Annotated in this window: 63 protein-coding genes (2 of these 63 cut by a window edge); 37 read left to right on the top strand and 26 right to left on the bottom strand. The window is 68.2% G+C overall.

What is annotated here, in order from left to right:
• The 3 genes from AB0P21_RS37695 to AB0P21_RS37685 form a co-directional block, all read right to left on the bottom strand.
• Window positions 1-405: the 5' portion of an SDR family oxidoreductase gene (locus AB0P21_RS37695; protein ID WP_363703633.1), read on the bottom strand. It extends 492 nt beyond the left edge of the window; only the first 405 of its 897 coding nucleotides appear in the window; its start codon is at window positions 403-405; the stop codon falls past the left edge of the window.
• Window positions 406-540: 135 nt separating this feature from the next.
• Window positions 541-972, bottom strand: a complete 432-nt coding sequence (locus AB0P21_RS37690) for a hypothetical protein (RefSeq protein WP_363703631.1) — start codon at window positions 970-972, stop codon at window positions 541-543.
• Entirely contained in the window at window positions 969-1,544 is a 576-nt protein-coding gene (locus AB0P21_RS37685) for a sigma-70 family RNA polymerase sigma factor (RefSeq protein ID WP_363703629.1), read from the bottom strand. The genes AB0P21_RS37690 and AB0P21_RS37685 overlap by 4 nt, the downstream gene beginning before the upstream one ends.
• A gap of 118 nt (window positions 1,545-1,662) precedes the next feature.
• Here AB0P21_RS37685 and AB0P21_RS37680 point away from each other — a divergent pair, with 118 nt between their 5' ends.
• From AB0P21_RS37680 to AB0P21_RS37655, 6 genes are all read left to right on the top strand, one after another.
• Window positions 1,663-2,139: an Asp23/Gls24 family envelope stress response protein gene (locus AB0P21_RS37680; protein ID WP_363703627.1), complete on the top strand. Its 477-nt coding sequence runs from the start codon at window positions 1,663-1,665 to the stop codon at window positions 2,137-2,139.
• A gap of 344 nt (window positions 2,140-2,483) precedes the next feature.
• On the top strand, window positions 2,484-2,846 hold the full coding sequence (locus AB0P21_RS37675; RefSeq protein WP_363703625.1) for a hypothetical protein: 363 nt from the start codon (window positions 2,484-2,486) through the stop codon (window positions 2,844-2,846).
• Complete coding sequence (locus AB0P21_RS37670; protein WP_328333517.1) at window positions 2,843-3,022, top strand: DUF2273 domain-containing protein; 180 nt, start codon at window positions 2,843-2,845, stop codon at window positions 3,020-3,022. Before AB0P21_RS37675 ends, AB0P21_RS37670 begins: the two co-directional genes overlap by 4 nt.
• On the top strand, window positions 3,015-3,434 hold the full coding sequence (locus AB0P21_RS37665; protein ID WP_363703623.1) for an Asp23/Gls24 family envelope stress response protein: 420 nt from the start codon (window positions 3,015-3,017) through the stop codon (window positions 3,432-3,434). The genes AB0P21_RS37670 and AB0P21_RS37665 overlap by 8 nt, the downstream gene beginning before the upstream one ends.
• Complete coding sequence (locus AB0P21_RS37660; RefSeq protein WP_363703621.1) at window positions 3,431-3,970, top strand: DUF6286 domain-containing protein; 540 nt, start codon at window positions 3,431-3,433, stop codon at window positions 3,968-3,970. The genes AB0P21_RS37665 and AB0P21_RS37660 overlap by 4 nt, the downstream gene beginning before the upstream one ends.
• Before the next feature lies 1 nt (window position 3,971).
• Complete coding sequence (locus AB0P21_RS37655) at window positions 3,972-4,541, top strand: hypothetical protein (protein ID WP_363703619.1); 570 nt, start codon at window positions 3,972-3,974, stop codon at window positions 4,539-4,541.
• Window positions 4,542-4,551: 10 nt separating this feature from the next.
• On the opposite strand, the gene AB0P21_RS37650 is transcribed toward AB0P21_RS37655, so the two are convergent.
• Window positions 4,552-5,283, bottom strand: coding sequence for an NIPSNAP family protein (locus AB0P21_RS37650; RefSeq protein ID WP_363703617.1), 732 nt, complete (start codon window positions 5,281-5,283; stop codon window positions 4,552-4,554).
• A gap of 82 nt (window positions 5,284-5,365) precedes the next feature.
• Here AB0P21_RS37650 and AB0P21_RS37645 point away from each other — a divergent pair, with 82 nt between their 5' ends.
• The gene (locus AB0P21_RS37645; protein WP_363703615.1) at window positions 5,366-5,857 is read left to right on the top strand and encodes a hypothetical protein; all 492 of its coding nucleotides are present in this window, start codon (window positions 5,366-5,368) and stop codon (window positions 5,855-5,857) included.
• A 95-nt stretch (window positions 5,858-5,952) separates the two neighbouring features.
• Here AB0P21_RS37645 and AB0P21_RS37640 read toward each other — a convergent pair whose 3' ends face one another.
• A complete protein-coding gene (locus tag AB0P21_RS37640; RefSeq protein ID WP_270134053.1) occupies window positions 5,953-6,096 on the bottom strand; it encodes a GPGG-motif small membrane protein in 144 nt (47 codons plus the stop codon).
• Window positions 6,097-6,365: 269 nt separating this feature from the next.
• On the opposite strand from AB0P21_RS37640, the gene AB0P21_RS37635 reads away from it, so the two are divergent.
• From AB0P21_RS37635 to AB0P21_RS37605, 7 genes are all read left to right on the top strand, one after another.
• Complete coding sequence (locus AB0P21_RS37635; RefSeq protein ID WP_363703612.1) at window positions 6,366-7,193, top strand: sigma-70 family RNA polymerase sigma factor; 828 nt, start codon at window positions 6,366-6,368, stop codon at window positions 7,191-7,193.
• 62 nt (window positions 7,194-7,255) lie between these two features.
• The gene (locus AB0P21_RS37630; protein WP_363703610.1) at window positions 7,256-7,429 is read left to right on the top strand and encodes a CsbD family protein; all 174 of its coding nucleotides are present in this window, start codon (window positions 7,256-7,258) and stop codon (window positions 7,427-7,429) included.
• A gap of 61 nt (window positions 7,430-7,490) precedes the next feature.
• Complete coding sequence (locus AB0P21_RS37625) at window positions 7,491-8,372, top strand: hypothetical protein (RefSeq protein WP_363703608.1); 882 nt, start codon at window positions 7,491-7,493, stop codon at window positions 8,370-8,372.
• Window positions 8,373-8,418: 46 nt separating this feature from the next.
• Window positions 8,419-9,396: a Ku protein gene (locus AB0P21_RS37620; RefSeq protein WP_363703606.1), complete on the top strand. Its 978-nt coding sequence runs from the start codon at window positions 8,419-8,421 to the stop codon at window positions 9,394-9,396.
• Window positions 9,397-9,413: 17 nt separating this feature from the next.
• The gene (locus AB0P21_RS37615) at window positions 9,414-9,587 is read left to right on the top strand and encodes a hypothetical protein (protein ID WP_363703604.1); all 174 of its coding nucleotides are present in this window, start codon (window positions 9,414-9,416) and stop codon (window positions 9,585-9,587) included.
• A 299-nt stretch (window positions 9,588-9,886) separates the two neighbouring features.
• Window positions 9,887-10,345, top strand: a complete 459-nt coding sequence (locus AB0P21_RS37610) for a hypothetical protein (RefSeq protein ID WP_363703602.1) — start codon at window positions 9,887-9,889, stop codon at window positions 10,343-10,345.
• Window positions 10,346-10,351: 6 nt separating this feature from the next.
• Window positions 10,352-10,873 (top strand): hypothetical protein, encoded by a 522-nt coding sequence (locus AB0P21_RS37605; protein WP_363703600.1) that lies wholly within the window; start codon window positions 10,352-10,354, stop codon window positions 10,871-10,873.
• Here the strand turns inward: AB0P21_RS37605 and AB0P21_RS37600 are convergent.
• Window positions 10,870-11,739, bottom strand: a complete 870-nt coding sequence (locus AB0P21_RS37600) for a LysR family transcriptional regulator (RefSeq protein WP_363703598.1) — start codon at window positions 11,737-11,739, stop codon at window positions 10,870-10,872. The two genes, AB0P21_RS37605 and AB0P21_RS37600, sit on opposite strands and share 4 nt — an antisense overlap.
• 72 nt (window positions 11,740-11,811) lie before the next feature.
• Between AB0P21_RS37600 and AB0P21_RS37595 the strand changes: the two genes are divergently transcribed.
• Complete coding sequence (locus AB0P21_RS37595; RefSeq protein ID WP_363703596.1) at window positions 11,812-12,474, top strand: type 1 glutamine amidotransferase domain-containing protein; 663 nt, start codon at window positions 11,812-11,814, stop codon at window positions 12,472-12,474.
• On the opposite strand, the gene AB0P21_RS37590 is transcribed toward AB0P21_RS37595, so the two are convergent.
• Window positions 12,471-13,154 carry a hypothetical protein gene (locus AB0P21_RS37590; protein WP_363703594.1) on the bottom strand — a complete coding sequence of 228 codons (684 nt, stop codon included), beginning with the start codon at window positions 13,152-13,154 and terminating at the stop codon, window positions 12,471-12,473. The genes AB0P21_RS37595 and AB0P21_RS37590 overlap by 4 nt on opposite strands.
• Window positions 13,155-13,240: 86 nt before the next feature.
• Between AB0P21_RS37590 and AB0P21_RS37585 the strand changes: the two genes are divergently transcribed.
• On the top strand, window positions 13,241-13,705 hold the full coding sequence (locus AB0P21_RS37585) for a GNAT family N-acetyltransferase (protein ID WP_363703592.1): 465 nt from the start codon (window positions 13,241-13,243) through the stop codon (window positions 13,703-13,705).
• Here the strand turns inward: AB0P21_RS37585 and AB0P21_RS37580 are convergent.
• Window positions 13,663-14,979 carry an MFS transporter gene (locus tag AB0P21_RS37580; RefSeq protein ID WP_363703590.1) on the bottom strand — a complete coding sequence of 439 codons (1,317 nt, stop codon included), beginning with the start codon at window positions 14,977-14,979 and terminating at the stop codon, window positions 13,663-13,665. The two genes, AB0P21_RS37585 and AB0P21_RS37580, sit on opposite strands and share 43 nt — an antisense overlap.
• Before the next feature lie 132 nt (window positions 14,980-15,111).
• Between AB0P21_RS37580 and AB0P21_RS37575 the strand changes: the two genes are divergently transcribed.
• Complete coding sequence (locus tag AB0P21_RS37575) at window positions 15,112-17,223, top strand: thiamine pyrophosphate-dependent enzyme (RefSeq protein ID WP_363703588.1); 2,112 nt, start codon at window positions 15,112-15,114, stop codon at window positions 17,221-17,223.
• Here AB0P21_RS37575 and AB0P21_RS37570 read toward each other — a convergent pair.
• Window positions 17,216-17,704 carry a DUF1992 domain-containing protein gene (locus tag AB0P21_RS37570; protein ID WP_363703586.1) on the bottom strand — a complete coding sequence of 163 codons (489 nt, stop codon included), beginning with the start codon at window positions 17,702-17,704 and terminating at the stop codon, window positions 17,216-17,218. The two genes, AB0P21_RS37575 and AB0P21_RS37570, sit on opposite strands and share 8 nt — an antisense overlap.
• A 66-nt stretch (window positions 17,705-17,770) precedes the next feature.
• Window positions 17,771-18,313, bottom strand: coding sequence for a hypothetical protein (locus AB0P21_RS37565; protein ID WP_363703584.1), 543 nt, complete (start codon window positions 18,311-18,313; stop codon window positions 17,771-17,773).
• Window positions 18,314-18,475: 162 nt separating this feature from the next.
• On the opposite strand from AB0P21_RS37565, the gene AB0P21_RS37560 reads away from it, so the two are divergent.
• Window positions 18,476-20,020, top strand: a complete 1,545-nt coding sequence (locus tag AB0P21_RS37560; protein WP_363703582.1) for an aldehyde dehydrogenase family protein — start codon at window positions 18,476-18,478, stop codon at window positions 20,018-20,020.
• Window positions 20,017-21,168 (top strand): FAD-binding oxidoreductase, encoded by a 1,152-nt coding sequence (locus AB0P21_RS37555; RefSeq protein WP_363703580.1) that lies wholly within the window; start codon window positions 20,017-20,019, stop codon window positions 21,166-21,168. The genes AB0P21_RS37560 and AB0P21_RS37555 overlap by 4 nt, the downstream gene beginning before the upstream one ends.
• A gap of 6 nt (window positions 21,169-21,174) precedes the next feature.
• Here AB0P21_RS37555 and AB0P21_RS37550 read toward each other — a convergent pair whose 3' ends face one another.
• The 4 genes from AB0P21_RS37550 to AB0P21_RS37535 form a co-directional block, all read right to left on the bottom strand.
• Window positions 21,175-21,819: a hypothetical protein gene (locus AB0P21_RS37550; RefSeq protein ID WP_363703578.1), complete on the bottom strand. Its 645-nt coding sequence runs from the start codon at window positions 21,817-21,819 to the stop codon at window positions 21,175-21,177.
• Window positions 21,820-21,971: 152 nt separating this feature from the next.
• On the bottom strand, window positions 21,972-22,595 hold the full coding sequence (locus tag AB0P21_RS37545; RefSeq protein ID WP_363703576.1) for an FMN-binding negative transcriptional regulator: 624 nt from the start codon (window positions 22,593-22,595) through the stop codon (window positions 21,972-21,974).
• Window positions 22,596-23,747, bottom strand: coding sequence for a hypothetical protein (locus tag AB0P21_RS37540; RefSeq protein WP_363703574.1), 1,152 nt, complete (start codon window positions 23,745-23,747; stop codon window positions 22,596-22,598).
• Window positions 23,748-23,751: 4 nt separating this feature from the next.
• Entirely contained in the window at window positions 23,752-24,765 is a 1,014-nt protein-coding gene (locus tag AB0P21_RS37535) for a LacI family DNA-binding transcriptional regulator (protein WP_363703572.1), read from the bottom strand.
• Between the two features lie 158 nt (window positions 24,766-24,923).
• Here AB0P21_RS37535 and AB0P21_RS37530 point away from each other — a divergent pair, with 158 nt between their 5' ends.
• The 6 genes from AB0P21_RS37530 to AB0P21_RS37505 are packed head-to-tail and all read left to right on the top strand — an operon-like array spanning window position 24,924 to window position 30,969.
• Window positions 24,924-25,802 carry a 5-dehydro-4-deoxyglucarate dehydratase gene (locus tag AB0P21_RS37530; protein ID WP_363703570.1) on the top strand — a complete coding sequence of 293 codons (879 nt, stop codon included), beginning with the start codon at window positions 24,924-24,926 and terminating at the stop codon, window positions 25,800-25,802.
• Complete coding sequence (locus tag AB0P21_RS37525; RefSeq protein WP_363703568.1) at window positions 25,799-27,064, top strand: glucarate dehydratase family protein; 1,266 nt, start codon at window positions 25,799-25,801, stop codon at window positions 27,062-27,064. Before AB0P21_RS37530 ends, AB0P21_RS37525 begins: the two co-directional genes overlap by 4 nt.
• Before the next feature lie 7 nt (window positions 27,065-27,071).
• Window positions 27,072-28,208 (top strand): hypothetical protein, encoded by a 1,137-nt coding sequence (locus AB0P21_RS37520; RefSeq protein ID WP_363703566.1) that lies wholly within the window; start codon window positions 27,072-27,074, stop codon window positions 28,206-28,208.
• Window positions 28,208-29,197, top strand: coding sequence for a hydroxyacid dehydrogenase (locus AB0P21_RS37515; protein WP_363703564.1), 990 nt, complete (start codon window positions 28,208-28,210; stop codon window positions 29,195-29,197). The genes AB0P21_RS37520 and AB0P21_RS37515 overlap by 1 nt, the downstream gene beginning before the upstream one ends.
• On the top strand, window positions 29,194-30,153 hold the full coding sequence (locus AB0P21_RS37510; protein ID WP_363703562.1) for a D-2-hydroxyacid dehydrogenase: 960 nt from the start codon (window positions 29,194-29,196) through the stop codon (window positions 30,151-30,153). The genes AB0P21_RS37515 and AB0P21_RS37510 overlap by 4 nt, the downstream gene beginning before the upstream one ends.
• Window positions 30,154-30,198: 45 nt before the next feature.
• A complete protein-coding gene (locus tag AB0P21_RS37505) occupies window positions 30,199-30,969 on the top strand; it encodes a polysaccharide lyase family 7 protein (RefSeq protein WP_363703560.1) in 771 nt (256 codons plus the stop codon).
• Between the two features lie 123 nt (window positions 30,970-31,092).
• On the opposite strand, the gene AB0P21_RS37500 is transcribed toward AB0P21_RS37505, so the two are convergent.
• The 3 genes from AB0P21_RS37500 to AB0P21_RS37490 form a co-directional block, all read right to left on the bottom strand.
• Window positions 31,093-31,887 (bottom strand): DUF2382 domain-containing protein, encoded by a 795-nt coding sequence (locus tag AB0P21_RS37500; protein ID WP_363703558.1) that lies wholly within the window; start codon window positions 31,885-31,887, stop codon window positions 31,093-31,095.
• Window positions 31,888-31,973: 86 nt separating this feature from the next.
• Entirely contained in the window at window positions 31,974-33,365 is a 1,392-nt protein-coding gene (locus tag AB0P21_RS37495; protein ID WP_363703556.1) for an aromatic amino acid lyase, read from the bottom strand.
• 1 nt (window position 33,366) lies between these two features.
• A complete protein-coding gene (locus AB0P21_RS37490; RefSeq protein ID WP_363703554.1) occupies window positions 33,367-34,380 on the bottom strand; it encodes an ornithine cyclodeaminase family protein in 1,014 nt (337 codons plus the stop codon).
• A 109-nt stretch (window positions 34,381-34,489) separates the two neighbouring features.
• On the opposite strand from AB0P21_RS37490, the gene AB0P21_RS37485 reads away from it, so the two are divergent.
• Window positions 34,490-35,194 (top strand): hypothetical protein, encoded by a 705-nt coding sequence (locus AB0P21_RS37485; protein WP_363703552.1) that lies wholly within the window; start codon window positions 34,490-34,492, stop codon window positions 35,192-35,194.
• Between the two features lie 434 nt (window positions 35,195-35,628).
• Here AB0P21_RS37485 and AB0P21_RS37480 read toward each other — a convergent pair whose 3' ends face one another.
• From AB0P21_RS37480 to AB0P21_RS37470, 3 genes are all read right to left on the bottom strand, one after another.
• Window positions 35,629-36,018: a pilus assembly protein CpaE gene (locus AB0P21_RS37480; protein ID WP_363703550.1), complete on the bottom strand. Its 390-nt coding sequence runs from the start codon at window positions 36,016-36,018 to the stop codon at window positions 35,629-35,631.
• 404 nt (window positions 36,019-36,422) lie between these two features.
• Window positions 36,423-36,803: a hypothetical protein gene (locus AB0P21_RS37475; RefSeq protein ID WP_363703548.1), complete on the bottom strand. Its 381-nt coding sequence runs from the start codon at window positions 36,801-36,803 to the stop codon at window positions 36,423-36,425.
• A 32-nt stretch (window positions 36,804-36,835) separates the two neighbouring features.
• Window positions 36,836-37,546 (bottom strand): M15 family metallopeptidase, encoded by a 711-nt coding sequence (locus AB0P21_RS37470; RefSeq protein WP_363703546.1) that lies wholly within the window; start codon window positions 37,544-37,546, stop codon window positions 36,836-36,838.
• A 300-nt stretch (window positions 37,547-37,846) separates the two neighbouring features.
• Here AB0P21_RS37470 and AB0P21_RS37465 point away from each other — a divergent pair, with 300 nt between their 5' ends.
• On the top strand, window positions 37,847-39,232 hold the full coding sequence (locus AB0P21_RS37465) for a histidine kinase (protein ID WP_363703544.1): 1,386 nt from the start codon (window positions 37,847-37,849) through the stop codon (window positions 39,230-39,232).
• A complete protein-coding gene (locus AB0P21_RS37460) occupies window positions 39,229-39,966 on the top strand; it encodes a response regulator transcription factor (RefSeq protein WP_363704147.1) in 738 nt (245 codons plus the stop codon). The genes AB0P21_RS37465 and AB0P21_RS37460 overlap by 4 nt, the downstream gene beginning before the upstream one ends.
• A 272-nt stretch (window positions 39,967-40,238) precedes the next feature.
• Here the strand turns inward: AB0P21_RS37460 and AB0P21_RS37455 are convergent, their stop codons facing one another.
• Window positions 40,239-40,580 carry an MmcQ/YjbR family DNA-binding protein gene (locus AB0P21_RS37455; RefSeq protein ID WP_363703542.1) on the bottom strand — a complete coding sequence of 114 codons (342 nt, stop codon included), beginning with the start codon at window positions 40,578-40,580 and terminating at the stop codon, window positions 40,239-40,241.
• A 136-nt stretch (window positions 40,581-40,716) separates the two neighbouring features.
• On the opposite strand from AB0P21_RS37455, the gene AB0P21_RS37450 reads away from it, so the two are divergent.
• Together AB0P21_RS37450 and AB0P21_RS37445 are read left to right on the top strand one after the other, a co-directional pair.
• Window positions 40,717-41,232 carry a hypothetical protein gene (locus AB0P21_RS37450; protein WP_363703540.1) on the top strand — a complete coding sequence of 172 codons (516 nt, stop codon included), beginning with the start codon at window positions 40,717-40,719 and terminating at the stop codon, window positions 41,230-41,232.
• Window positions 41,233-41,266: 34 nt separating this feature from the next.
• Window positions 41,267-41,875 carry a hypothetical protein gene (locus AB0P21_RS37445; RefSeq protein WP_363703538.1) on the top strand — a complete coding sequence of 203 codons (609 nt, stop codon included), beginning with the start codon at window positions 41,267-41,269 and terminating at the stop codon, window positions 41,873-41,875.
• Between the two features lie 56 nt (window positions 41,876-41,931).
• Here AB0P21_RS37445 and AB0P21_RS37440 read toward each other — a convergent pair whose 3' ends face one another.
• Window positions 41,932-42,423, bottom strand: coding sequence for a DUF6069 family protein (locus AB0P21_RS37440; RefSeq protein WP_363703536.1), 492 nt, complete (start codon window positions 42,421-42,423; stop codon window positions 41,932-41,934).
• Between the two features lie 39 nt (window positions 42,424-42,462).
• Window positions 42,463-43,032, bottom strand: coding sequence for a dihydrofolate reductase family protein (locus tag AB0P21_RS37435; protein WP_363703534.1), 570 nt, complete (start codon window positions 43,030-43,032; stop codon window positions 42,463-42,465).
• A gap of 142 nt (window positions 43,033-43,174) precedes the next feature.
• On the opposite strand from AB0P21_RS37435, the gene AB0P21_RS37430 reads away from it, so the two are divergent.
• The 6 genes from AB0P21_RS37430 (at window position 43,175) to AB0P21_RS37405 (ending at window position 52,113) form a co-directional block, all read left to right on the top strand.
• A complete protein-coding gene (locus tag AB0P21_RS37430; RefSeq protein ID WP_363703532.1) occupies window positions 43,175-46,015 on the top strand; it encodes an AAA family ATPase in 2,841 nt (946 codons plus the stop codon).
• A gap of 21 nt (window positions 46,016-46,036) precedes the next feature.
• The gene (locus AB0P21_RS37425; protein ID WP_363703530.1) at window positions 46,037-47,074 is read left to right on the top strand and encodes an alpha/beta hydrolase-fold protein; all 1,038 of its coding nucleotides are present in this window, start codon (window positions 46,037-46,039) and stop codon (window positions 47,072-47,074) included.
• A 10-nt stretch (window positions 47,075-47,084) separates the two neighbouring features.
• The gene (locus tag AB0P21_RS37420; protein ID WP_363703528.1) at window positions 47,085-48,212 is read left to right on the top strand and encodes an MFS transporter; all 1,128 of its coding nucleotides are present in this window, start codon (window positions 47,085-47,087) and stop codon (window positions 48,210-48,212) included.
• 51 nt (window positions 48,213-48,263) lie between these two features.
• Window positions 48,264-49,010, top strand: a complete 747-nt coding sequence (locus AB0P21_RS37415; RefSeq protein ID WP_363703526.1) for an alpha/beta hydrolase-fold protein — start codon at window positions 48,264-48,266, stop codon at window positions 49,008-49,010.
• A gap of 43 nt (window positions 49,011-49,053) precedes the next feature.
• On the top strand, window positions 49,054-50,289 hold the full coding sequence (locus AB0P21_RS37410) for a hypothetical protein (protein ID WP_363703524.1): 1,236 nt from the start codon (window positions 49,054-49,056) through the stop codon (window positions 50,287-50,289).
• A gap of 123 nt (window positions 50,290-50,412) precedes the next feature.
• Window positions 50,413-52,113, top strand: a complete 1,701-nt coding sequence (locus AB0P21_RS37405; protein WP_363703522.1) for a transglycosylase domain-containing protein — start codon at window positions 50,413-50,415, stop codon at window positions 52,111-52,113.
• On the opposite strand, the gene AB0P21_RS37400 is transcribed toward AB0P21_RS37405, so the two are convergent.
• Genes AB0P21_RS37400 through AB0P21_RS37390 form a run of 3 tightly spaced genes read right to left on the bottom strand, consistent with a single transcriptional unit; the run spans window position 52,079 to window position 53,952 of the window.
• On the bottom strand, window positions 52,079-52,411 hold the full coding sequence (locus AB0P21_RS37400) for a hypothetical protein (protein ID WP_363703520.1): 333 nt from the start codon (window positions 52,409-52,411) through the stop codon (window positions 52,079-52,081). The genes AB0P21_RS37405 and AB0P21_RS37400 overlap by 35 nt on opposite strands.
• Window positions 52,408-53,445, bottom strand: coding sequence for a serine hydrolase domain-containing protein (locus AB0P21_RS37395; RefSeq protein ID WP_363703518.1), 1,038 nt, complete (start codon window positions 53,443-53,445; stop codon window positions 52,408-52,410). Before AB0P21_RS37395 ends, AB0P21_RS37400 begins: the two co-directional genes overlap by 4 nt.
• Before the next feature lie 3 nt (window positions 53,446-53,448).
• Entirely contained in the window at window positions 53,449-53,952 is a 504-nt protein-coding gene (locus tag AB0P21_RS37390; RefSeq protein ID WP_363703516.1) for a winged helix-turn-helix domain-containing protein, read from the bottom strand.
• Between the two features lie 60 nt (window positions 53,953-54,012).
• On the opposite strand from AB0P21_RS37390, the gene AB0P21_RS37385 reads away from it, so the two are divergent.
• Window positions 54,013-54,722: the 5' portion of an amidohydrolase family protein gene (locus tag AB0P21_RS37385; RefSeq protein ID WP_363703514.1), read on the top strand. The gene runs 160 nt beyond the window's last position; 710 of the gene's 870 nt are visible here — the first part of the coding sequence; it begins with the start codon at window positions 54,013-54,015; the stop codon falls past the right edge of the window.

Genomic DNA, 54,722 nt, shown 5'->3' with positions numbered 1-54,722 from the left:
TCGCGGTGCGTCCGGCCCGAACTCGGGCGACTCGTCGGTCTCCAGCGCCGCCCTCCCCTGCACCAGGCCGGACAGTCCGTTGGCCAGTACGAAGGGCTTGCCGGTCCCGACCAGCGCCTCCGCCATCGTCTCGACCGCGGCGCGCTCGGCCCGGTCGGACTCGGCCGGGTTGCCCCAGTCGTGCTTGTTGGCCAGGTGGATGACCGCGTCCGCCTCGGAGGCGCCACGACGCAGGGAGTCGAGGTCGTCGAGATCCCCGGCGAGGGCGGTCGCTCCCTTCGCCTCCAGCTTGGCCTTCGAGGCGTCCGACCGCGCCAGGCCGATCACGCTGTGGCCCTCGCGCAGCAGTTCGTCGACCGTGGCGGATCCGATCCAGCCGCTGGCGCCGGTAACAAAAACTCTCATCGCAGTGTCCTCTCGTCGGCACCGAATCTGTTTCGGTGCACCGTGTATCGAAAAGATAGCATGATTCGGTGCACGGTGTCTCGTATTGAGGAAATGCCGGAACCAGTCGTCGCTCGGGGTCAGCGAGTCAGCGGGTCAGCGGTCGGCCAGGTCGGTGATGGTGACGTCGATGCCGTCGGTGCCGAAGGGCGGTTCGACCGGACCCAGCAGGTCGGTGATGATCTCGAGGGTGAGGGCTCTGACCTGTTCGCCGAGGGCGGCGAGGTCCTGGCCGTAGGAAGCGACCACCTCGACGACCGCACCGGTGGCGCGGCCTTCCTCGCCCACGAAGGAAACGCGGGCCAACTCGCAGCCCGGCAGCGCGCTGATCGCCACCCGAAGATGGCTGACCAGGACGTGGTCGGCGATGTACAGGGGTCCGCCGCCGTCGGCCTCGGCGAGGATCGGGCGGGAGCGGCGGGTGACCGAGCGCAGCTTCTGCTGGATGTGGGTGGAGATGTCGACCCAGCCCGGCTCGGGCGCTGAGCGGGCCTCGGCCGCTGCGCGACTCAGGATGTCCTCGCTCATCGCCAGTCCTCCAGCTTCTCCTGGAGCGCTATCCGGGCGCGGGCCAACTGCCCCCGCACTACGGTCGGCGTCGTCGCGAGCACCTCGGCGATCTCGTGGTAGCTCATCTCTTCGATCTCACGCAGCAACCAGACAGCTCGTTGCCGGTCGGGCAGCTCGGCCAGCGCGGCGTCGAGCGCTTCGAGCAGCTCGGTCCGGACGGCGGGGTCGACCGGATCGGATCCACCGGCCGGCAACGCGCTGAGCGTCTCGTCGCCCACTGGCGTCGGTCGCTTCTTGCGCAGCAGGTCGATCGCCTTGCGCGCGGTGAGGGTGAACAGCCAGGTCCGCAGGGCAGACTCGCCACGGAATTCGGGAAGCGCCTTCCAGGCCGCGACGAACGCATCCTGGACCACCTCCTCGGCATCGCCGTGATCGTTGAGCATACGGCGCGCGTACCGGAACATCGCCGGACCGTGCCGCTCGATCACCGCCGCGAACGCGTCCGCGTCCCCCAGCGCGGCGGCCCGGCGCAGCGCGTCGTCACCGGCCTGCGACCAACCGTCGGCCCGCGGCCGTACGGTAACTCGCACCGATCCAGTGACCCCGTTCACACGAACAACCTAGGCGACGCGCGTGACGACTGGGTACCTGACGTCGTCTTACTGAGTGTCGAACACTGTTGCAGTAGGCAAACAACTAGGGGACAGCATGGCTGAGACGAGCGTGACCACCAAGGCCGGTACCGGGGTCGTGGCCGATCCGGTGCCGAGCGCACTCGTGAGCGAGTACGGCCGGACCAGCATCGCGGACACCGTGGTGTCGAAGATCGCCGGAATCGCTGCCCGGGAAGTCACCGGCGTACACAACCTCGGCGGCGGCACCGCGCGTGCGGTCGGGCTGCTGCGCGACCGGATCCCCGGCTCCCGGACCAACCTGTCCCAGGGCGTCTCGGTCGAGGTCGGCGAGAAGCAGGCCGCGATCGACATCGAGGTGGTCGCCGACTACGGCGTCAGCATCGCCGACCTGGCCCAGGGCATCCGCCGCAACGTGATCAGCGCGGTCGAGCGAATGACCGGCCTGGAGGTCACCGAGGTCAACATCGCCGTCAGCGACGTCCACCTGGCCGGCGAGGACGACTCCGACGACGACACCACCGAAGAGCTCCCGGAACGCCGCGTCCAATGACCCACCCCACCTCCCCCGGCACCTCACCCGGAGGAACCCACAACACCCCCGGCACCACGCCTCCCGCGCTGCAACCACCCGCAACTGCAGATGCGACGCAGGAGCGCTCGCCTCTGGCGAGTACTCCGCGTGTCACCGCTGGTGGTTCCCCGCCTCGCGCCGCAGACGCCGCGGCGGGCGCTCCGCAGGAGCCGGCAGCCGGAACCCCGGCGGCCTCCAACGAGGTTTCCTCACCCTCACCTCGCGCCGCAGGCGCGGAGGCGGGTGCGGCGACTTCGGCTCAGCCTCCTTCTGCTCCGCCCTCGGCGGAGCTGGCTGAGCGGGTCGCGGCCGCCGTGCGATCCGTGCCTGGAGTGGTCGGCCTGCACGGTGGAGTGTTCGGCGAGGTCGCCACCTATCTGCCCGGGCGGCGGGTCGCCGGCATCCGGATCACCCCTGAGCGTGCCGAGGTCCACCTCACTCTGGTCTGGGGCGAGCCGGTCCGCGCGACCGCGGAGATCGTCCGCGATGTGGTGGGCGAGTTGACCGGAGTACCGGTCTTCGTCACCGTCGAAGACGTGGTCCGCACCACCAGCCTCGAAACCAGTCTCGAGACCAGCAGCAAGACCAGCGTCGCCGGCGCGCTCGACGGCGCCGGCGCCACCTCGACCGCTCCCAGTATCGGCGGCAGCACCGCCGGTTCAATCACCGCCAAGGAGATCTCGTGAGTTATCCGATCATCGGTCTGTTCGCCGGGCTGCTGCTCGCGGTCGCGGCCGCGGCGGGCGGGTTCCTGGGGTTCTTGCTCGCGCTCGTCCTCGGCGGTGTCGGCTACGCGGTCGGACGCTATCTGGAGGGCGCGAAGTCCATCGACGACGTCTTCCGGCCGAAGCGCCGTGGCTGACGACGCTCTGCTCGCCCCCACAGCCGGCACCGAACCCGCGACCGACTTCGGGGCCGCCGCGGATGATCCCGGCACCCGGGGGCGCACGGAGATCAAGACCCGGGTGACCGAACGGATCGCCGAACTGGCGGCCACCAAGGTCCCCGGCGTCGCCCGTCAGGATGCCAGCTTCGGCCGGGGCCTACCGCGTGCGGAGGCGCGGCAGGCCGGCGAGCGGGTCCGGCTCCAGGTCAGGATCGCTGTCCTCTGGGGCCGCCCGCTCGCCCAGGTCGCCGCCGACACCCGCACGGCAGTCGCCGAGCAGGTGAACGCGTTGACCGGTCTCATCGTCGACACCGTCGACGTGGACATCGACACCGTCCTTCCCGTCCGCGAACTCGCGGTCGCCGAGCCGCCGCGGAGGGTCTTGTGACAGAGAAACTTGGCAGCGGAGCCAAACGCCCGGTCCGTACTCCGGCTGTCGTCACCGTCGCCGCTCTCTCGGCGATCGCGCTCGGCCTGCTCGGCGCCGCCGCGATTCGCGATGCCCTGCAAGGACTCGACGTGATCCAGGGCGAGTCCTGGTCCGGCTGGCTGGCCGAGCGCCTCAAGCTGATCGAGCCCGCCGACTGGATGCTGCCGGCCGGCATCGCCGCAGTACTGATCGGCCTGTGGTTCGTGATCGCGGCGCTCAAGCCTCGCCGTACGACGCAGTGGCGGGTCGGTGAGTCCGCGGTCTGGATCCGCCCCAAGGACGCCGCGCGGCTCGCCGCCGGTGCGGCCTCGGAGGTCGGTTCGGTGCTCTCGGCAACGACCTCGGCGGGTCGCCGGAAGATCACCGTGAACGCCGTCAGCACCACCGATGCCGCTCACGTCGACGAGGAACTCACCACCGCGGTCACGAACCGGCTGGCACCGCTGAACCGCCCACCCCGTATCCGCATCCGGGTGCGACTGGAGGAACGCTGAGATGGGCCGAGGACTGATTGCCCTGGACCGCGTGGCCGCCTTCGTGCTGGGCCTGCTGCTGCTCGCGGGTGGCGCCGCCGCACTCGCCTGGAAGTACGACGTCTTCGCCGACGCTCCTGATCGCATCCGGCTGCCCGACCTGCCGAACCTGGTCACCGAAGATTGGTGGCCTTGGGCAATCGGCGCGGCCGGGATCACCTTCGTGCTGATGGCGTTGAGCTGGCTGCTGCGGCACATCCCGCGCCGCCGGATCAACCGGCTCTCCCTCGAAGGCAGTTCGGCGGAAGGCCGGCTCACCGCCGACGTCGACTCGGCAGTCGGCGCCGCCGCGCAAGTCCTCGCCGGTACGCCGAACGTCCGCTCCTGCAGCGGTCACCTGATCACCGACCGCGGCGAGGTGGTCGCCGAGCTCAAGACCACGATCGAACCCGACACAGACCTCGACCAGCTCCGGCTCGCCACTGAGCAGGTGCTGACCGAGCTACACCAGATGGTCGGCCGCGAAGAGCTCCGCACCCGAGTGCTCCTCCGTACCGCCCGCCAGCAGACCACAAGCCCACGAGTGATCTGAACCGACGCACTTAATGGAACTGCGAGCGTGCTGTCGGGCGTAGACGTAACTGCTGCGGGGATGCGATCGAGCGGCGGGTGATCTCGGGGAGCACCTTGTCCTGCCAGGCCGTCGAGGCGTCCAGCTGCCGGCGGTGTTCGGCGTACGCCGTGTCGCTCGGGAAGCTCGCGAACCAGGCGAGCACGATCTCGTCCCGCAGCGGCAGCGCCGGAAAGTTGTTCTCGGCAACGAGTGTCTCGAAGGTCGCGGCGATCGTGGCGCCGGTGCCGGTCAGCGCCGGGGCGATCTGCTCGGCGAAGTACTCGCTGAAACCGTCGTCGATCGAGCTGCGGTGGTAGACCGCACCGGCGACCACCGACGACGCAATCTCGGTGGCGCCGATCGGCGGCCGGGCAGCATTCAGGTCCGGGTAGCCGTCGCGTAGCTCGATCGGCCGCAGCAGCAGGGCGTTGTCGGAGTCCAGCATCGTCTCGTTGGCTTCCGACCCGCGCGCCTTCCAGACCGGCCCGTAGTAGAAACCGTTCAGCGCCGCAGCCCGGGTCGGGAGGTCGGTGAAGCCACGCAGCCAGACGAAGCGATCCGGATCATCGAGATCCCGGAACTGCCCGGCGATGTGCATGCCGTGCTCCTCCTGACCCTCGACGAACGCTTCGTCGAAGACCCGGATCAAATCGTCGCGGCGTCCCGGATGCAGGGTGTACTGGCGCAGATCCACCACGGCACAGCACTTCTCGTCGCCCATCTGTCTCCTTCGGTCGACTCCCAGTCAATCGCGGAACCCTGACAATCCCTGTCAGCGTTTGTCGGCCGGGTACCAAGTCGCGATGATCGACGAAGCGCGCCTGTCCACGTATCTGCAGGACCACTACGCCGGGTCCGCGGCCGGGATCGAGCTGTTCAAACGAGCCGCCGACCAGCAGAGCGACCCAGTCGTCCGTACTGCGCTGGCAAAGATGGTGCAGGAGGTCGAGGAGGAGCGCACCGCGTTGGAGCGCTACCTGGCCGCGATCGGCGCCAAGCCGGATCCGCTCAAGAACGCCGGCGCCTGGGCGGCCGAGAAGCTGGCCCGGCTGAAGCCGAACGGCGAACTCATCCGCCGCTCCCCGCTGAGCGATGTGGTCGAGCTGGAAGCGCTCCGGATCGCGGTCGAGGGCAAGGCCGCCGGCTTCCGTCTTCTCCGCGCACTGGCCGACGACGAACCTCGCTTCGACGCCGCCGAGCTGGACAGCCTGCTGACCCAGGTGGACCAGCAGATCGAGGACCTGGAGGTGCTGCGGATGAGCACCGCCACCAAGGTCTTCCGCGGCCACGCCTGAGCAACAGCTCTGCGAATACCTCGCTTGAGCAGTAGCTAACAAAGACCGCAGCCCCCGGCAGATGCCGGGGGCTGCGATCTTCTGGTAATTGCTGGTTACGTGAAGATGCTCACGCCACCGGGCCCGACCAGCAGGCCGACCACGATCAGTGCGGCGCCCATCAGGAGCTGACCGCGAACGAGGGAGACGATCCCGGAGATGACGAGGATCGCCGCGATGATCCAGAGAATGGTGAGCATGTCGTGCCTTTCTCTCTGAGCCGGAAGCGGACACCGACTTCCGGCGGCTGTACCCCGTGCATGTACACGTCGAGGACCCCTCCCGACGCTCTTGCCGACCATCAGGTGCCCGCCGCCGACCCCCGCAAACGGTGTCCGGATCGGAAGACGGGATTCAAACAGCTGTAACACGGGCGGCCTTGCGTGCGCCGACGGTGTTTGGTCTGGTGGAGGGAGTGGTTCAGCAATGACGCCACTCGCCGCAGGACGACACGACGGGGTCTCTCACCGTGACGATCACACCTGTCCGTAGTACCGAAGCCCGCAGTACCGAAGCACGTAGTACCGAATCCCAGCAGTTGATCGCCGATTCCACCCAGGAGTTGCTGGCCCGGGCGGAAGGTCTGCCCGAGCTCGAGCGGCAGCAACTCCTCGACGAGGTGATCCTGCTGAACGCGCCGGTGGCGCGCTCGATCGCCTCCCGCTACCGCCGCAAGGGCGTGGACACCGACGATCTCGAGCAGGTCGCCTATCTCGGGCTGGTGAAAGCCGCCAACGGCTACCGCCCCGACGCCTCGAGCGCCTTCCTCTCGTACGCCGTACCGACGATCCGTGGTGAGCTGAAGCGCTATTTCCGCGACTGCGCGTGGGTGGTCCGTCCGCCGCGCCGGGTCCAGGAGATGCAGGGCTCGATCGCGGCCGCCGAGCCGGAACTCACCCAGCAGCTCGGTCATCTGCCCAGCGACCAGGAGACCGCTGACGCGTTGGGCACCGAGGCCGGCGAGGTCGCCGAGGCGGCGTCCGTGCGCGGCTGTTTCAACACGCTCTCGCTGGACGCCCCGGCCGCAGCGGACAACGGCGCCCGGCTGGCCGACACCGTGGCCGATGCGGAGGTCGGCTACGAGCTGGTCGAGAACGTCTCCACCCTGGCACCGGCGGTCTCGGATCTCGACGACCGCGATCGGCAGATCCTGGCGCTGCGCTTCTGCGGCGGGCTCACCCAGGAGGAGATCGGCAACGAGCTCGGGGTCAGCCAGATGCAGGTCTCCCGGCTGCTCCGCGGCATCCTCGACCGGCTGCGTGCGGACCTCACCAAGCCCGTTGACCAGGCCCGTTGATTGAGAACCCTGCCGCCGGGGCACCGGGGGCAGGTCCGCATCGCATCGACAGAGGAGCAATCGTGGGTATCGGTGACAAGATCAAGAACGCCGCTGAAGACGCCAAGGGCAAGGTCAAGGAGATGACCGGCGACGCGACGGACAACGAGGACCTGCAGGCCGAGGGCAAGGCGGACCAGTCCGTCGCCGACCTGAAGCAGGCGGGCGAGAAGGCCAAGGACGCCTTCAAGCACTGACCAGTTCTTCTCGGGGAGTTGAGCCCCGACCGCGACCGGATCTTCGGGTAGCGTCGGTCGGGTGGACTTCGACGAAGCGGCCGACGCGCTGTACGCAGCGCCGTCGGCCGACTTCATTTCCCGGCGCAACGAGCTCGCCAAGGAGCTGAAGGCGGCCGGGGACCAGCTGGGTTCGACCCGGCTGAAAGCACTGCGGAAGCCGACCGTCGCCGCCTGGCTGGCAAATCTGGTCGCCCGCGAGCTGCCCGACGATGTCGACGATTTGCTGGCGCTGGGCGACGAGTTCCGCGCGGCGACCGCCGACCTCGACGGTGAGCGGCTCCGCGATCTCACGCCGAAGCGGCACAAGCTGCTCGACCAGCTGGCCAAGTCGGCCGCCGGTCTCGCCGATCGCGAAGGGCAGAAGGTCAGCGCGGATGTCGCGCAGAAGCTCCGCGAGACCCTTGATGCCGCACTGGTCGATCCGGCCGCTGGGGAGGCGGTTCGCGACGCACGACTGACCAGCGCGCTGCGGCATGTCGGCTTCGGGGTGGTCGACGAGAGTGGCGAGCCTTCCAACGTCACCGCGCTGACCGACGAACGGCGTCAGCGGGCGAAGGATCGCCGCCGGGCCAAGGACAACGCGGAAGCCGAGCCCGAGGTTGATACCGAGTCTCCTGCGGAGAGGGCCAAGCGCGAGAAGGCCGAGAAAGAAGAGGCCGACCGTGAGGCGGCGGAGAAACTGGCCGCCCAGAAGGAGTTCGAGGACGCGGTCACCGCGGCGGAGGCTGCCGAGGCGACGGTTGCCGATCTCGACACCCAGCTCACCGATGCCCGGGACGCGCTGATCGAGGCGCAGGAGGCCGTGCACCGGATCGGCGAGGAGCTGGACGAGGCCCGCAAGGCCGCCCGGGCGGCGCAGAAGGAAAGTCGCGAGGCGCGGAAGCGGTACAACCGGCTCTGATCTGGGTACTCGGGGCTTGAGCGGCCCACCAGAGAGGACACAGACGATGGCACGCGCGATCTGGAGTGGGTTCATCAGCTTCGGCCTGGTCTCCGTACCGGTCGGCCTGTACTCCGCGACGCAGGAGCACGAGCTCGACTTCCACCAGTTCCAGCGCGGTACCTCGGACCGGATCCGCTACAAGCGGGTCAACGAGCGCACCGGGCGAGAGGTCGACTACGAGAAGATCGTCAAGGGCCACGACGTCGGCGGCGGCGAGTACGTGATCGTCGAGCAGGAGGAGCTGGCCGACATCGCGCCCGGCCGCTCGCGCTCCCTGGAGATCAGCCGCTTCGTCGACCTCGACGAGATCGACCCGATCCACTTCCAGAAGAGCTACTACCTGGCGCCCTCGGACGGCGATAACGCATCGTCGTACGGGCTGCTCCGGGACGCCCTGGCCAAGACGAACCGGGCGGGTATCGCGTCCTTCGTGATGCGCAGCAAGGAGTACCTCGCCGCGATCCGTGCCGACGGCAACGTTCTCGTCCTGGAGACGATGTTCTTCGCCGACGAGATCCGCGATCCGTCCAAGGAACTCGGCACCCTGCCTGCCAAGGCCCGCACCACCAAACAACTCTCGATGGCCGTCGACCTGGTCGAAGCGATGAGCGGCACCTGGCGCCCCGGCGACTACAAAGACAGCTACACCGAACGCGTGAAGAAGCTGGTCGCCGACAAACGCAAGGGCAAGGAAATCGTCCTCACCGAGGAAGCCCCCGAGGCGACCACCAGCACCGACCTGGTCACCGCGCTGCGAGCCAGCGTCGAAGCCGCCCGCGCCCGCCGGGCCGGCGGCCAGAAAACCCCGGCGAAGAAGGCCCCAGCCAAGAAGACCACCGCCGCCGCCGCGAAGAAGGTACCCGCGAAGAAAACCGCAGCCGCAAAGAAGACCACTGCTGCGAAGAAGACCACTGCCAAGAAGGCGACCACCAAGGCCCCAGCAAAGAAGACCGCCAAGAAGGCTTCCAAGAAGGCCGCCTGAGCCGCATGCTCAAGGCCTTGAAGAAGCCCCCTGCCTGGGTCAACTTCCTGCTGACCGGCATCCCCTTCGGCGCCGCGCTGGGTGCCTACAGCAAGATCGACGGCAAGAGCACCGGCTTCGCCATGATCTCCGGAGCCATCACCGGACTGCTCTTCGGCCCATCCTCCGTCGCTGGCAGGTCGCGCAGCTGATCATCTGGAGCCTCTTGCTGGTCTTCAACATCCTGCAAGTGCTCGACGAGTTCTCACTCCTCCGCGCGCTCTTGACCCCGCTCTACTTCTTCCTGGTCGTCTACCAGTTCTACCGACCGTGGTACCTCCACCAGCGGATCGAGCAGCTCAGCAACTAGCACACTGCAACAACCTGCAATCCTTCAAAAGCAGGTGCACCACCCAACCAGCGCGGGTACTGCCAGCCCATGCGCGCATCGCTGAAGAAAATCCCACTCTGGGCAGCCGGTCTCCTGTGTGCCGTGATCTTCGGTTCGTCCATGGGCGCTTACACCAAGTACGAGGGCGGAAGTAGCGACTTCGCCCTTGTCTCCGGGGTGGTCAGCGGGCTCGGCATCCTGCTCGTGGTGATCTTGATCGTCCGCAGACAGGATTTCGCCACGCAAGCGGCGCTAGGAGATCTGCCGGCAGCCGTACGCCGTGGTGCGTATCAAGCGCAACGACGCAGCCGCCCGGTCCCCACCGATCCAGAGGTTCGGTCGGCGGCGATCAGATTGGCCGAGTACCGGCTGGTCCAGCTCCTCCGCTGGCGCAACGTCGTCGTGGTCGGCTGGGGGCTCTGGCTGGCCTTCAGTGTCTTCACCCTGATTCGCCAGCCTTCGCTCTGGCGCCTTGGGTTGGTGGTGCTCTACCTCTTCCTGATCGGCCAGCAGTTCTACCTCACCAGGTCTCTCCGCAACCGGGTCGAAGTTCTCAAAGCCGAGTCCGAAGGAGACTGAAGAGTCATGCGCGCTTCGCTGAAGAAGATCCCACTCTGGGGCAGTGTCGCTTTGCTGGGTGGTGTCGTTTTCGGGCTTGCGATGGGGTTCTACACCAAGTACGACGGTGCGAGTACCAGGTTCGCCGTCGTGGGAGGGGTGCTCACCGGGCTGAGTTTCGGTCTGGTGACGGCTCTGGCCTGTCGCAGACTGATCCGGCGATGGCAAGACGCGCTAGGTGACATTCCATCGCCGGTACGCCGCGCCGCCGACCGGGCGCTGTGGCGTTGGCGGCCTGTCCCCGCTGATCCGGAGGTCAGGGCAGCGGCGATCAAGGTGGCCGAGTACCGGCTGGCTCAGCTCGTTGTCTGGCGAAGCCGCTCACTGGTTCTCTGGGGGATCCTCCTGGCCCTCAGTATTTTGCTCTTGGTCCGTGATGTTTCACTCTGGCGGATATTTGACGTGCTGGTCTTTGTCTTCTTCCTCAGCCAGCAGTTCTACGCTCCCAGGGCTCTTCGTCGACGGATCGAGGTTCTTGAAGGCGGTTAGCGCAGGGTTTCCAGGAGGATGGTTCGGAGTTGGCTGGCTGGGCTGCGGGGGCCTGCGTCTGAGCGGATGGCTACGTAGCCGGTGTTGAGGGGCGGCAGTTCGGGGTCGGCCAGCAACTGCAGGCGGCCTGCGTCTAGGTCGTCCTGACACAGGTAGAGCGGCAGGACGCTGGCACCTGCTCCGGCTAGCACCGCGCTCAACACGCCTCGCAAGTCCGGTACGACGACTGCGACGCTTCGGGTGAGGCGGGTGCCGAAGACGCTGCGCCAATAGCGTCTGAGGATCGGCGCCTCCTCGGCGTACGCGACCAGCGGAATGTGGCGCAGCTGGTCGGGCGTGGTGACCGGCGTACCGGAGTACCAGCTCGGTGCTGCCACCAGCGCGAAGGTTTCGTCGTACAGCGGTGTCACCCGTACGCCGGCCCGGCGCGGGCGGACCGAGCTGATGACCACGTCGAGCGAGCGTGCGACCAGGCCGTCGATCAGCTCGTCCGGCAATCCGAAGCGGGTGCGGAGCTGCAGCCCATCGGCCACTCGGCCGGCCAGCGCGGGCAGCACCTGGTGGCTGATGAAATCGGCCGGACCGCCGAGGTGGACCGTCCCGGCGATCTCCAGTTCGTCGACCACCAGACCCTGCAGCGTGTCGATCGGGTCGCCGACTCGGCGGGCCAGCTCGTCGCCGGCGGCGGTCGCCAGTACGCCGCGCGCCTGCCGCTCGAACAGCGGCCGCCCGATCGCCGCCTCCAGCGCCTGGAGATGCGCCGTCACGGTCGGCTGGGACAACCCCAGCTGCTCCGCCCCGGCCGTGATCGAGCCGGCGCGGTGGATCGCCAGGAAGCTCCGCAGCAGGTCAAGTGAGATCGACACATCGGAAATCCTATGCCTTTGTCGATCTATCCCTATTGGTCTCCGATAGGTCGACCTGGTCATGATGGACGCATGACACGCGTACTGATTGCCCTCACCAGCCACTCCGAGCTCGGCGACACCGGCCGGAGTACCGGCTTCTACGCCTCCGAGGCCGCCGAGCCGTGGAGCGTCTTCACCCAGGCCGGATTCGAGGTCGAGGTGGTCTCGGTCGCCGGTGGCAAGCCGCCGGTCGACGGCGTCGACGAGGCCGACCCGGCCCAGCAGCAGTTCTTCGCCGAGGCCGACCTGGAGCACACCCGGACCGCGGCCGACCTGAACGCCACCGACTACGACGCGATCTTCTACGCCGGCGGGCACGGCGCGATGTGGGACTTCCCCGGCGACAAGGCCCTGGCCTCGCTGGCCGCCGGGATCTACGAGAACGGCGGCGTGGTCGCAGCGGTCTGCCACGGCCCGGCAGCGCTGGTCGAGCTCCGGCTGACCGACGGCAGCTACCTGGTCGACGGCAAGAACGTCGCAGCCTTCACCAACGCCGAGGAGAACGCGGTCGGCCTCACCGAGGTGGTCCCGTTCCTGCTGGCCGACGCGCTGACCGCGCACGGCGCGATCCACCACCCTGCAGCCGACTTCACCGACCAGGTCGTCACCGACGGCCGTCTCGTCACCGGGCAGAACCCCGCGTCGGCACGCAGTACTGCGGATGCAGTGACCGCGGTGCTCACAAAGGCCTAAGGCAGCAGATAGGCGCCGGGGTTCGCGGGCGCCCCGGCGTCGAGCCAGCGATGGAAGCCGTCGGGGTTGCGCCGCTCGAACTCGTCCAGGCAGATCCGCCGCACCTCGGCAACCGCCTGCCGATCGCGCGGCCCAGCACCGTGCGCGAGCGTCTTGCTCGTCTCACCCCAAACTCCGCACAGCTCCTCGATCGACAGCGGGCACTGCAGCGAGGCGATCAGCTTCTCGTCGGCGAGGTGGTCCTCATGCGTCAGTTCGCCGTGCTCCAGATCGCCCTGCTCCAGATCCCCGTACTCCGGATCGCGCCGCCGCCGTCGGCGCCAAGGTCGCCGCTCGCGCCGGGTGTCCGGCAGCGCCAGATCGACCAGCACGAACACGATCGCGGCGATCAGCACGATCAGCACCCCGATCGCTCCCCCGCCGAGCAGATGGGCCAACCCCGGCACCGCGAGCACAGCTCCAGCGGCAGCCGCAGCGATCAGCGACGGCGACCCGTACGGCGACTCGTCAGCGAGGTGTTTGATCACCGCGGCCAGCGGCCAGATCAGCGCGAACACCACGGCGAGCAGCACCGATGCGGCCAGCGGACCGAGCAGCAGTACCCCGGCCAGCAGCCCGGCCGTGCCGATGCCCACGCCGGCGGCCACCGCCGTACGCCGAAGCCAGAGGGGAACGCGCATCTCACCCACCCGTGAAGAAACTGCCTGCTTGATCAACGAGTTTCCCGGGCGTTCCGTTCCGGGACCGGCGTGAAAGGATCCCGGCTGTGGCCAGCACAGCGATCCGGACCCGTACGGCGACCGACCTCGACACCTGCGTGCTGATCCTCGCCGAGGTGCACAAGACGGCCGGCTACCCGGTGAACTGGCCGGCCGATCCCGGCGGCTGGCTGTCCCCGGACAACGCGCTCGGTTGCTGGGTACTCACCGTTGACGACGAGGTCGCCGGGCATCTGATCGTCACCGCTGAGGGTGATCAGGAGGCACTGGTCGAGCGGCTCTTCGTCGATCCACGGCGTACCGGCGGCGGGCTCGGCGGACAGCTGCTGGCGTACGCCGTTGCGTTTGCCGCGGAACAGCACCGGCGCTTACTACTCGACGTGGTGGACAGCCGTCACGGCGCAGCCGGCTTCTACCGCAGGGCAGGCTGGCGCGAGATCGGCCGGACGCCGATCGACTGGGGTGGCACTCAAGCTTCGGAGTTGATCCGCTTCTCCGCTCCGTCGTCCTGAATCTCATCCAGCGGGTTCGCGAGCTCGTCGGTGAGCATCCGGCCGAACCAGACCACCAGGAAGCAGATCAGCACCGGCCCGACCCCCGCGACGATGAAGACCGCAGTCACGCCGAACAGGCTGCCCGCCGGCCCGGCCAACGCCATCGAGACCGGCATCAGCAACAGCGAGACGAAGAAGTCCAGGCTGGCGATCCGGCCGCGCAGGTGATCGGGCACCCGGCGTTGCAGCAGCGTCCCCCAAATCACCATCGCCGCGGACCCCGTCGCGCCCACCACCGCGGCGCCGGCCGCCATCACCCACAGATCCCGCGCGAAGCCGAGCACGACGATCGGCGCTGACCCGACACCCCACATCAGCGTCATCACGGTCAGATACCGCCGGGGCAGACTCCGCGACGAGATCAGCAACGCGCCCAGCGCACCACCGATCCCGAACGCCGCCAGCACCAACCCGAAGTCGCCCGGCCCGCCACCGAGTTGGTCCCGGACCGCGAACGGCAGCAGCACCTCGAGCGGCCCGAGAATCAGCAACACATACCCGGTCCCGAACAACAACGATGCCAGCAACCACCGCGTCGCCCGGACGTAGCCCCAGGCCTCCCGGAGATCTCCCACCATCGCCCGGAACCCAGGAACCGCGGTGCCTTCATCGGCTTTCACCTCACCGCCGAGCTCCGGGTGAACTCGCATCGCCGCCACACAGCCGGCGGAGAACAAATAGGTCAGCCCGGCCACCAAAATCGCCATCCCCGGCGACAACGCGGCAATCGCCAACCCACCGAGCGCCGGCCCGGTCGCCTGCTGCGCCAGCGGACGCAGTACCCCCTCCAGCCCGTTGGCCGCCAGCAACTCGTCCGCGGGCAGCAACTTCGGCACCAACGCCGTGTACGCCGGGATCAAGAACGCCTCGCCACCACCGATCAGCACCGCGCCGACCGCGAGCTGCCAGATCTCCAGCCACTCGGCCAGCGCCAGCCCGGCGAGCACCAGCAGCACCACCCCGCGCACACTGTCCGCCACGATCATCACCGACCGTTGCGAGAGCCGATCGGCCGCGATCCCGCCGAACAGCACGCACACCAGCAACCCGACGCTGTACGCCGTGGTCACCACCGACAACTGGACCGGCCCGCCACCGAGCTCGATCACCTGCCAGGCCAGCGCCACCAGCCACAGCCCGCTCCCGAGCAGCGCCACCGCCAGCCCGATCCACAGCAGCTGGTAGTCGCGATGGCGCAACGGCCGAACTGCCTTCCACCGGACCTTCTTCATCCCGCCACCCTACGAGCCTTCACCGACAGTCCGGACCCCATTAACGATCCCGACGCGTGGGCCAGGGTGCGGCGGGGTGCCACTTCGGCGGATCATGGTGCGGGTGAGGATCATCGACGCAGTGCCCGCGCCGTGACCGCCGTCGACGAGTTGTTCGCCGAGCGGGTCCGGACCCTCCAGCCGGTCGCCTGCGAACACCCCGCCGAGGTCCTGCTCAGCTTGTACGACGCCCAGCTCGGCAGCCGGCACGCCGACCTGGCCGCCAGGTGGCTGCAGTCGCAAGGGCACGGCTACTACACGATCGGTTCGGCCGGTCACGAGGGCAACGCGGCCGTCGCCGCGGCTCTCCAGCCGACCGACCCCGCGCTGCTGCACTACCGCTCGGGCGCCTTCTACCTCGCCCGCGCCGCGCAGCACCAGGACAAGGACGGCCTCCGCGACATCCTGCTCGGCGTCGCCGCGGCCACCAGCGAACCGATCTCCGGCGGCCGGCACAAGGTGTTCGGCCGGCACGATCTGGCGATCATCCCGCAGACCTCCACGATCGCCTCGCACCTGCCGCGCGCGATGGGCGTCGCGTTCTCGATCGCCCGCGCCGCCAAGCTCGGCGTACCGTCGCCGTGGCCTGCCGACGCCGTCGTGGTGACGAGTTTCGGTGATGCCTCGGCCAATCACTCGACCGCGACCGGCGCGATCAACGCGGCCCTGCACGCGTCGTACCAGGGCATCCCGATGCCGCTGCTGCTGGTCTGCGAGGACAACGGGATCGGGATCAGCGTCCGCACGCCGGACGGCTGGATCAAGCAGACCTACGGGCAACGCCACGGCCTCCGGTACTTCGATGCCGATGGCACCGATCTCGCGGCGACGTTGACGATGGCAACGGAGGCGGCGACGTTCGTCCGGCGGAACCGGCGCCCCGCGTTCCTTCGGTTGCGCACGGTCCGGTTGATGGGCCACGCCGGGTCGGACGTCGAGGCGGCGTACCGGAGTCCAGCCGAGCTGCTGGCCGACGAGGAGCTCGATCCACTGCTCGGTACCGCGCGGTTGCTGCTTGCCCTCGGCTACCAGCCCGACGACGTGATCGAGCTTTACGAGAACAAGCGGACCGAGGTGCTCGGGATCGCGCGCGACGTGGCGGGGCTGCCGCAGCTGGATTCGACGGCTGCGGTGGTGGCGCCGCTCTCCTATCCCGACAATGTTGCGGTCGAGGAGTCGTTGCCTGGTCACCATGTTGATGTCGGCAAGAGCGAGCCGCTGACGCTCAGCCAGTCGATCAATCGCGCGCTGGGCGATGTGCTCACGTCGTACCCGGAGGCGTTGGCCTTTGGCGAGGACATCGGGCGCAAGGGCGGGGTGTACGGCGTGACGCGGGGGCTGCAGAAGTCCTTCGGGGCCGCGCGGGTCTTCGACACGTTGCTGGACGAGCAGTCGATCCTCGGGTTGGCGCTGGGGGCGGGTGTCTCGGGGTTGCTGCCGCTGCCGGAGATCCAGTACCTCGCCTATCTGCACAACGCCGAGGACCAGTTGCGGGGCGAGGCGGCGTCGCTGAAATTCTTCTCGCAGGGCCAGTACCGAAATCCGATGGTGCTGCGGATCGCGGGCTACGGCTATCAGAAGGGGTTCGGCGGGCACTTCCACAACGACGACGCGATCGGCGTACTGCGAGACATCCCGGGGCTGGTGATTGCCTCGCCGTCGCGACCCGACGACGCCGCGGCGATGCTGCACACCTGCGCGGCGGCAGCCCGCGCGGAGGGCACGGTGTCGGTGTTCCTGGAGCCGATCGCCTTGTACCACCGGCGCGATCTGCACGAGGACGGCGACGACCAGTGGGTCACGCCGTACCCGACGGAGCACGTGCCGATCGGCCGCGGCCGGGTGTACGGCGAGGGCCGCGACCTCACCCTGGTTACCTTCGGCAACGGCCTCCCGATGAGCCTCCGAGTCGCCGCCCGTATCCCCGGCTGCCGAGTCCTCGACCTCCGCTGGCTCGCCCCGCTCCCCGTCGAAGACCTCTTGCGCGAAGCAACAGCCACCGGCCGCGTCCTGGTGGTCGACGAAACCCGCCGCTCCGGCGGCGTCTCGGAAGGCGTGCTGGCGGCCCTCATCGACGCCGGCTACCAAGGTCAGCTGGCCCGGGTAACCAGCGAAGACTCCTTCGTCCCGCTCGGCAACGCCGCCCTGCAAGTCCTACTCAGCGAAGAAACCATCGAGACAGCAGCCCGCAAACTACTCAGCTGAAGAGGCGCTGCCAGAAGCTTCTTTTGGATTTTTCGGCAGGTTCTGTCGCCCTGGCACGCGCACGAGCAGCTTGGCGCGCCTCGTGGCCCTCCAGCCACTGGGCGAACATCTCTTCCTCATCGACCGGCCCGACCGGAACAACCACTCCGGTCGCGTCGCGGATCTGCAGCAGGATGCGGCGATTGAGATCCTGCAGATAGTCGCGGACCTCAGTCTCGGTACGCAGTACCGCCAGCTTCTCCTGCAGCGCCTGCTTCTCCTTGCGGAGCTGCACCGACGGCGGCAGCAGCGCGTCGGTCTCGATCTTCTCCCGGCGGATGAAGTCCTTCACCCACCAGTCCGGATCGTGCGCGTCGGCCAGCTTCGGCAGCGGTTTGCCCTCACCGGGCAGGCCGTCGAAGTCGCCGCGGTTCTGGGCCTGCTTGATCTGCGCCTCGACCCAGTCCTCGGTCTTCATCCCGGGCGGCTTGCGCTGCGTCATCTGTACGCCCTCCAGTCAACGACAAGGTTGCGGTACGACGACCACTTTACCCTCTTGTGATTGCATTCACAAGCGGATCGGCAGCCCCCACATCCGGCTCCCCGGCTCGACCAGCCCGTGCCGGACCGCGACGATCCGCAGCATCCGTAGCGGTCCGAAGATGAACCCGATCCCGAGCGGCACCTCGATCACCAGCGCGCTGATCAGCGCCTGCAGCAGATCCGCACCAGGCTGACTCGTCATCACGTCGAACCACGCGTCGCAGATCAGCAGGACGCCGGACGCGAACGCCGTCGGGAAGACCAACTGCTGCCGTCGCCAGCCCGCGATCGCGGTCGTCACCAGCATCGCGATCAGCACGATGTCGAAGCCGACCCAGGTCGCACCCCAGTTCCGCGCGACGTAGTGCCCCGGCAGCGTGACCGCCAGGTACACCGTCCACGGGATCAGCGTCACGACACACGCCACCAGCACCACCAGCCGCCGCTTGCGAAGCCGCTCGAGCGTCCGCCCACCCGGCGCCGGCCCCCGCGCGGCCACCAACCGCCGGACCAGCTCCCGCCGCTCCGCCGGCGCCATCGCCGCGATCTCCTCGTCACTGAGACTCACCCCAGCACTCTCACACGCCACCCCCGCCCGGTCCCCGCCCGCCACCCACCTCAACCCCACCCACTTTCGGGGTCAGCAGGAGGCGCGCTGGGTGGGGTTGGCAAGGGCACCGCGATGACCGAGGCTGGGCAGCACCGAAGCGCCGATCGAGAGGACCCACCTGTGTCGTCTGTCATCTTGTCCGTGGTCAACGGTGAGCGGGTCCCGGACCCGATTCGCAGTACGCCGTCCACCAACCCGGCGAACACCGCCGAGGTGGTCGGCACCATCGGGGTCGCGGGGCCGGACGTGTTCGTCCAGGCCGCCCAGGCCGCCAAGGACGCGCAGCCGGGGTGGGCCGCGTTGCCGGCGCCGCAGCGCGGTCAGGTGATCGCGAACGTCGGCCGGCTGATGACCGCCAACAAGGACCGGCTGGCCGCGCTCGTCACCCGCGAGATCGGCAAGCCGCTCGCGGAAGCGCTCGGCGAGGTGCAGGAGATCATCGACACCTGCGACTTCTTCATCGGCGAGGGCCGCCGGCTCTACGGCCAGACCGTGCCGTCGGAGATGCCGGACAAGCAACTGTTCACCTTCCGCCGCCCGATCGGCGCCGTCGCGGTGATCTCGGCCGGCAACTTCCCGGTCGCCGTACCGTCCTGGTACATCGTCCCGGCGCTGCTCTGCGGCAACACGGTGGTCTGGAAACCCGCCGAGTACTCCGCTGTCGTCTCGAACGCGTTCTACGAGATCTTCGCGCACTCCGGCGTACCGGCGGGCGTCTTCAACCTGGTGTACGCCGACGGCCCCGACACCTTCGCCGGGCTGGAGCAGTCGCTGGCCGCCGGGCTGATCGACAAGGTCGGGTTCACCGGCTCGACCGAGGTCGGCAGCCGGATCGGCGAGCTGTGCGGCCGGCACCTGCAGACCCCGTGCCTCGAGCTCGGCGGCAAGAACCCGATGGTGATCACCGAGGACGCGGACCTCGACCTGGCCGTCGACGGCGCGCTCTTCTCCGGCTTCGGTACTGCGGGTCAGCGGTGCACGTCGCTAGGAACGGTGATCGTGCACGAGTCGATCCACGACGAGTTCGTCACCCGGTTCAGCGCCGCGGTCGCGGCTGCCGCGATGGGCGACCCGACCCAGGACGTGTTGTTCGGGCCGTTACTGGACGAGAAGTTCGCGGCCGGTTTCGAGAAGTCGCTCGGCTGGATCGGCGCGCAGCACACCGTGATCGGCGCGACCGGCCGGGTCGGCGCCGACAACCCGCGCGACGGTTTCGTCGGTACGCCGGAAGCGGGCTTGTTCTACCACCCGGTGATCGTCGACGGAGTCCAGCCCGACGACGAGCTGTTCCTCAACGAGACCTTCGGTCCGGTGGTGGGCATCACGACGTACCGGACCCTGGACGAGGCGATTGCCCTTGGCAACAAGTCTGGATACGGCCTGTCCAGCTCGATCTACACCACCGATCCGAACAAGGCGTTCCGGTTCGCGCAGGGGATCTCGGCGGGCATGGTCAGCGTGAACAACTCGACCTCGGGCGCCGAGGCGCACCTGCCGTTCGGTGGCAACGGCAAGTCGGGCAACGGCTCGCGGCAGAGCGGGATCTGGGTGCTGGACCAGTTCACCCGGTGGCAGTCGCTCAACTGGGACTACTCGGGCAAGCTGCAGAAGGCGCAGATGGACACCGTCACCGTTGAGGCGGATCACGACTTCCTGTTGCCATGACCCTGCCGGAGACGGCGAACGTGGTGATCGTCGGCGGCGGGGTGATGGGCACAAGTATCGCCTTCCACCTCGCCGAGGCCGGCGTCACCGGCATCCTGCTGCTGGAGCAGAACGAGCTGGGGTCGGGCTCGACCTCGAAGGCGGCCGGCGGGATCCGGGCGAACTTCTCCGACGAGCTGAACATCGCGCTCGGCGCGCGCAGCCTGGAGGCGTTCGCCCGGTTCGGCACCCGCCCTGGGCAGGAGATCGACCTGCACCGGGTCGGCTACCTGTTCCTGCTGTCGTCGGACGAGCAGGTCGAGTTGTTCGAGCAGAGCACCCGGCTGCAGAACGCGGCCGGTCAGCCGACCCGGATGCTGGACGTCGACGAGGCGGTCCGGCTCGCGCCGATCCTGTCTCCCGACGGCCTGGTCGCCGGGTGCTTCTCCCCCAACGACGGGCACTGTACGCCGGAGTCCGTCGTCCTCGGGTATGCAACCGCCGCGCGGAAACTCGGCGCGCGGCTGGTCACCGGCTGCGAGGTCATCGGAATCGATGCTGTGGGCAATGAAATCCGCGGCGTCCGGACCAGCCACGGAACGGTCGCCACGTCGACCGTGATCTGCGCCGCCGGCGCCTGGTCGGGTCCGCTCGCCGCGATGGCCGGAATCGACCTTCCGGTCACTCCCCTGCGACGCCAGATCGTCGTGACAGAGGCGATTCCGGGCCTGCCGCGCGACCTTCCGATGACGATCGACTTCAGCAGCACGTTGTACTTCCATGGCGAAGGCCCTGGCCTGCTGGTCGGCATGTCCGATCCGGACGAGGAGCCTGGCTTCCACCTCGGCCGATCGGAGGCTTGGCTGCCGCGGCTGACCGCCGCGATGGAGCAACGAGCGCCGTCGCTGCTCGACGTGGGCCTGGCGAGTGGCTGGGCCGGTCTCTACGAGAACACACCGGATCACAACGCGCTGATCGGCGAGGCGCGAGAGGTCAGCCGTTTCCTGTACGCCACCGGCTTCTCGGGGCACGGTTTCCTGCAAGGCCCCGCGATCGGGGAGATCATCCGGGATCTCTACCTGGACAGAGAACCGTTCGTTGACGTCTCACCGCTCGACGCCACCCGCTTCCAGACCTCAGGCCTGCGGTCCGAACAAAACATCATCTAGAACTCTTTACGGGCCGTCCGAGTCCGGCCAGTTCTCCGGGTCGCACCAGGCCGGATCCCAGCCCTGGGCGGCGCAGTACTGGGCGATCAGCTCCTCGCGGGTCGGCGGGCGGCGCGTCGTCGGCCGGGTCGTCGGCTTCACCGTGGTCTTGGTGGCCGTCGGTTGCTTGGTCGGCGTCGTCTCGCGCTCTTCCCGCTCTTCGCGCTTCTTCGTGGTCCGCGTCTTGGTGGGCGTCGGCGTCTTGGTCGGCTTGGTGGTCTTCACAACCGGCGGCGGCGCCGAAGTCTCAGCGGTGGTGGTCGTCTTCGGCGGCGTGGTCGGCTGCACCGACGGCGTCGGCGTGCGGTCGTCGACCGCCGGCAGAGCCTGCGAGTCCGCCGGACCACCGTCGAACAGGCCGATCGCGGACAACGCCCAGAAGTTCACCACCAGGAACAGCGCCAGACCTCCGGCGCCCAGCGCGACCACGCGCCGTGAGGGACCGCCGTACCGGCCGACGGGGCCGCGGACCGCGTTGCCCTTGCCGTCGACCCAGAACTTCCAGTCGTCGGGCGCGGCCGGCCACTCCGGATCCGGGCGCCATGTCTTCGGCGGCATCCAGCTGCGGCGGGGCGGCGTGGGCCAGCTCGGCGGCACTACGAACCGCTTCACGAATCCTCCACGTCGCCGACGAAAACCCGACCCAGGCTAATGGATCGGCCAGCACTCCCGACACCCCGGTCGGCGAGCATCCACCGACCGGTACCAACCACCAACGACCCAGCCGAAGGAAAAGCTACTGCCACCCGGCGTGTTGGCTTCACTTATTGGGGATTGGCGCCCTCGACCGCATCGGCCGACGCCTCATCACCCCGAGCCCGCAGCGAGGCGACCACCCCCTCGACATCGGCCGCCGACCGGTTCTGGCTGAGCTTTTCCTTCGCCTCGATCCGGCTGATCACCAGCTCGACTCCGACGATGGCCCGCAACTGGCCCGCGACGAACTCTGCCGGCGCATCATCCACCGACCACGGCTCGTCGAATCCGCCTTCGTGCTTGGCCGTCAACTGCCGGACCAGCTGATCGAGCCAGACCGGATCGTCGTGAATCACCAATTCGCCGTAGACATGGGCGGTCACGTAGTTCCAGGTCGGCACGACCCGACCGTGCTCCTGCTTCGACGCGTACGCCGACGGCGAGATGTACGCGTCCGGCCCGGTGATGATCGCGAGTGCCTCGCCGGTCGCGGGCGTCTTCCACTGGGGATTGTTCCGCGCGAGATGCCCACGCAGTACGCCGTACTCGCCGGCCGACGGGTCGTAGACGAACGGCAACAGCGTTGCCAGCAAGCCGTCCGCAGTACTGGTGATCAGGTCGCCGGCGCCGTGGTTGAGCAGCAGATCTCGTACGACGGAGTCCGCGGCGGCGAAGTGTTTGGGGATGTACATCTACTTGACGATCAGCTTGCTGGCTTGGTCGAGCATGTCGGTGGCGAACCGCTCACTGAAGCCGGCGGCGAAGCCCGTCAGGCCGAAGACCGCGACGGATGCCGGAGTACCGACTGCGGCGCCGGCCGCCAGAACGCCTGCCAGCAAGGTGAAGTAGCCGAGGCAGCCGAAGATCGCGCCCACGCCGGGGCGGAACGCGCCGAGCATCACGCGTTGCCAGCGGGAGGCGCTGTGGTCGATCACCAGTGAGCCGTTGCCCATCCGCTGGATCACGCTGATCGTCGCGCCGAGCGCCGACATCGCGATCGCGGCGACCAGCACCGACGGCACCAGCGCACTGCGCCACCAGGCGTTCGCGGCGACGCCGAACAGGATGACCAGTACGAACGTCGGCACGATTCCACCGAGCACACCCTGGAAGTACTCCAGTCGCGCCTGCCGTTGCAGCAGTACGTCGACCCGCGCCTTCACCACGGTGATCTCGTTCTTGGCGGCCGCGATCGCCGCCGCGACTTCCTCGGGGCTGGCGCCACCGGCAACCAGGTCGGCCGCGACCATCACCCGGGTCAGCCCGGAGTACGCGTGGTCGGTGGCCTCCTCACGCTGCTGGACGACTCCCCTGCCCTGCAGGTTGTAGAGCGCTTCGCGGGCGATCACCTTGCAGTCGATCTCGGCGTCGACGAGGTCCGGCGGCGGCGAGTTGAGGATCGAGTAGACCGCGCGGTCCTTGGCCAGCAGGCAGCCGCCGACCACCTCGCTGCAGTAGTACTCCTTCTCGATCCCGCCGTGCACCTCGCTGAATCGCTGTGACAGCACGGGAATCAGCCAGTTGCCCGCGTCGCAGGACAGCTGGTCGGTCGAGGCCGCGAGTTGATGCGCCTGGACGAGATGCCGGAACGTCGCCGGGCCGTTGACCGCCGCCTGGTAGAGGTCGGGGAAGCGGGCGGCCGACTCCTCGCCCGCGGCGGTGGACGGCACCGACTCCAACGGGGGCAGCGCTTCCGCGGCGGCCTCGGGCCTGAGCAGTGCTTCCTGGGCGGCCTCGGGTCTCGGCATCGGCAGCGGCTCTGGAGGCAACGGTTCAGGCAACGGTTCGGCGGGCAACGGCTGGACGGACGACGGCTCGGCGGGCAGGTCCGGCATCGAGTTCATTCGCCTACGGTACGGCGGGCGGCCCACTGGTGTCGCGGACCTGCAGAACCATCGGCAGATAGACCGGTTCAGTATCGGAGTCGTTCACCAGCAGCTGCTCCAGGATCTCCCCGGCCCGTCGCCCGAGCTCGTCGCGCGGCACCGACACCGTGGTCAGATTCGAGTGCGCGACCCGCTCCAGCGAGATGTCGTCGAACCCGATCACCGACAACTCCTCCGGTACGCCGACGCTCAGCTCCCGCAACCGCGCGATCGCCCCGAGCGCGACCAGATCGTTGTAGGCCAGCACCGCGGTCGCGTCCGACTCCAGCACCGCCGCGACAGCGTCGTACCCGGCCTGGCTCGTCGACCCACCACACTCGACCACCGTCACCTCGAGCCCGAACGCCCGCGCCGCCTCGAAGGCACGGACCCGTTCGTCGTTGCCCCACGAGGCCGACGGCCCACTCAGGTACGCCGCGCGCCGGTGCCCGAGCTGCGCGAGATGCCCGCAGACCTGGGTCATCCCACCGGTGAAGTCGACCGAGATCGACGGCACGCCGGCCCCCGCGACCACCCGGTTGAACAACACCATCGGGTGATCGCGGCCGAGCAGCTCGACCAACTCGGCGCGAGGCATCCGCGGCGAGGCGAGCAGGACGCCGTCGCAGCAGCGCATCAGATCCTCGACCAACTCGAACTCCAGCGCGGGATCCTCGTCGGACTCCATCACCATCATCCGGCGGCCATGCGCACGGGCGACCGCCGAGACGGCCTTCAGCACCTCGGGAAAGTACGGGTTCGCCAGGTCCGGCACCAGAACCCCGATCGTGCCCCACTCGCCCCGGGCCAGCCCCTGAGCAGCGGCGTTCGGCCGGTAGCCGAGATCGCGGACGGCGTCATGGACCCGCGAGACCAGCGTCGGGTCGACCCTCGCGGTGCCGTTCAGCACCCGCGAGACAGTCGCGGCCGAGACCATCGCCGCCGTACTGACGTCGCTGATCGTCACCCGCGGGGACCGGCCCGGGCGGTTCTGCACCTAGCTCCTCCACAAGGTCATGAAAACGCTTGCTCAGCGTGGCGTAGCGCACTGGATTTCACAAGACTGTTCTCTGAAACCGCTTTCAGACGAGCTCTTGCCGACTGGCCCGCACCGGACTAGTGTCCATGGGCAAACGCTTACCGAGAGGCTTTCCCATGCAGCTCGACCGACTCTCGTCGTTCCCGGTCACCGCGTTCGACGCCGATGGCGCACTCGCGCTCGGCCCGTACCGCGAGCACCTGCGGCACCAGCTCGACGCGCGTCCGGCCGCGATCTTCGCCGCCTGTGGCACTGGTGAGTTCTTCTCCCTCACCCTCGACGAGTACGCCGCCGCGGTCCGCGCCGCTGTCGAGGAGGCGGCCGGCGCGCTGCCCGTCTTCGCCGGCACCGGCTACGGCACCGCGATCGCCCGCCAGTACGCCGAGGCCGCGCGCGAGGCTGGAGCCGATGGCCTGCTGGTCTTACCTCCGTACTTGGTCAAACCCTCGCAACAAGGTCTGGTGGATCATTTCCGCGGCCTTGCGGCGACAGCGGGCCTGCCGCTGATCGCCTACCAGCGCGACAACGCGATCTTCACCGCGGACGGCGCCGCCGAGCTGGCGCGGATCCCCGGCGTGATCGGCTTCAAGGACGGCCACGGCGACCTCGATCTGCTGCAGCGGATCATGGCCGTCGCGCCGGACCTCACCTACTTCAACGGCCTCCCGACCGCCGAGGTGACCGCCCGTTCCTACGCGGCGATCGGCGTCCGGGCGTACTCATCGGCAGTGCACTGCTTCGCGCCCGAAATCGCCCACGCGTACGAGGCCGGCCTCGACCAGTTGCTCCCTGACTTCTACCTCCCGCTCGTCAAGCTGCGCGACAAGGGCGCCGGGTACGCCGTATCGCTGGTCAAGGCCGCCGTACGTCGCCGGCTGACCGACGTCGGCTCGGTGCGCTCACCGCTCACCGACCCGCTGCCCGAGCACCTCGAGGAGCTCGATCAACTCCTGGACCAAGGCCTGACCCTGGTCCGGAAGGCGGCCGAGGCATGAAGATCAGCCAGATCGTCATCACCCCGATCGCGATGAAGGACCCGCCGCTGCGCAACATCCAGGGCATCCACCAGCCCTACGCGCTGCGCTCGATCCTCCAGGTCCAGACCGACGAGGGGCTGACCGGACTCGGCGAGACGTACGGCGACCTCGCGGTGGTGACCGCGCTGCGTCAGGTAGCGCCCCGGCTGGCCGGGCTCGACCCCTTCGACCTCAACGGTCTGGAGCGGATCATCAACGAGACGCTCGGCTCGGCAGCCGGGCTGGCCACGCACGGACTGGTCGGCGAGGCGAGTGACGAGAAGACGCTGGCGACCGTGCTGTCGGCCTTCGAGATCGCCTGCTGGGATCTGCAGGGCAAGGCGCTCGACCGTCCGGTGGTCGAGCTGCTCGGTGGCAAGGTCCGCGACGCGGTGCCGTACAGCGGCTACCTGTTCTTCAAGCCTGCCGCGCATCTGCCGGTGCCGGACTACGAGGCGGACCGCTGGGGCGAGGCGATGGATGCCGAGGGCATCGTTGCTCAGGCCCGCAAGATGGTCACGGAGTACGGGTTCAAGTCGCTGAAGCTGAAGGGCGGCGTGCTGCCCGCGCTCGACGAGGCCGACGTCATCCTCGCACTGCGGGACGCGTTCCCGGGGCATCCGCTGCGGCTCGATCCCAACGCGGGCTGGACCGTCGAGACCAGCATTGCTGTCGGCAACAAGCTCGACGGCGTACTTGAGTATCTGGAGGATCCGACCGCGACGATCGACGGGATGGCCGCGGTCGCCCGTGAGGTGTCGATGCCGCTGGCCACCAACATGTGTGTCACCGCTTTCAGCCACCTGCCGCCGGCGATCCGCGTCGATGCCGTCCAGGTGGTGCTGTCCGACCACCACTTCTGGGGCGGGTTGCGGCGGTCCCGCGAGCTGGCTGCGATCTGCCGCACCTTCGGGATCGGACTGTCGATGCACTCCAACTCGCACCTCGGCATCAGCCTCGCCGCGATGACCCACCTGGCCGGCGCGACCCCCGAGCTGACCTACGACTGCGACACGCACTATCCCTATCTGGTCGAGGACGTCGTACAGCCAGGTGTGCTGAGCTTCACCGACGGCGCGGTCAAGGTCCCGACCGGTCCCGGGCTCGGCGTCGAGCTGGACCCGGACTCGTTGGCCCGGCTCTCCGAGCAGTACGAGAAGTGCGGCTTCGACACCCGGGACGATGTCACGCCGATGCGAGCGGTCCAGCCGGACTGGGACCCTGGCGTTCCGAGATGGTAGCGCCCCGATGGTGAGACACGGCGCCTTCGCCTACACCTGGGATCTCGTCGGCGATCCCTCGGCGGCCGCGCGCTTCGCTGACCTCGGCATCGACACCGTGACGCTGCAGGCCGCCTACCACTCCGTGCGCGCCACGACCGCCTGGCATCCGGCCCACCGCATCGTGCACGCCAACCACGCGGCGGCGTACTTCCGGATCCGCCCAGAACGCTGGCGCGGGCTGCGACCGCTGGCACCCAATTGGGCCGTCGACGACGGAGACCGCTTCGGTACTGCGTCCGCCGCGCTCACCGCGGTTGGGCTCCGCACCGAGGCGTGGGTGGTGCTGACCCACTCGTCGGTGCTCGGGCGCTCCGCACCGCAGTACGCCGTGATCAATGCCTATGACGAAGTCATGAGTTATGCCTTGTGCCCAGCCCAGGCCGCTGTGCGCGACTACGCGTTGACGACCGTGCAGGAGATCTGCGAGCAGTACGACGTACCGGCGTTGATGCTGGAGGCTTGTGGCTGGCTCGGGTTCGAGCACGCCAGTCAGCATGAGAAGACCGCGGGTGCGGATCTCTCCGCCTGCGCCCGTGACCTGCTTTCCCTCTGCGTCTGCCCAGCCTGCGCCGAGCGGCTTGGGCTGGACGTCCTGCAGCTCAAGGCGGACCTCAGGCGGATTGTCGATCGCGAACTGCAAGAAGGAGTCCGGGCCGGGACCAGCTTGGCCGAGGCCCTCGGCAGTGAGCGCGCCGAGGCTATCTACCGGCATCGGCGTGAGGTGATCAGCGGGTTGGTCCGGGAGGCGGCGAGTCTGGCCGGCGATCGCGACCTGTTGCTCATGGCAACTGATGATCCGCAGGTGACCGGGCCGGACGTCGGGGTCGAGCTGGCCGGCTTCGAGCCGGCGCCGGCCGCGTACGTGTTGAAGTGCTGGGACGACGAGGAGCCGGCGATCGCCCGGATGAAGGCCGCCGCCGCGCGGACCGAGGTGCCGTTGGTTGCCAATGTCAACGCGGTCGGTGAGCATTCGTCCGAGCTGCCCGCGCTGGCCGCGCGACTCGTTGCGGCGGGCGCCTCGGAGGTCCGGTACTACCATGCCGGACTGGCGTCGCCCGCGCGCCAAGCGGCCATCCGTGCCGCTGTCCAGGAGGTGACCTGATGCTCAACGGCCTGTACGTGATGGACCTAGCCCGCTTCCCCGACATCTACGGCGAGGACGAGCGAGCCGCGATCGAGCAGCAGCTCCGGATCGTTGCCCCACCCCTGGCTCCGGCCGAGCTGACGGCTGATCTGCTCGCCGACGTCGACGTGCTGGTCACCGCCTGGGGCGGACCGCAACTGACCGCTGAGTTGCTGGAGTCTGCTCCCCGCATCGGTTTGGTCCTGTACGGCGCCGGCTCGGTGCGGTCCGTGGTGACCCCGGAGTCGTGGGCCCGCGGTGTCCGCGTGACCACAGCCAACTCCGTGATCGCCGAGTCGGTGGCCGAGTTCACCCTCGCCCAGGTGCTCTACGCCTTGAAACACGGCTGGCGCTACGTGCTCGGTTCACGGGAGCGCGCCGAGGCGTTGCCGCGGGCAAACAACGAGCCAGGCGCCGCCGGATCCGTGGTCGGCCTGATGTCGCTCGGCGCAACAGGTCAGGCAACCGCCCGTTTGCTCGGCCGGCACGAACTGGACCTCCAGGCCTACGACCCGTACGTCGATCCCGCAACCGCGGCATCCCTTGGAGTCCGCCTGGTCTCGCTGGAGGAGTTGTTCGCGACCTCCGACGTGGTGTCGCTGCATGCGCCCGTCCTCGACGCGACCCGCAAGGTGGTCAGCACGGAGTTGCTGTCGTCGATGAAGCACGATGCGACGTTGATCAACACTGCACGGGGAGCGTTGATCGACGAGGACGCGTTGGTGACCGTACTGCGGGAGCGCACCGACCTGTTCGCCGTACTGGATGTGACTGATCCCGAGCCGGCGCTGCCCGGATCGCCGTTGTTCTCGGCAACGAACATCGTGGTGACCCCGCACCTGGCCGGGACGCTGAACACCGAGCGCCGTCGGCAGGGACAGCTGATGGCAGCCGAGTTGAAGCGCTACGTCGCCGGTGAGCCGCTGGAGCACGAGATCTTCGAGTCGGGGCAGGCGAGATCCGCATGACGCTTCTGGTGATGGTGCCGCCGCAGCGCGAGAGCACCGCGGGCTGGGCAGAGCGGTTGATGGCCGAGGTGCCTGGGTTGACCGTGGCTCGACCGTCCGCGGAGGATGCCGCCTGGGCGTTGCGGGAGGCGGACGCGGCGTACGGCGTACTGCCGGTTGAGTCGCTGGCGGCAACTACGCGGCTGCGGTGGTTCCAGGCGCAGCAGGCCGGTCCGCCGCCTGGGTTCTACTACCCGGAGTTGGTCGCCCATCCGGTGGTGGTGACGAACATGCGCGACACCTATACCGATCATGTGGCGACGCATACGTTGTCGTTGGTGCTGGCGCTGTGCCGCGGGTTGCCGCGCTATATCCGCGACCAGCAGACGGCTTCATGGAATCCCGACTGGGATCCCGAAGCGATCGTCTCCTTGTCGGAGGCAACTGCTCTGGTCGTGGGAGTTGGTGCTCTGGGCACCGAGATCGGGCGGCTGCTGGCTGCCTTCGGTACTCGGGTGACCGGGATCGACGTACGACCCTCGGCTCGTCCAGGATTTGCCGACGTGTTGCCGGTGGAGGCGCTGGACGAGCAGCTGCCGCTGGCCGACCTGGTGATCCTCACCGTGCCGCACACGCCCGACACCGAGGGGATGATCGACGCGCGGCGACTCAAGCTGCTCAAGGCGTCGGCGTACTTCGTCAATGTCGGGCGCGGGCCGACCGTTCAGCTCGACGCGCTGGATGCGGCGCTGGCAGCCGGGCAGTTGCGGGGGGCCGCGCTGGATGTGTTCGAGACCGAGCCGTTGCCGGACGACCACCCGTTGTGGCGGCGTCCCGAAGTACTGATCACCCCGCACGTCGCAGGAGTCGGGCCGCACGAGGCAGAACGGCGCTTCGCCGTGCTGCTGGACAACGCCCGGCGGTTTGTTGCCGGTGACACCTTGATCAACGTCGTCGACAAGTCCAAGTGGTTCTGAGAGGAACGCCAGATAGTCATTCTTCCGCCCCGAAGGAGTTCCGTCATGCGTGTTGCCCGCCCTCTTGCCCTGCTGTCCGCCGTCGTCGCGAGCGCTGCCCTGCTCACCAGCGGCGGTGCGAGCGCAGTACCGGCTGCTGCTTGCACCTATCCCGCCGAGGTTCTGGACCTGACCCGGTGGAAGGCGCAGATGCCGATCGACGACCCCAACCAGTCCGGCACCCAGATCCTGCAGGTACTCCGGCCGCGGCTGAACACGTACGTGCTGTCGCCGTGGTTCAAGCCGACGTCGTCGTGTGACGGCGTGCAGTTCCGCAACGCGGTGAACGGGGTGAAGACGCCGAACACCACCTACGCCCGGTCCGAACTGCGCGAGATGCAGACCAACGGCACCACCGAGGCCAAGTGGTCCTCGAACTCCGGCACCCACACGATGGTGATCGACCAGGCGATCAACCACCTGCCGAACAGCAAGCCGCAGGTGATCGCCGGCCAGATCCACGACGGCAACGACCGCTCCACCTTCCGGCTGGACGGCAAGGCGCTCTACATCACCCGCGACAACGACACCCACTACAAACTGGTGAACAGCAACTACACCCTCGGCACCCGGTTCCAGGCGAAGTTCGTGGTCAGCAACGGCTCGATCAAGGCGTACTACAACGGCACCCTGCAGACGACGATCCCGGTCAGCTTCACCACCGGCTACTTCAAGGCCGGCGTCTACACCCAGGCGAACTGCGACAACTCGTCCCCGTGCGACACCAGCAACTACGGGCAGAACACGATCTACGGTCTGTCAGTCAGCCACAGCTAGCCAGACCCACCAGCCGCGCCCCGGCAACTGCCGCCCCGCGTCGGCTCTCGCGAACTGCTGGTTTTTACAACCACCCCGCGCCGCAGCACCAGAAGGTGCTGCGGCGCGGTAGTTGGGTGGTTCTCAGTGCTTGCGCTTCTTGGTCGTGTCCTCGACCTCGATCTGCTCCTTGCGCACGGTGTCCGTCACCTGCTGCTCCTCGCGGATCGTCTCGGTCTCCAGACCGACCCGCTCGACCGCGACCGTCTCCTTCGCGATCACCGGGCGCTCCTCGTGCAGCACGACCTCGCGCTCTTCCTCGCCGATCTGGCCGGTGCCCGGCTTGCCGTCGTTGATCGGCTCACGGACGACGCGAACCTCCTCGTGGCTGACCGGCACGGTGATCTGCTGCTCCTCGGTCACCACGTGCTTCTGCAACCGCACCCGGCCGGTCTCGACCGTCTCGGTGCCAGCGCGCAACTGCTCCTCGGAGCGGACCATCGACTCCTGGCCGGCCATCCCGGCGCGCGCGTCCTTGCCCTGCTTGGAGTTCTTGCCCTGAGCATCCATGCCGGCCTGGCCGTTCATCCCCGGCTGACCCGCCTGACCCTGCCGACCCGGCGCGCCGGCGGTCAGGTTGTAGTGCCGGTACAGCTCAGCGGCCTCGGCCTCGGACAGATGTCCGTTGTCGTCGATCCGCGGCGCGTCCTTGATCAGGTCCTTCGCCGCGCCGACGTGCAGTCCGTCCTGCTCGGCGCGCGCTCCCATCAACGGGACAAAGGATTCCTTGGTGCCGAACAGCCCGGTCTTGACCGTCACCCACTCCGGGGCGCCGGACACGTCGGAGGCGTAGAGGTGGGACGCCGTACCGACCTTCTGGCCGTCGATGTCGTAAACGTCCTGGCCCAGTGTCCGTTCCAGCTCCTGCGTGGTGCTCATTCGAAACCATCCCCGTTCTCGTTGTCTTCGGCAACTTGCCTGCAGACGTCGAGTACCCGCAGTGACGATCAGCAAACAAAGAGTGGTCAGACCACGTATTCGAGCAACGCGGCCAGATCCACGCCGTACGGGCGGTCCTCGAGAATCGGCGGTACGACGTTCGCAATCTCGCCGAAGAGTTCTTGTAACCCTGCTGGGACAGGGCGTTCCGACAACGCGAACGCCTGATGGACGGTCAGTAGCTCGCACGCGGCCACCTCACGGGTCAACCGAACCGCCTCGGTCAGCACGCCGACCGCCTCCCAGCCGAAGCTCTGCACATCCTCCTGCCCGTTGGAGGTCTCGAGCGATCCGATTGCCGACGGCAACGCGAGGCGGCGCAGGTAGTGGCTGGTGGCAACCGCTCTCTTGTGCACCGTCACCAGCCCGGCCTGCGGACCCGGTGCGGTCGTCAGCTGCGCGGGCAGCCCGGTGACGGCCGGATCGAGCAGCCGGTGCATCCGGGCGGTCGAGACCTCCGCGGTGTGCGCCAGGGCGGCGACCAATTGGTCGCAGTGTGCGGCCAAGTCGAGTCCGTGGAAGCCCGCAGTACCGACGAAGTCGCCGTCGAGAAAGGCTGGGGAGTCGGTCACCCCGGTCAGTGCTCGCTGCACTGCTTCGTCGAGCCGCGCGACCGAGCGTTTGAGATGTGAGATCACCTGTCCCGCCACGCGGAACGAGACCGGTGATTGCAGGGTGCGTGGCGCTGGTTCGGGGCCTGCTAGCTGGAGGATCAGCTCCAGCTCGGCCGCCAGCAGATCGTCGCCTCTTCCACACAACGGGTTGTACGGATCGCGGTTGGCGCCAATCACCGCGATCGCTCCAGCAGCAATCAAACTGAGATTCTTCGAGAGCCGCTGAGCATTCTCGACCTGCAGCCAGGCACGCCCAGTACAGCCGGGAATGCCTGCCAGCAAAGCGATTCCCTCCTTCGGCCCTAACTCGAACGGCGGCAACACTCCCTTGGCAGGCATGGTCAAGAACGAACCGATGCCGATCAGTGGACCGAAGGCATGTGCTAGCGGAATGATCTCGCCGGCCGAGCCGGCTCCACTCGCTGGGATCGCGGGCACCAAGCCGCTGTTGAGCATGGCAACGAGTTGCAGACACAGCTCTGGAGAGACCGCGGCATCGCCGGTGAGGAAGGTTCTCAGGCGCGCCAGGACCACCGCACGCGCCTCCATGGGCGGGAGCCAAGGCTCACCACCTGCCGCTCGCGCTTGGAGCAGATTGCGTTGATGGACGCGCTGCTCGGCATCATTCAGCCGAACCTTGCTCAGGGCACCCATCCCGGTGGTGACGCCGTACACCGGCGCGCCGGCGGTCAGCGCCGCCAGGGCGGCGTACCGGGTGGTTTCGAGGCGTTCGAGCAGACCGCGGGAGAGCTCGATCGGGCCGGGGTCGGACAGGCTCAGGTCCGCGGCGTCGTCGATCAGCACGTCAGTGGAACCTGAGCATCGTGCCGACCTCGGCCGCTTCGGCCCGGCGGAGGATCAGGTGCGCGATGGCGACGTCCAGCAACGACAGCCCGCGATGCCAGAAGAGGTTGCGTTCGGCATCGGTCTCGCGACCGGGCTTCTGGCCGGCGACGATCTCGCCGAGTTCGGCGTACAGGGTCTCAGGCGACAGCCGGCCGGTGTCGACGTGCCGGCGCAGCGAGCCGAAGCGGCCGGACCGCGACTCGCGCCAGTCGTCGACCACCACCTTGTCCATCACGTCCAGCAGATCCAGCTCGACCGCGCTGACCGTGCCGTACGGGACGACGAACGCGCCAGGTCGTACGGCGGCGGTCCGCAGCAACGGCTCGGGCTCGGTCAACCGGGTCGCCTCGACGATCACGTCCGCGCCGTCGAACGCCTCCTCGGCGGTGGCGACGACCCGCACCGGCGTGGACAACTCCGCGGACAGCTCGGCCGCGAACTTCTCCCGCGACTCCGGCCGCCGCGACGTCACCCGGATCTCGTCCAGGTCGAAGAGATCGTCGAGCATCGTGACGTTCCACCACGCAGTACCGCGGGCGCCGGCGTGTGCGAGCACCTTGCTGTCGCGGCGCGCCAGGTACCGAGCACCCACGGTCGTCATCGCCCCGGTCCGCGCGGCGGTGATCATCGTCGCGTCGAGCACCGCCAGCGGTACCCCGGTGGTCGGGTCGAACAGGGTCGCCATCGCCAGCTCGCTCGGCAGCCCGACCTGGTAGTTCGGCACGAAGTCGCCGACCACCTTCACCCCACTGATGCCGTGCTCACCGAGCCGGTTCAGATGCCCGCGCAGTACGTTGAAATGCCCGATCCCGCCGTTGTCCGGGGTCAGGTGCACCCGCGGCTCGAAGCTCGTCTGCCCCTCACCGTGATCGCGGACCGCCGCCTCGACGGTGTCGACGATCTCCAGCCTGGTCAACTCGAGCGAGTCGATCTCGGGACCGGACAGAAAGCGGAGCCAGATTCCATCAGCCATGTCCTGCATCGTGCCAGGCGCCGCCGAACCCGCCCGGGAGCGACCAAGGAACGGGCATCAGCTACCAAAGTCAGCCCCCACCGGCCGCCGATCGCGCTACGTTCAGCAGATGTCCACGAATTCGGCCACCAAGACGGTGATCGGCCACTCGGCCGTCGACAAACTCGTCCTGTACGGCGGACTGCCGCTACTCGGGCTGGCGCTCGGCTACTTCCTGCCCCGGATCGCCGACTGGGCGATCAAGCAGTCCTGGGTCCCGTGGCGCCGCCCACTCGAGTTCATCGCCGAGTCCGACAGTTGGTGGGTGGCCGCGATCTGCATCGCGATCGGCGTGATCGGCGGCGTACTGCTGGCCGCGATGGCGCTGGAGGACACGCTCAAGACGACGATCAGCACCACCGAGGTCGAGTTCCTGAAGAACCAGAAGACCACCCGGGTCTCACGGGAGAAGGTCGCGCTCGCCTTCCTCGACGGCAAGGAGATCGTGCTGCAGGATTCCCGCTCGGCCGAGCTTGCGCGGGAGAAGCACGACCAGTTCGCCAGCGAGTCGAAGAAGATCGCCGATGCCTTCCGCGGGCATGGCTATCCGTGGTCGGATGCCGGGGATCCGCATGGGAGCGAGTTTCGGCGGTGGGTCGAGGACGATCCCGACGTGTCGCCGGCGGCGAACGCGGTATTGCGGGCTCGGTCCAAGGCTTTCGATCAGGGGGACAAAGGCAAGGCTGATCTGCGGGAGCTTCGGCTGGAGGTGGCGAAGCTTGGGTATGTGATCCGCGATCGGGACAAGAAGCAGTATTGGCGGGCTGTTGGCTGAGGTTTGACGCCCACGCCGGCTCCTACGTCGCCTGCTCCCCACCCCCCAGCTACCTCGCTCCTTCGTCGCTCGTCCCGCTGCCTTGAAGGCAGAGGTGTGCCGGGGCCGGTCTGGCGGGTGATCAGGTGGTTGGGTGGCTGCTGACGCCCGCGCCGGCTCCCACGTCGCCTGCTCCCCACCCCCCAGCTACCTCGCTCCTTCGTCGCTCGTCCCGCTGCCATGAAGGCAGAGGTGTGGCGGGGGCACGGCTTGGTGGGGCGGACAGGTGTTGTTTCTTAGGTGCTGGTCAGGTGACGGGCCCGAGGAGCGGCAGCCGCTCAGCGGTTAGCGCGGTGGTGTGGTTGGCGGCGAGACGTGTGCGGCGGGCATGCGTTGGTGAATGAACAGACTCTGCCAGCCTGACCGCGCGAAGCACGCGCCGCGAGCCAGGCCGATCAGCCCTGGAGCAGCGCCAGAGCAGCCTCGGCGTACGCCTGTTCAGCGTCCTCAGCCGAGTGCCTACTGTCGGTTAACACGACCGTGTACCCACCGTCAGGCCCAGTCTCCAACCGCTGGAAGTGCCCGCCAAGCAACGCCCGCAACTGATCCTCACGAGGCAACCAAATGACTTCGCGCTGCTCGATGCTGTCCAGCGCCCACTCGGTCGTGCCGTTGAAGCCGATCACCTTGTCGCCGTTGTAGTCGTGGATCTCGACGGTCATATCGCTGACGACGAACACGTCTTCGTCCATCTCCCGGTCCGGTACGACGAACCGGTCACCCGGGCCGGGCGCCCACAGCGCTCCAGCCTTCCGCAACCTCCGCGCCTGCTCAACCGTGATCACCCCTCCATCGTGCCCCGGGGTACCAAGCAATCAAACGAACAGACCAGCTGACGGTCCAAGGCAGCGAACCGGGCGACGAAGGAGAGAGAAGCTGGGGTGGCGTGCAGACGGTCAAAGAGCTAGCGCAGGGCCACACCAACGGCGCAACACCTGACCACCCAGCTGAGCGCGCCCCCGGCACACCTCCGTCTTCACGGCAGCGGGACGAGCGACGAAGGAGCGAGGGAGCTGGGGGGTGGGGAGCAGGCGACGAAGGAGCCGGCGTGGGCGTACCCCAAGAAACGACATACGGCCGGCCAGGTACAGACAAGGCCCCTCAGCAGTGTCCGTACCTGGCCGGCCGTGGCCGGTGGCACAACTTCCTCCTTTCAAATCATCGAGCTACCGAGGAAAGGGAGGAAGATTCAGCGAGCAAGCGCCGCGCGCAGCTCAGCCGCGCGGGCGGCGACCCGGTCGCGCGCCGCGATGGTGAAGCCCTGGGTCTGCAGCTCAAGGATCGCGGTCGCCTGCAGCTGGCTGACGCCAAGCAGCCGGCGGACCCGGAAAGCGGCGGTCAGCCGGTCCGATGAGCCTTCGATCGTCCGCAGTACCTCGGTACGCCGGTCGAAAGCGGCCAGTACGCCGTCGTAGATCTCCAGCTGCGTGTACGCCGAACGGTCCGGCTCGGCCGGCGCGACGGGCTCGTCCTTGGCGGCGCCCCGGACGACCTGACGCCACAGCGCCGGTACTGCGTGGCGGGTACGGGTGCGAGTCCGGGTGGTCGGCTGTGCGTAGGTCATCGTCATATCGGTTGCGCTCCTGAATCGAGTGGTGAGTGTCAGCCGAGCTCGGCGACCGCGCTGGCGGCGCGGGCAGCGCACTTCTTGCCGGGTGCGGACCGGGTCTCGAAGTGCCAGGGTTCGTTGTCGTAGGTGCGGCAGACGCCGTACTTCCAGCCGTTGGCGTTGAGCCAGACCATCGCGGCCTGCGGGGCGATGTCGACCGCCTTGCCTTGGACGTGCTGGGACAGCTCCGGCGGCAGCACCCAGCGCATCGCGGCCTTGGTGGAGCCGTACTTCGCGACCGCCTCCTTGAACAGGCGGGACTGCTTGGCGGCGCTGCGGCGGCCGGAGTTGATCCGGATCGTGACTCCGTCGGCCGCGGCGGCGTTGATCGCCTTCTGCAGCCGGGCGCGCAGCTTCGGGGACAGGCCCTCGATGCTTTCCTCGGAGTACTTCGAGGTCTCGTCAACCCGGGTCGACTTGGTGGCCTTGGGCGACGGTGACGGCGACTTCTTCGGTTTGGGCGACACCGTGGGCGTCTGGGTCGGCGTCCGCTTCGGCGTACTGGACGCGGGCGGCGGCGCCGGCGGTGAGCCGCCCGGTCCGCCGGCGACCACGGGCTGCTTGTCCGCGGCGGAGTCGAAGTCCAGCAGGTCGGCCACCTGGTTGTGCCAGAGCAGCACGGAGGCGACCACGGCCAGACCTGTCACGGACAGCAACCAGCCCCGCACCCGGAAGGTGCGACGTGGTGGCAGGTCGTTGGTCATGGGTACAGCCTCTCGGTTCAGCGGGGTGCGCCGCATCGGTCCCAGGGACCGTCTGCCCTGGTCGTTAGTCGGACCTGGGTATGGGGTCTGACGCTCGTTGTCATCCAAAAGTTGGAGACCCCGGCCGTACAAGCGCAGGAGCCGTAGATTGTCATGGACGACTACGCTCAGCAAGGTGAGCCGTCGGAGTCGTAGCTCGAGCGATGCTCGTGCCCAGGTGCGTGCATCGCGGTGTTGCAGAAGTGCCCTCGATGCGGAGCATCGTGGGTGCTTCTGCAATGCCGTGAGGTGCGTGCCTGGGTGCGAGCAGCGCCGAGCTACGACTCCGACGGGTCACCCAAGGTGATGGGCTATTGGCGTCGGCTGCCGGCCGTGCAGCAGGATCTGTTGCTGGCGGCCCTTGTCGGCGTGGTGTGGTTCGTGGGGCTGGCGGCGATCAACGGCAGCCAGCTGCGGCCGAAGAATCCGAGTGTGTCCGTCGTCACGGGGCTGTTCCTGGTGATGACCGTCGCGCTCGTCCGTCAGGTACCACGCACGATGCTGCTCTGCGTCTCGCTGCTCTACCCACTGTTCTATGCGGCGGCGGAGACCGGACTCGCTGAGCAGCTCGGGTTCAGCTTCCTGCGGGCCCCCGCGATCAGCGACGCTGCGCTGCAGTCCGAGCTGCATCTGATCCCGCTGCTGGTGGTCGGCTATCTCGCGGCAGCGAGCGGAGTACGCCGGTTCACTTGTCTGTTCTTCACCATGGGCAGCCTGGCGGCGCTGATGATCGGCTTGCCGGCAGTCGTGGCGATCGTGATGAGCAACGTCTCCGAGAGCGTCTACCGGTACGGCGAACGCTATGCGAACCTGCCGCGGGACATCTACAGCCTCTACGACTACATCGACATCTCACTGTTCGTCTTCGCCGAGGCGCTGATCTGCGGCATGGTCCTGCTCGGCGCCAACGCGCTGCGCCGCCGCAAGAACATGCTCGTGCTGGAGCAGCGCAACTCGGCGCTGGTCCGGTTGCGGACGATCGAGGCCGAGCGCGCGGCCGCTGCCGAGCGGACCAGGATCGCCCGCGACCTGCACGATGTCGTCTCGCACCACATGAGCGCGGTGGTGATCCGCGCCCAGGCGGCCGACCGGGTCGCCGACCAGAAGCCCGAGGCGCTCCGGGAGGCGGTGCGCTGGATCGCCGCGAGTGGCCGGGAGGCGCTCACCGCGATGCGCGAGACGGTGCGAGTGCTGAACAACGGCGTACCGGGGTCCGGCGTCGAGATGGCACCGGTGCCCGACCTGGCCGACGTGGCGCGGATGGGCGACCGGCTCAAGGCGGTCGGGATCAACGTGACGATGCAACTGCCGACCCGCAGCCGGCAACTCGCCTCCGCCACCGACCTCACCGCAGTACGGATCATTCAGGAAGCTTTGACCAATGTGATGGTGCATGCGAAGGCCACTGCCGCGCATGTCAGCTGGCAGAGTGGGCCGCAGGGCGAGTTGCTCACCATCGACGACAATGGCAGCGGCGGGCCGCCACCGGTGAACGCGCTGGAGACAGCCCGCCGGCAGGAGAGCGGCCGCGGCAACGGACTGATCGGAATGCGCGAGCGCGCGCACGCGAGCGGCGGCACACTGGCCGTCGCCGCCGGACCACTGGGTGGATGGAGAGTGCAGGCATGGTTGCCGCCGCAGAGGTGACGGAACAGATCAAGATCCTGGTGGTCGACGACCAGGGCGTGATCCGGATGGGGCTGGCGATGATCCTCGACCACGAGCCCGATCTGACCACGGTGGCGCAGGCCGGCGACGGCGAGGAGGCGCTGCGGATGATCGCGCAGTACGACCCGGACGTCGTGCTGATGGACATCCGGATGCCGGTGATGGACGGGCTGGAGGCGACCGAGCGGATCACCAAGGCCGCCAAGGAGTCCGGCCGCGAGCGGCCCGCCGTGCTGGTGCTGACGACCTTCGACGACGAGGCCTACGTGCTCAGCGCAGTACGGGCGGGGGCGTCGGGGTTCCTGCTCAAGGACACCGACCCGGATCTGCTGGTGGCCGCAGTACGGGCGGTGCATCGCGGTGACTCGCTGGTCGATCCCGCCTCGACACGGGTGCTGCTCGAGCGGTGCGTGGAGTTGGAGCGGCAGGTCGGCAGCAGCCCGGCCGACACGGTACCGGCCTCCGCGGGACGCTGGGCCGGGATGCTGGGCCACCTGAGTGAGCGCGAGCGCGAGATCCTGGTCTGGATGGCACGCGGCCTGTCCAACCGTGACCTGGCGGCGAAGCTCTTCGTCAGCGAGACCACAGTGAAGACCCACGTCAGCAGCGTGCTGTCCAAGCTCGGGCTGTCCAGCCGGGTCCAGGCCGTCGTCGTCGCCTACGAGGCCGGTGTCGTCCGGCCGGGCGAGGCCGAGGTGCGCTGGGAGGGCTGACCTCACCAGCGGGCGGTGCTCAGATCAGCAGGTACCAGCCGCCGACGGCGGCAGCGATCAGTCCTACAACGGTCAGTAGCTGTGCGAGTAGCGACGCCTGGCGGCGGCGCGGCAAGAAGTCCCCGGTCATATCTTCAAGCCTGCCTGGGAAAGCGCCGCCAGCCATCCTCCCCGGGGAGGGTTCCGGCGTGACTCAAGTCGCCCCTGGGTGGGCCCCAAATCATCCCCAGGGATGACAACCGATCACATTGTTGCCGTCGGCATCAGTCCGGCTACGCGCCGAAGTACTCCGCGGCGACCTTCTTCGGCACGCACATCCGCCAGGCGTCCTCGATCAGCTCGCGCAGCTCGGCCCGGTCGATCGCGGCCAGGTCGACCTCGATCCACTGGTAGCGCTCGTCGGCCTTGCTGGGCGGCAGAAACTTCCCCGGGTACGCCGCCAGCGCGGCCGCCCGCTCCTCCCGCGGGAAGCCGATCCCCATCGTGCGCTCGTCCCGCGACAGCGCCAGGTAGACGATCCGGCCGACCCGGAACTTGATCCGGTCGCGCACTATGACCTCATAACTGCGGGGCAATCCCTTGCACACCGCCCGGATGTCCGCTAAGTCGACCATCGATTTTTCCTCCGCTTTGCGCAAACCAGGCCGAATGTCACAGCCGTGTCCCAGCGACTTTACATCCGGGGCACGTCGGGAGCTGTCAGTGATTACGGCATTGCTCGATGAGAGCGCTCACGCTAGCGTCCTGGAAATGAGGCAAACCAGTGTGAGGAAAACAATTTCAGTCACCGGGTCCGCCATTCTCGGATTATCCGGCGTAATGCTGGCGAATCCTGCGGCATCGGCCGCGACGCCATCTGCCAAGCATTGCGTGGGCAGCGCCGAACGAGGCACCCAGCAGTGCTTCGGCACGCTCGACGAGGCGCTCGGCCAGGCCCGCAAGCAGGTGGCGACCAAGGGCCCGCTGCAGGCTCAGGGCGAGGTCATCCAAGGGACGTTCTTCGATAATCGCGACTACGGCGGGGATTCTTTCACGGTCACCGGCGCGGGATTGTGCGACGGTTCGGACGGCGTCATCAATTACCAATTCAATTTCCCGCCGGAATGGCACAACCGGATCAGTTCGGTACAGCCGTGGGCGAGTTGCAAGATCTGGCTGTACCCCGAGGCCGACCTCAACGGCGACCGGGACGGACCGTTCAAGGAGAACACCGGCTGGATCGGAACGATGCTGGACGACCGGACCGTCTCCGTCGGTTTCAGCTGATCAACCGCCCCTACATCAGTGAGGAAGTAGAGCCATGTCGAAACGTCACGCCGCCATCACCACCGCCGCGCTGCTGTGCGCCGCGACCACTCTGACCGCCGCGCCGGCCTTCGCCGCCGACGGTCCCACCGGCCGCGAGTTGCTGGAGAAGTGCGACCAGGGCACCGACACCTGCACCTTCCATCCCTACGGGCCGCCGGAGGTCTTCCGCGGTGACGTGCACCAGGTCGGCGACGCGGTCTACAACTGCACCGCGGATCTGCAGCGCTCGACCGTCAAGTGGTCGGAGACGACCGGTGAGTCGAACAGCTTCGGCGTCTCGGTCTCCGCGGAGTACGGGTTCTCCGAGGTGTTCAAGGTGTCGATCGAGACGTCGTACCAGCACACCTGGGAGACGTCCAGCACGGTCGGCCAGGACGACAGCGTCGATGTCCGGCCGGGTGAGAAGGGCTGGGTCGAGCGGGCCACCGAGATGAGCCGGGTCAAGGGGCAGTACGAGATGCACTTCCCGGACAAGTACTACGACCACTACATCTGGTACCAGGAGTTCGAGGCGGTCGGTCCGGTGAAGGATGCCAAGGGGCTGATCACGAAGAAGACCGCGCCGATGTCGGCCGAGGAGAAGGCTCAGCACTGCGGTTGATCCGAGAACTCGACGCCCACCGCTCCGGCGGTGGGCGTCGAGTTGTTTGGTTCCGGTCAGCGGCGGAGGCGGCTGGCCACTGCGGGGATGACGATGGCGGCGGCCACCAGATGCGTGGTCATCAGGATCGCCTTGGTGGCGGCGTCTGCGTCTGCGAGCAGGTCGGGGATCCAGGAGAGCACGGTGAGCGCGATGGTGGTGCGGAGCCAAAGGGTGCGCGGGCTGGCGGCGTACCGGCGGATTGCCAGGGCGAGGAGTAGGCCGAGGGCGGCGAAGAGGACGGTCATCGTCGCGAAGCCTGGCGGGGGGATAGGTTCCCCCGCGAGGGCGAGACTGGCCCCGGCTGCGTGGCCGATGGCGGAGACCGCGGCGGTGGCGGCAGCGGCGAGGACGGTGGCGACGGCGCCGACCAGCAGGAGCGAGCCGGCCGACGGTACGCCGGACGCGGTGGTGGACGTGGCGGCGGCAGCGGTGCGGGTGGTGAACGTGGTGGCGGCAGCGGTGCGGGTGGTAGACGTGGTGGCGGCAGCGGTGCGGGTGGTGGACATGGTGACCTCCGGTGGTGGGATCAGAACAGGAACAGCGGGTCAGGCGGGCACGTACTTCAGCGTGATGACGCCGGAGTCGTAGGCCTTCGAGTCGACGAGCTTCAGCTCGGCGCGGTGCAGCAGGTCGGTGAACAGCGGCTGGCCGTTGCCTAGGGCAACCGGGTAGAGCTTGAGCCAGTACTCGTCGACGACGTGGTGCCGGACGAACTGCTGGACCGTCTCGACGCCGCCGAAGAGGACCAGCCCCTTGCCCTCGGTCTCCTTGACCGCCTTGATCTCCGCGGGGATGTCGGCTGTGGCGAGCCGGTCGCGGGGTGACAGCAGGCCGGTCAGGGTGCGGGAGAAGACGATCTTCGGCGTCTCCACCATCCAGGTGGCGAAGTCGACCAGTTCGGGCGGGCTGTCGGGGTGCGCGGCCTGCGCCGAGAACGCCTCGTTCAGCTGGTGGTAGGCCTTGCGCCCGGTGATCATCGTGTCGACCTCGGCCCGCAGTTGCTCGGTGAACTCGACGTTCAGCTGGTGGTCCATCAGCATCCAGTCCAGCTCGCCGGCGGGCCCGGCGATCGCGCCGTCCAGGGTCATGTTGCTGACCAGAATCACTTTGCGCATCGCGCGCCTCCTCAGTCGTTGCTCCCGGTGGCCGATCGGCCGGGTAGCCTGCGACGAGCGTCGCCGAACCGCCCCTCGGCAGTCGTCCTCAGTTCTGGTGAGATCGCGGTCCGGGGTGTTTTCGGGAGACAGGGAGGGTCCAGTGCCGCCGACGGTGAGTCCGGTGCTGGTCGGCCGCTCGGCCGAGTACGCCGCGCTGCTGGCGGCGTACGAGCGGGTGCGGCAGGGTCAGGCCGTCACTGTGCTGGTTTCCGGTGAGGCCGGGATCGGCAAGTCCCGGCTGGTCTCGACGGTGACCGCCGCGCTGCCATGTGACCCGCTGGTGCTGACCGGTGGCTGTCTGGAGCTGGGCGCCGACAGTGCGCCGTACGTGCCGTTCGTCGCGATCCTGCGCGACCTGGTCCGCCAGTACGGCCGGGAGCGGGTCGACAAGCTGCTGCCGCTCTCCGGGTCCAGTCTGGCCGCCTGGTTGCCGGGCCAAGCTCCGACCGAGGAGACCCATGGGCGCATCCAGCTGCTGGAGGACTTCCTCAGCCTGGTCACGCAGGTGTCCGAGGACGGCCCGCTGGTGATCGTGGTCGAGGACCTGCACTGGGCCGACACCTCCAGCCGGGAGGTGCTTGCCTACCTGGCCAGGAACCTCGGCGGACACCAGGTGCTCCTGGTAGGGACAGTCCGCACCGGCGAGCTGGTCCCGGGGCACCCGGGCCGCAGGCTGCTCGCGGAGCTCGGCCGCCGCATGGACGTCGTACAGGTGCCGTTGGAGGCCCTCTCCCGGCAGGACGTCCGGGCGCTGCTGACAGAGCTGGAGGGAAGCGCCGCCGACCCTGGCCGGAGCAACCGCATCCACCAGCGCAGTGGCGGCAACCCCCTGTTCGTCGAGGCCCTACAGAGCGCCGGCGGAGTCTCTACCGCAGGCCTGACCGACCTACTGCTCGACCGGATCTCCGAGCTGCCCGCACCGGCCGTCGACCTGCTCGCAGTCATCGCGGTCGCCGGCACCCCTGTCGACGACGACCTCCTCCAGGCCGTGGCCGGCCTCTCCCACGACCACCAACAGCCCGTACTGCGAACGCTCGTCGAGCGCCAGCAGCTAGTCATCCGCGACGACGGCTACTGGATCCGCCACGACCTGATCCGCGAAGCCGTCTACCAAGCCCTGATGCCCGCCCAGCGTCGTCGCCTGCATGCCCGGTACGCCGAGGCGCTGTCCGGCCACCCCGAAGCCACCGCAGCCCTGGCCGAGCACTGGATCGCAGCCGACGAGCCCACCAAAGCTCTACCCGCCGCCTTGGCCGCTGCAGACCGCGCACGCGAGCAGTACGCGTACGACGAGGAGCTCCACCTCCTGGAGCAGGTACTGGCCCTCTGGGACCAAGTGCCAAACGCATCCCCCGCCCAAGTGACGGTCAGGGAGCGAGCCGCGTTCGCCGCCTTGGCCGCGGGCCAGGCCGCTGCCGGCATCACGCAGTGCACCGCCGCACTGGCCGAACTGGACCCAGCCAAAGAGCCTGAGCGGGTCGCGAAGCTCCTCGGCCTCCGCGGCACGCTGTACCTCCAGCAGACGGGCGGCGGCCTCGACGACCTGGCCAACGCCACCGCCCTTGTCCCACCCGGGACAGCGGACCGCACGCGCGCCTGGCTCCTCGCCCGGCGGGCGCAGGTCGCGCTGTCCGTGCAGGACGATTCGGCCCTCGCGCTGGCCGAGGCAGCCCTCGAACTCGCCACCAGCTGTGCGGACGACGAGAGCCGGGCGCGTGCACTGGCGACTCTCTCGGCCATCCGCGGCCAGGAAGGTGACCTGGCGACCGCGACAGAACTGTTCACCGCCGCCTGCGAGGCCGCCCTGGCAGCAGGCGACCACCACAGCTACCTGACCGCACTGCAGTGGCACGCGGTCAGCCTGAACTTCGCCGGCGAGTACACCCAAGCGGCGGAGCTGACCCGGACCGGTCAGCAGGAGGCGGAGCGGCTGGGCATGGCCCGCTCTCGCGGCAGCATGATGGCCGAGAACCGGGCCTACTCGCTGGCCGGGCTCGGGCACTGGGACGAGGCGCTCGAGGTGGTCGAGGACGCGCTCGCAGACGAGCCGCCGCCGCTGTTCCAGCTGCTGGTCAAGCTCATCGCCGCGGAGATCCTGCTGCACCGAGGCGAGATCGACCGGTACGACGAGATCGCAGCGGAGGCCACCGCGTTCCTGCGGGACCACCCGGACGCCAGTGCGGTCCGCAGCCAGTTCCTGCCGCTGCCACTCGAACGCGCCCTGGCAGTCGGCGAACTGGACCGCGCCGGCGAACTCCTGGACGCGCTGCTGGAGCCCCGGAACGAGTCGCTGGACGGCACCGAGATCCTGCTGGCCGTCCAGGCCGGCATCCGGCTGCTGCACGCCCGCCGCCTGACCAGCCCGAAGAAGGCAGTCAAGGAAGACGTCGCCGCCCGGCTGCGCGACCTGGAGGCGTTGGCCGGTCGCCAGACCGTGCGCACCCGAGTGGCGGACGCTGTCGGCCTGGCGGTCGCGGCCGCAGTACGGGATGCGCCGCTGCAGGAGTGGGACCGGGTCGCTGAGAGCTGGCGTGCGGTCAACAACCCGTACCAGCTGGCCAGCACGCTCGTGACGGCCGCGCAGGTGGCGCTGGCCACCAGCAACAAGTCCGGCGCCCGGATGCGGCTGCGGGAGGCCCGTTCGCTCGCCACCACACTGCGATCCCAGCCGCTGCTGACCCGCATCGAGGAGTTGGCCGAGCGGGCTCAGCTGACCGGCGAGCAGTCCGCGGTCGGCCCGGGCGCGGAGCTCGGCCTGACGCCTCGAGAGGTCCAGGTACTCCGGGTTCTCGCCCGCGGCCGCTCGAACGCGGAGATCGCGACCGAGCTGTTCATCTCCGTGAACACGGTCGCCACCCACGTCGCCCGGATCCTCACCAAACTCGCCGTCACCACCCGTACCGAAGCGGCCGCGGTGGCCCACCAGCACGGGCTCGCCTAGCCCTGTCTGTACCGTGGTCGGATGCCTGAAGCAATGGTGAGCGCGGTCGAAGGCGCTGAAGTGGTGTTCCGCCTCAGCGACCCTGAGGATGCGTTCACCGGGGTGCGGTTGTGGGAGGAGCTCGGCCTGGCGGCGGAGCAACTGGAGTTCAAACCGGTCGAGGGCGGCTGGGAGCTGCGGCTGCCACGACCGTCGGTGCACCGGATGGAGTACCTGTTCGACATCGCCGACTCCGGCATGCGGACGGACCCGACCAATCCCCGCATCGTCGGTGGCGCGTTCGGCGAGCACTCCTGGCTGCCACTGCCCGGGTACGTCGAGCCGGAGTGGATCACGATCGAGCCGATCGCCTCCAGCCTGACCCCGCTGCCCGTCGACCCGACGCCGGTCGGTCCGATCGACGTCCAGATCTGGACGCCGGACGGCATCGCCCCCGGCTTCGAACTGCCGTTGCTGCTGGCCCACGACGGCCCCGAGTTCGCGATGTACGCCGGCCTGACGCACTACGTCGGCGCCATGGTTGCCGATGGCACGCTGCCACCGCTGCGACTCGCACTGATCAAGCCGGGCTCCCGCAACCTCTGGTACGCCGCCAACCCGCAGTACGCGGAGGCGTTGACGCAGCACGTGGTGCCGGCGGTCACTTCGGCGTACCGGAGCAAGAAGCCGGTCATGATGGGCGCGAGTCTCGGGGCCCTCGCAGCGCTCTACGCCGAGTGGCACCACCCGGGCACGTTCGCCGGACTCTTCCTGCAGTCGGGATCGTTCTTCTCGCTCGAAACCGACCCGCAGGAATCCAAGTTCGAGTACTACGCCGAGGTCACCGGCTTCGTCAGCACCGTGCTCGCCGCCACCACTGCCCCGAGCAGCCCGAGCATCGCGATCACCGCCGGGACGCCCGAGGAGAACGTGCACAACAACCGGGTGATGGCGGCCCACCTGTCCCAGCTCGAACTCGAGGTCGACTTCAACGAGACCCCGGACATGCACAACTTCACCGCCTGGCGCGATGTCTTCGACCCCTGTCTAACTGATCTGCTGAACCGCGTCTGGGACTAGGGTCGAGCGGGTGCTTAAAACACTCGCTGGATTCGGTGCGTTCGGGCTCTTCTGGGGAGCGTGGGGCGCGATCCTGCCTGCCGTGAAGGCCGAGGCTGGTATCAGCGACGCGGGACTGGGCGGCGCCTTGCTGTGCATCGGACTCGGCGCGCTCTTCTCGATGCGCTTCACCGGCTACCTGATCGACCGGTACGGCGGTGTGGTGCTTCCCGTGGCCGTCCTGCTGTTCGCGGCCTCCGGCGTACTGCCCGCCTTCGCCGGCTCAGCCGTCGCGCTGGGTGGCGCACTCTTCCTGCTCGGCGCGACCTCAGGCGCGACAGACGTGGCCATCAACGCCACCGGCTCATCTGCCGAGGCAGCCAGCGGCAAGCCACTGATGAACCTGGCCCATGGCCTCTTCTCGATCGCAGTAGTCCTCGCCAGCCTCAGTACTGCGGCCCTCCGCGCTGCAGGGGCCGGTGCACTGCCAGTACTAGGCGGTGTCTTCGTCCTGATCGCCCTGGTCGTCGCACTCGTCCTGCTACCGGGCGCTACCAAGATCAAGCCAGTCCTGCAGGACACGGCACCCCGCAAGCTGCAACCGGCACTGCTGGTGTTCGGCGGCCTCTGCGCCCTCGCCTTCGTCGTAGAGAACGCCTGGCAGAGCTGGAGCGCCGTACACCTCGACACCACCCTGGGGGCATCCCCCGCACTCGCTTCCAGCGCACCGGCCGTCTTCGCCGCCGCAGCAGCTACCGGCCGACTCACCGGCAATGCACTACTGAAAATGCTCAAGCCAGCTCAACTCTTAGTAGCCGGTGGCATCATCGCTGCGCTGGGTAGCGCACTAGCAGCGGTAGCCGGCAACCCCTGGCTGGCACTGGTCGGCATAGCCATCGCGGGCCTCGGTACGTCGGTCTGCGCGCCTACCCTGATCAGCATGGCCGGGGCGTGGGCAGGGCCTGAGCGGCGAGCCAGTGCCATCTCCACGGTCACCACGATCGCCTACCTGGGCTTCCTGCTCGGCCCTGCCGCCGTCGGTCTCTTCTCCAGTCTCTGGTCGTTGCCTACGGCATTGGGTGGGGTAGCAGTACTCGCTGTAGTCGTCGCTGTCCTCGGCCCGGTGGCAGGACGCGCTGGGACCAGGCAAACCTCGTAAAGACATGGCAAGGTGGCGTCCGGGAAACACTAGGAACTGGGGTGAGGCCGCATGGAGCGTGAACAGGTTGAGCTGGATGCGCCAGGGCTGGACAGGCCCGGCACACTGATCCGCTACGGCCACTACGGCCGTCCGGTGCTGGTGTTTCCCAGTGAGCAGGGCCGGGCCTGGGACTACGAGAACAACGGCATGGTCGGCGCAGTCGCCGACCTGATCGAGGCCGGCCGGGTCAAGCTGTACTGCGTCGACTCGTACGACCACGTGAGCTGGTCGGACCGCAGCATCCCGCTCGAGGAGCGTGCCCGTCGGCATGGGCTCTACGAATCGTGGATCCTCGACCAGGTCGTCCCGGCGATCGGCAGCGACACCCCGGGCGCCACCGACATCATCACCACCGGCTGCAGTCTCGGCGCCTTCCACGCGCTCAACTTCGCAGTGAAGCGCGCCGACCTGTTCCCGGTCGCGATCTGCCAGTCCGGCAACTACGACGCGTCCAGCTGGCACGCCTGGGGCGAGCGCGGCGAGGCGACGTACTTCAACAACCCGGCCGACTACCTGACCAACCTGGAGGGCGACCACCTGGAGTGGCTGCGCCAGCGGCTCTTCCTGGTGCTCACTGTCGGCCAAGGCGACTGGGAGACGCATCCGACCGGCTCGCTGCCCTCGGCGCGCGCCACAGCCGCAGTACTGGCGGAGAAGGGCATTCCCCATGAGCTCGATCTCTGGGGACACGATGTAGCCCATGACTGGCCTTGGTGGCGCAAGCAACTCGCCCACCACCTGCCCCGCTTCGTCTAGCCTCCCCACTCCTTCCTCTTCCTTCCTTCCCTTAGGAGCCCTTATGCCTGACCGCTCTCAGCACCTGATCGGCTTGTTGCTCGGCGCCGAGGAAGACTGGCCGCAGGCGTTCGAGGCGCTGTTGCGGCGGGTCGGCCCGGTCACCACCGGCGGCACGACGCACGAGTTCACCACCGACCGGCTGACCATCGAGCCGTTCGACCTGAACGACCCGGTCCGGGTCGAGCTGGTGATCGACCGGCTCGCCTACTGGTACTACCACCCGCGTGAGTGGCTGAAGAAGGCCGCGCTGATGAACGGCACCTACCTGCTCAACTCGCCGTTCACCTTCCAGGCGATGGAGAAGCACAGCGCGTACTGCGCGATGCTGCGGCTCGGCCTGAAGATCCCGCGGACCGTGCTGGTGCCGTACAAGAACCCGGTCGACAACGTGCGCTGGGCGTACACGTCGAAGAAGTACAACAAGTCCTTCGACCTGGACGCGATCGCCGACGACCTCGGCTACCCGATGTACATGAAGCCGTTCGACGGCGGCGGCTGGCGCGGCGTCTCCCGGATCAACAACCGCGAGGACCTGCACAACGCCTACGACGAGTCCGGCGAGATGCTGATGCACCTGCAGGCCACGGTCGAGTACGAGAAGTTCGCCCGAGCGCTGTCGATCGGCGCTGAGACGATGGTGATGGACTTCCAGCCGGACGAGCCGATGCACAACCGGTACGCCGTCTCGCACGACTTCCTCAGCCCGTCGGCCGGCCATCAGGCGGTCGCGATCAGCCGGATCGTGAACGCCTTCTTCGGCTGGGAGTTCAACTCCTGCGAGATGCTGGTGGCCGGCGACTCGGTGCACCCGATCGACTATGCGAACGCCTGCCCGGACGTCGCGATCACCTCGCTGCACTACTACTTCCCGTGGGCGATCAGCGCGCTGGTGAAGTGGTCGGTGTTCTCGCTGGCGACCGGCCGCAAGACCAAGGTCGACCTGCACACCGAGCGGTACTTCGCGATCGCCGACGACGACTCGCTCGACTACGACGCCAAGCTCGAGGGCTACCTGGCGCTGGCCGACGAGTACTTCGAGACCGCGAAGTACCACGCGTGGTGCGCGGAGAACCTGCCGCACTTCGACGAGCAGCTGGTCGAGTGGGTCCAGGGCGAGGACTTCGACCGCATCCTGCGGGAGACGGTCGCGGCCACCTACCCGGCGCACGAGCAGGAGAAGTTCCTGGCGCACTTCCGCGGCCTGACCGGGTTGTGGGTCACCGACCAGAGCAAGTAGCCGGCACTAGTCCTAACGGACGACCGCCTCGTTCTTTCCGACGAGATCGTCCGCACAACAGACACCTCAGCAGGTCGCAGAGCGTCACCCGGGTAGACACATTCCGCCCCCGGGAGGTTCGACGTGCGCCGCGTGCTGGTACGGCTGTCCGGTTGGTCCCTTGCGCTCTTCTTCACCCTGGTGATCGCGGTGGTGGCCGCGTTCTTCATCGGTTACCAGCGGACCGGGATCCCGGAGGTGAACGAGGAGTTCCGGGCCAACGCCACCGTCGTGACGTATGCCGACGGCAACAATCAGCTCGGCTCGTTCTACGAGCAGAACCGCAAGTCGGTGCCGTTGAGCGAGGTGCCCAAGCAGGTCCAGGACGCGGTGATCGCGGCCGAGGACCGGAGCTTCTGGACCAATCCGGGGATCTCGCTGCCCGGGATGGCCCGGGCCGCGCTGGCGATTGCCCGCGGCAAGCAGTTGCAGGGCGGCTCGACCATCACCCAGCAGTACGTGAAGGTGATGTACCTGACCCAGGAACGCACCATGTCACGCAAGCTCGACGAGCTGTTCATCGCGACCAAGGTGAGCCGCACCCAGGACAAGAAGACGATCCTGGAGAACTACCTCAACACGATCTACTTCGGCGAGGGCGCCTACGGCATCCGGGCGGCCGGCCAGGTGTACTTCGGGGTCGATCACCCCAAGGACCTGAGTGTGCCGCAGGCGGCATACCTGGCGACCGTGCTCAACAACCCGACCTGGTTCGACTCGGACAATCCGGCCGCGGCTCGCCGGACGCTGGGCCGCTATCGCTATGTGTTGCACGGGATGGCGGAGATGGGGACGATCAGGGCCGGCCAGGAGACGAAGTACCGCAAAGCCCTGCCGGTGTTGAAGAAACGCCCCAGGGGCAACCGGTACGCCGGTCCGACCGGTTATCTGCTCGACCTGGCGCGACGAGAGCTTGCGCAGTACGGGTTCGACGGGGATCGGCTCAGCGGCGGCGGGCTGCGCGTGGTCACCACCTTCGATCGAACACTCCAGCAGCGCGCCGTTGCGGCCGTCGCCGGTACTCCGGGGCTGCACGCCGCGCTGGCCTCGGTCCGGCCGAAGACCGGCGAGGTGGTGGCCTTGGTCGGGGGCAAGGACTATCTCGAGAACCAGCAGAACTGGGCCACCACGAAGGCGCCGCCGGGCACGCTGCTGCGCCCGTTCGCCCTGGTCGCCGAGCCGAGTGACAAGAGCGACAGCGGTGTCTTCTTCGATCTGGTCGACGCCCGGCAAGGTGAGCGCGTCTCGCTCGCCGCCGAGGCCGCAGGGATCCCGCGCATCCCGAGGGCCGACCGCGGCGCTCCGGGGCTGGGGCCGGACCCGTTGGCCTCGCCGCTGGATCTCGCAGCCGCCTACGGCACGCTCGCCGCCGATGGAATGCGGGTGCGACCGCACGTGATCAAGGAGGTGAGGGACTCGAAGGGCAAGGTGCTGTGGTCCGCCGATCCCAAGCCGGTCCGGGTGTTCGATCCGAAGATCGCGCAGTACGTCGCCACTTCGCTGACCGGTCGGGGCGCGCGGGTGACCGGGCTGAGTATCGAGAAGCGGCGCTTCAACAAGAAGTGCCGTTGCAAGAAGTACCAAGGCAGCAAGGACACGGTCGCCAACTGGTGGATCGGGTCGACGCCTGAGCTCTCGACCGCGGTGCTCCTCCGGGCAGGCAAGGAAGGCGAGTCGGACCTCGGCAAGGTCGGCGCCGACGAGACGCTGCCGATGACTGTCTGGTCGACGTACACCGGCCCGCAGTTGTTCAGACCAGCAGTGCCACAAGGGCCGCTGCGATGAGCAGCTGGATCGCCGCCGACACCGCACGGCGAGCTGGATGACCCGACTTGAGCCACGGGAGCTGCGGCCAGGCCCAGCCGGAGTACGCGGTCGCTGTCGCCATCAGGGCGAGACCGACCACCCAGAGCCAGGGCGGCAGGGTCTGCCAGTTCGCGGTGGCGCGGGCGAAGAGCAGGAAGATGAAGCCCGCCGCCAGGACGACCAGCAGGTCCAGACGGTCGCGGAACTTCCTGGCGCGGATCTGCCAGAGGACGAGCAGCGGGTAGACGACGGCGAGGGCGGTCACGAAGTACTTCACGACTGGGCCGCCAGGAGCTCGGTGGCGAACTCGTCGACATCCACGGCGACATCCGAGAGGACGACCACGGCACGCTTCTTCTCGAGGTCGAGACCGACGAAGGAGCGGTAGCCGCCGGTACCGCCGTTGTGCCAGACCATGCTGCGCTCGGTGCCGGGCAGCGGGCTGGTGAGCCAGAACAGGCCGATCCGGTCGCCCTGGTCGAAGTCTCGCTTCGGTGCCAGCGCCTCGACTCCGATACCGCGCAAGCGGGACTGCAGGAGCAACGCGAGGTCACCTGCGCTGGAGACGATCCCACCGGCCGGCGCGTAGCCGTCCTGGATCCACGGCGCCTCCTGGCGACCACCGGAGCTGTAGCCGTCCGGGGCTGCCTCCTCGGCGTTGGTGGGCACGCGGGTCTCCTGCATCTCCAGTGGCTGGAGGAGGCGCTGACTCAGCAGGTCGGAGTAGCTCATGTCTGCCTTGCGCGCCAAGGCCTGGCCCAGCAGGGCTCCGCCGACATTCGAGTACGCCGGTTCGCCGCGGCCGCCGGCGTCGGCTTTCGCCTGGCCGATCAGGTCGTCGACGTCGTACGGGTAGGGGTTGCCCGCGTTGAGGCTGACCAGCAGGGACCGCGCGACGTCCTGCGGCCTGGTCGACGTCCGCGGCAGGCCGGAGTAGTGGGTGGCGAGATCTTCCAGCGTCGCGGTGGCGACCTCGGCATCACCCAGCGGGAGCAGCGTGCCGACCTGCTGGTCGAGCTGCACCTCGCCGCGGCGTACCGAGTCGGCCAGCAGCAGCCCGGTGATTGCCTTGCTCACCGATCCGATCTCGAACTGGCTGTGCTCGTTGGCGCCCCGGCCGGCGAACGTCATCGAGTTGTCGCCGATCACCGCGACTTCGAGGCGGTGGCCGGCGCCGGTGTAGTGCTGGTCGATGTACGCCGAGAGCTTGGTGTCGCCGGTCCGGGCCGACTCCAGCTCCAGCGTTCTGGGGCGGACCAGCCAGCCTGCGAACACGACAGCAAGCGCAACCAGTACAGCGATCACTTTCACGGCTTACCTCTGCAGGGCTTCCAGGATTGCCAGGAGGGCGACCACTCGTGGTGGTGGGACGGCGAAGGTACCGCGAGACGGCGTATGGAGCCAGCCTTCGGCGGTGAGTTGCCGCAGGTGGTGATAAATCTGCCCACTCGTTCCCAACCCCTCGACCTCGCTCAACGCGCTGACGGTCGCCCGCCCCCGGCTGATCTCCTGCAACAGCGTGAGCCGCACAGGGTTGCCCAAGGCAGCCAACTGCCCAGCCATCCCCGCCCACCCCTCACGTTCCCGCAGTTGCCCCAAGGCAACAGCCGCTGCGGCGCGCTCGCCGCCTGCGGCGCCGAGCGCGGAGGGGACAGATGCAGCGGCTCCTTGCCCCACATCTCGTTCTTCTTCCGCGCCGCCCGCCGGCCGCAGGCCGGCGGGCGGCGCGTGCTCTTGGGCTGTGGACAACAGCGCGGATTCGAGCGCCGCCAAGCGGCTCTCCAGCTCTGCGAGCCGGTTATCCACAGCCTTCTCCACATTGTGGATAGTACGTAGTTACGTAGCTATTGCAAGTACCGCCGACCGTAAGCTGACCAGATGCGTGACGACCAGGTACCTGCGTGGTGGCAGCGACTAGGGCTCGACGGCCTCATCGACGTGCATGTGCATTTCCTCCCCGACCGGGTGATGGACGCCGTCTGGGCCTACTTCGACCAAGCAGCAACCCACTACGGCACCGCCTGGCCGATCACCTACCGCACGACAGCGGCCGAGCGGCTGCAGACACTCGACGACCTCGGCGTACGCCGCTTCCCCGCGCTCGTCTACCCGCACAAGCCGGACATGGCGGCAGGGCTCAACACCTGGGCGAGGGACTTCGCGGCGACCACCCCGGGGTGCGTCTCGAGCGGGACCTTCTACCCCGAGCCCGGCGCAGCGCAGTACGTGAAGGAAGCGCTGGAGCAAGGCACCCGCATCTTCAAGGTGCACGTCCAGGTCGGCGACTACGACCCACGCGATGACGAGCTGGACGCCGTCTGGGGTCAGCTGGCCGAGGCTGCCGTTCCAGTGGTTGTCCACTGCGGCTCGGGCCCGATCCCTGGTCGCCACACCGGTCCCGGCCCGATGTCCGACGTACTGCGTAAGCACCCGCGTCTCACCGCGGTCATCGCCCACCTGGGTATGCCGGAGTACACCGAGCACCTAGCGCTCGCCGAGACCTACCCCAACGTCCACCTGGACACCACGATGGCCTGTACGCCGTTCACCGAGGCCTTGGCGCCGTTCCCCCGGGACCTGCTCCCCCG

The sequence above is a fragment of the Kribbella sp. NPDC056861 genome, assembly GCF_040687575.1.
GTDB lineage: Bacteria > Actinomycetota > Actinomycetes > Propionibacteriales > Kribbellaceae > Kribbella.
This window is presented reverse-complemented; position numbering and strand designations above follow the sequence as displayed.

Coding starts and splice junctions, on each gene's coding strand:
- AB0P21_RS37555 (WP_363703580.1), top strand. CDS start 20,017: ATGACCCTGCCGGAGACGGCGAACGTGGTGATCGTCGGCGGCGGGGTG.
- AB0P21_RS37690 (WP_363703631.1), bottom strand. CDS start 972: ATGAGCGAGGACATCCTGAGTCGCGCAGCGGCCGAGGCCCGCTCAGCG.
- AB0P21_RS37610 (WP_363703602.1), top strand. CDS start 9,887: ATGGGCGCTTACACCAAGTACGAGGGCGGAAGTAGCGACTTCGCCCTT.
- AB0P21_RS37645 (WP_363703615.1), top strand. CDS start 5,366: ATGATCGACGAAGCGCGCCTGTCCACGTATCTGCAGGACCACTACGCC.
- AB0P21_RS37505 (WP_363703560.1), top strand. CDS start 30,199: ATGCGTGTTGCCCGCCCTCTTGCCCTGCTGTCCGCCGTCGTCGCGAGC.
- AB0P21_RS37540 (WP_363703574.1), bottom strand. CDS start 23,747: ATGAACTCGATGCCGGACCTGCCCGCCGAGCCGTCGTCCGTCCAGCCG.
- AB0P21_RS37570 (WP_363703586.1), bottom strand. CDS start 17,704: ATGACGCAGCGCAAGCCGCCCGGGATGAAGACCGAGGACTGGGTCGAG.
- AB0P21_RS37620 (WP_363703606.1), top strand. CDS start 8,419: ATGGCACGCGCGATCTGGAGTGGGTTCATCAGCTTCGGCCTGGTCTCC.
- AB0P21_RS37525 (WP_363703568.1), top strand. CDS start 25,799: ATGAAGATCAGCCAGATCGTCATCACCCCGATCGCGATGAAGGACCCG.
- AB0P21_RS37680 (WP_363703627.1), top strand. CDS start 1,663: ATGGCTGAGACGAGCGTGACCACCAAGGCCGGTACCGGGGTCGTGGCC.
- AB0P21_RS37520 (WP_363703566.1), top strand. CDS start 27,072: ATGGTGAGACACGGCGCCTTCGCCTACACCTGGGATCTCGTCGGCGAT.
- AB0P21_RS37435 (WP_363703534.1), bottom strand. CDS start 43,032: ATGCGCAAAGTGATTCTGGTCAGCAACATGACCCTGGACGGCGCGATC.
- AB0P21_RS37515 (WP_363703564.1), top strand. CDS start 28,208: ATGCTCAACGGCCTGTACGTGATGGACCTAGCCCGCTTCCCCGACATC.
- AB0P21_RS37650 (WP_363703617.1), bottom strand. CDS start 5,283: ATGGGCGACGAGAAGTGCTGTGCCGTGGTGGATCTGCGCCAGTACACC.
- AB0P21_RS37500 (WP_363703558.1), bottom strand. CDS start 31,887: ATGAGCACCACGCAGGAGCTGGAACGGACACTGGGCCAGGACGTTTAC.
- AB0P21_RS37530 (WP_363703570.1), top strand. CDS start 24,924: ATGCAGCTCGACCGACTCTCGTCGTTCCCGGTCACCGCGTTCGACGCC.
- AB0P21_RS37425 (WP_363703530.1), top strand. CDS start 46,037: ATGCCTGAAGCAATGGTGAGCGCGGTCGAAGGCGCTGAAGTGGTGTTC.
- AB0P21_RS37410 (WP_363703524.1), top strand. CDS start 49,054: ATGCCTGACCGCTCTCAGCACCTGATCGGCTTGTTGCTCGGCGCCGAG.
- AB0P21_RS37415 (WP_363703526.1), top strand. CDS start 48,264: ATGGAGCGTGAACAGGTTGAGCTGGATGCGCCAGGGCTGGACAGGCCC.
- AB0P21_RS37470 (WP_363703546.1), bottom strand. CDS start 37,546: ATGACCAACGACCTGCCACCACGTCGCACCTTCCGGGTGCGGGGCTGG.
- AB0P21_RS37485 (WP_363703552.1), top strand. CDS start 34,490: ATGTCCACGAATTCGGCCACCAAGACGGTGATCGGCCACTCGGCCGTC.
- AB0P21_RS37640 (WP_270134053.1), bottom strand. CDS start 6,096: ATGCTCACCATTCTCTGGATCATCGCGGCGATCCTCGTCATCTCCGGG.
- AB0P21_RS37440 (WP_363703536.1), bottom strand. CDS start 42,423: ATGTCCACCACCCGCACCGCTGCCGCCACCACGTCTACCACCCGCACC.
- AB0P21_RS37490 (WP_363703554.1), bottom strand. CDS start 34,380: ATGGCTGATGGAATCTGGCTCCGCTTTCTGTCCGGTCCCGAGATCGAC.
- AB0P21_RS37510 (WP_363703562.1), top strand. CDS start 29,194: ATGACGCTTCTGGTGATGGTGCCGCCGCAGCGCGAGAGCACCGCGGGC.
- AB0P21_RS37655 (WP_363703619.1), top strand. CDS start 3,972: ATGGGCCGAGGACTGATTGCCCTGGACCGCGTGGCCGCCTTCGTGCTG.
- AB0P21_RS37475 (WP_363703548.1), bottom strand. CDS start 36,803: ATGACGATGACCTACGCACAGCCGACCACCCGGACTCGCACCCGTACC.
- AB0P21_RS37450 (WP_363703540.1), top strand. CDS start 40,717: ATGAGGCAAACCAGTGTGAGGAAAACAATTTCAGTCACCGGGTCCGCC.
- AB0P21_RS37605 (WP_363703600.1), top strand. CDS start 10,352: ATGCGCGCTTCGCTGAAGAAGATCCCACTCTGGGGCAGTGTCGCTTTG.
- AB0P21_RS37545 (WP_363703576.1), bottom strand. CDS start 22,595: ATGTACATCCCCAAACACTTCGCCGCCGCGGACTCCGTCGTACGAGAT.
- AB0P21_RS37445 (WP_363703538.1), top strand. CDS start 41,267: ATGTCGAAACGTCACGCCGCCATCACCACCGCCGCGCTGCTGTGCGCC.
- AB0P21_RS37580 (WP_363703590.1), bottom strand. CDS start 14,979: ATGAAGAAGGTCCGGTGGAAGGCAGTTCGGCCGTTGCGCCATCGCGAC.
- AB0P21_RS37595 (WP_363703596.1), top strand. CDS start 11,812: ATGACACGCGTACTGATTGCCCTCACCAGCCACTCCGAGCTCGGCGAC.
- AB0P21_RS37455 (WP_363703542.1), bottom strand. CDS start 40,580: ATGGTCGACTTAGCGGACATCCGGGCGGTGTGCAAGGGATTGCCCCGC.
- AB0P21_RS37590 (WP_363703594.1), bottom strand. CDS start 13,154: ATGCGCGTTCCCCTCTGGCTTCGGCGTACGGCGGTGGCCGCCGGCGTG.